Genomic DNA, 57671 nt, shown 5'->3' on the forward strand with positions numbered 1-57671 from the left:
AGTACGCTTAACCACTCTCTGTATCTGCTGTTAAATTGTTTCCTAAGAAACTTTGCCCCCATAGGAGAATAGACATCAGGCTGCAACTTCTTGATTAATAATCTGCTAACAATCATGTCCAGAAAATATAGGCTGTGATTGGTTTTAATACGACTTAACTCAAGACTGCGAACAGCCTTAACAAGTTCTACTGGCAAACAAACTGCATGTTTAGAAGCTGTTAAAGAGTGTTTAGAGGGAGTATGGACATCCATGAAGGTATAACATATAAACCCAGCCTTTATTGTACCTTTATGTTACCACATTTTTAAGTTTACATGAACACTTGCCCGTCAATTTATAAATAGAAGGTTTGCGTGAGAAGGTTACAACGTATCACAGCTAAACCTACCCTAACATAGAGTACTCTTTTTGGTATTCTTAAATATCTGTAAACAACTGATAAACATTAATTTAGGTAAACATTTATGTTGTCCCTTCCCATGTCGTATATTCCAATCAAAAATCTGCAATATTTGCCTCAGAAATGGATATTATGGAGTTGTTTTCAATACTAATAGGACTTTTACCTAGAATCTTTTTAGAAACGTGGTTCAATGCAATAAGATGAAGTGCTTGGAAATGTGAACCAACAATGTTTGTATTGATTGCACTTCTGCATAAATCGACAATCTCGTCCTTGCTATATTCGGAATATCGTGAAATTAGTTTGCCAATTTTATCTTTATCATTTGGTCTAGGCAAATACCAGTGTTTCAACTGAACAATTTTTAAATCTTATGAACTTAAATCAATCTTCATTGGAGAGGATATTCATAGTCATTATTCCAAAAGGCTTTTTTTGTCTCCTTTGAATAAGCTGTTGACCAAAGTTTGCTTTCAACTGGAATCGGAATCGGCAATTCAAACCCATTATAATAAAACACCTCTTCGTAAAAAGTTAGCTGTTCCTTAAAGATGAAAGTCGTAATAATTTTGGTTAAGGACTGCGTTTCGGACACATGGCTTATCTTAAAATCTTGAGTTTGAAATTGCCATTGTTCATCCAAGTTCATTTTAATACGATAAATCTTTTCCAATGCCTTCTTTGAATCTGCGGTTCTAGGTGTGATATTATTGTCATCAGAAAGTTCACTTTGTATAGACTTAAAGCCATCACCATAATACCACTCTATTATGGCTTTTGAATTTTCAATTTCCAAATCAGATGACTTTTTGCCACATGATAGTATTGACAATAAAACAACAGCAAGTAAGATAATTCTTTTAGTGTTCATAAGCCGTGCGGATTATCATTGCCTTTCCCAAACTGTAAAAGTGTAAATACTATCCCCTCCGAAGTCAACACATGGGTCGTCAACTCCGAATTTCATCAAATCGTCCTCAAACTCGACCTCAACTATATCCCTTCTAGTTTCACCGTTGACAGTAAATAATAACAAATATTTACCATCATCAGTCTTTTCCCAAATACCTTTTTGGTCTTCTATTTCAGTTAGTTCTCCATTAATATAATCCCCATAAGTTCCATCAGCATCAAAAACAAATAATGCTCCATCATTTGGATTTTCATTTAGCCTTTCCGTTCTAACGTTTTCCGTACCACAGTAATAATCATTTTCAGACACAAATTTCCATTTACCAATTATTAAATCTTGGGTTGGATTTTCCTCTTCGTTATCACTTGAACATGATGAAATAATCAGAAGTGTTAAAAACAATAGAGTTTGAAATATCAATTTTAGCTTCATTAGAATATGTTTAGAATTTCATAAAGAACGTATATTCTTACATATTAGTATCATGCATGCTAACAAAATTAACATCCAGATTAGTCATATTGCTGTGTGCCAATAAACCTAACAGCAGAAGACAGAGAAATTATAATCCAAGTAGGACTTCGTGTGAAGAACCTAAGGAATAACTTGGGTATTTCACAAGATGAATTGGCACTTAGAGCAGATACCACTAAATCACAGGTTTTCAGAATCGAACATGGCGAAATTAACTGTACATTAGCTACTTTGGGTAGGTTTGCCAAAGCATTAGGAGTTAATATAAAAGAACTGTTTGAATACGACTAATGTATGGATTGAATATTATAAAGGGAGAGTTTCTTGCATTGTACCCTTGGCATCTGTAATCAAGCTGTATTGAATTATCATGCTCAAAATGAACACTACACCTATTTATATGGGCTTCCCATGAAGCTTAAAGACCCTGGCACTATTCTTTCCGATAAAGTGCAAACCAAAACCTTTAAGGGCAAAGAATATTTGGTCTTGAAAGTCAATTATGAAGGTGGTGTTGGAGATGATGTTTGGTACTTTTATTTTGACCCTAAATCTTATGCCATGGAGGTTTACCAATTCTACCATGCCGAATTAGAAAACGATGGAGAGTATATTCTTCTGGAAGGTTTGGAAGAAATCAATGGGATTCTAATGCCCAAAACCCGACTATGGTACTACAATAAGGATGATAAGTTTTTGGGAACCGACATCCTAATAAAGAAATAGTGAAATTCTGTGAACTATCGGTAAAAATTCATCTCATCCATATACTTCCATACCGCCTCTGGAAGTAAGGGACGAATGTTTTTTCCTTCCCTATGTTTTTTCCGAATGAATGTTGATGAGATTTCCATGACTGGAGCGTCCACTTTAGTGATTTTTGGATGATCTTCAAATCTGTGTTCTATAGTACCTTCGGAAATTCTCGGATATACGTAAATAGAGTAGTTTTCAAGTATTGCTTCGAAGTTCTTCCATTTATGAAAGCCTTTTAAGTTATCTTCCCCCATTATCAATGCAAATCGATATTCTTGCCCGTATGCTTCATCCAAATGCACCAAAGTGTTTATAGTGTAATTGGGTTGCGGTAAATCAAATTCAATTTTACTGGGCTTTAGTTTCGGATACTCCTGCAAAGCTTCAAACACCATCTGGTATCTGTGGTGGTCATCTAAAAGCGATTGCTTTGTTTTAAAGGGGCTTTGTGGTGTTATCACAAACCATACCTCATCCAAATCAGAAAACTCCACCATGTGGTTGGCAATGGCCAAATGACCTATATGAATAGGATTAAATGTTCCAAAGTATAGCCCCACATTTTTCATAAGCTATTCTTCTTCTGAGTCCGAAATGGCAGCACCCACAAAATCTGCAACGAGTTGATGGGATTCCTTTAGGGCAACATCCAAATCGTAATTTTTGATGACCTTATCAAACTGAGGGGCTGTAGCCAACTCTACAGACGCCTTAGCAACCCTCATATTAATCTTATCCTCGTTTTCTGTACTTCGCTTCTTAAGCCTGATTTTTAGTTCATCAACACTGGGGGGTTTAACAAATACCGCAAGTGTTTCTTCTGGGAATTTCTTTTTGATTCGAAGACCTCCGACAACATCGATATCAAAAATAACGTTCTTCCCTTCTGCCCAAAGTCGCTCCACCTCACTCTTCAAAGTTCCATAGAAGTTGTCGCGGTAAACTTCTTCCCATTCCAGGAAATCATCATTTTTGATATGTTTTTTAAATTCTGAAATGGATATGAAATAATAATTTACCCCTTCCTTTTCCTTACCCCTTCTAGGTCTTGATGTGGCCGAAACAGAAAAAGCCAAGTTCAGCTCAGGTTGTTCCAAAAGGTGTCTTACTATGGTAGTTTTACCACTTCCCGAAGGAGCAGAAAAAATAATGAGTTTTCCTCCTTTTTTCATAGGACATTGAGCATTTGCTCCTTTATTTTTTCCAATTCGTCCTTCATTTGTACCACCAGCTGTTGCATGGGAGCATAGTTGGCCTTAGAGCCAATGGTATTGATTTCCCTACCAATTTCCTGAGCTATAAACCCTAGTTTTTTGCCGTTTGAGTCATTTGATCTTAGTGTACTTTCAAAGTAATCCAAATGATTGGCCAAACGTACTTTTTCCTCAGTGATGTCATATTTTTCCAAGTAGTAAATCAATTCTTGTTCAAATCGATTTTCATCTAAATCAACCTTAAGATCGGCAACTGCTTTTTCCAGCCTTTCCCTTACTGTATCCAACCTTTCCGGGTCCATCATTTTCACTTTGTCCAGTAGGGAGTTCAATGTTTCAAGCCGACCAATGAAATCCTTTTCCAAGACCAAACCTTCTTCGCTTCTGAATTTTGCGATTTCAGACAGTGCTTCTTTCATGGCTGATTTAATGGCTTCGTACTCCGCTTCATCAATATCTCCCTTTTCACTTTTCATTGTGTCCGGTAAGCGAATGGCCAACTCCAACAATTTCAAATCATCACCCTTCACAATATCTGCCAACTGTTGCATATATTTTTTCACAACACCTTGATTTACTTCTGCACTGGTCTCCTCGCCTGTAATCTCAACATATAGCCCAAAATCCACCTTACCACGCACCAAAACATCTGCTATCATTTTGCGAAGCTCCAGTTCTTTCTCTCTATAGAATTGTGGGATTCTGGCATTAATATCCAGATTTTTACTGTTCAGCGATTTAAGCTCAATGGTGATTTTTTTGGAAGGAAGCTGTACAACATGCTTTCCAAATCCGGTCATGGATTGAATCATATGGGATGATTAAATTTTGGCAAAGGTAACCAAAAATGGAGTTAGGCATGTCTCAACGAAAAGCCTGTATTCCTGTTAACAACTTTCTATTTTAACTCTCTTACCCAGATATTTCTGAAGCTTACCCTACTGTTATCCCTATGGTCCTGCAACATTAACGGAGCCTTTCCATGTGCCTCATATTTAGGCCAACCTATGTATTCAATAGTGCCCTCAATCTCAAAGTGATCCTGAATCAACACACCGTTGTGCAATATTGTAATCGTAGCGGGTTTAACAATATTTCCTCCTCTGCTGAATTCCGGGGCGTGAAAAATAATGTCGTAAGCATTCCATTCACCTGTGGGTGAAGATGCCATTGCCAAAGGAATTCCTTGCTTATACAATGCTCCAACCTGACCGTTTACATAGGTGGGGTTGTCGTTATTGTCCAACACCTGGACTTCATATCTTTTTTGGATAAAAACCCCGCTGTTGGCCCTTTGTTGCCCTTTGTTCAGGACTTTTTGGGGGGATTTCCATTCCAAGTGCAACTGCATGCTACCAAAATTTTGTTTGGTTTGTATATTCCCAGTCTTGTTGCCAACAGTCATACTACCATCTTTGTTCAAATGCCATTTAACAGCTGTACTATCAGCAGTAGTTATCCACTGATCAAAGTTACTCCCATCAAATAATATGATTGCATCACTAGGTGGGGCTCCATTTTGCCCTGGAATTACCCGAGGTGGAACTGGTTTATAGATTTCTGTTGCTTCGGGGTTGGTTGGTCCCTTTTTTTGACCAAATGCAAAGCCAATCATTAAAGTAAATACTCCAAAAAGAGCACTTCGGCGTTTCATCATATTATAGCTCCTTAATCTTTACATTTCTATATCCAATAACCAAAGGTTCTCCGTGATCTTGAAATGCAATCTTCCCTGTTCTCGACGTTCCGAAACCTTCCCAAGTAGCAAATTTGGAGTTGGAAACCATAGTGTCCCAAGCTTCTCCATTAACCGGAAATTCAACAATCTTCACATCATTTAAAACCACACTACCCTGATTGGTATCATGATTTATGGTAATTAGATAATGGTTCCACTCACCAACTGGCTTAACCACATCTTGGGACGGGGAAACCATATCATACAACGCACCTGCCCTATGACTTGTGCCATTCTTGGCATCTGGGTGGTCCACATTGTCCAATACTTGAATCTCTGGACCTGTTTGATAGGGTTCTTTGTATTTATCCCCTTCTTGTACACCCCACATGATTCCACTGTTTGCTCCACTGGACACCATCCATTCTACAGAAAGCACAAAATTGGTATATTCTTTATCTGTAACTATGTTAAACCGCTTTCCTTCTTCCTTATGTTTTGGTTTTAAAAGCATGGCTCCGTCTTCAAGTTTCCAACCATCGGTTATTTCCATGCCAGAAAAAATATGCCAGCCATCAAAAGAAGTTCCGTCAAACAAAACCGTCCATTCACCATCCTGTTCCTCCGTTTGAGTCTCCATTTCTTGTGTAATTTCCTCTTTTGACTCTTCTTTTGGTTTGTCCTTGCAAGCAAACATCACAGCAAAAGCTGTCAATAAAACTAACTTTTTCATAATCCCAGTATTTTTTTAAGTTTTTCTGTATCTGTCTCGGCTCCAGCAAAATCATCAAAGGTTTTGGTGGTAGCCTCTATAATATGATCTTGAATGAACTTGGCGCCTTCCCTAGCACCTTGTTCCGGGCTTTTTATGCAACACTCCCATTCCATAACGGCCCAAACATCACACCCATATTGTGTTAATTTGGAGAAAATGGTCTTAAAATCAATCTGTCCATCCCCTAAAGAACGATAACGTCCAGCCCGGTCCCCCCAATCGTTATATCCGCCAAAGGCTCCTTTCTTTCCTGTTGGGTTAAACTCGGAGTCTTTAACGTGAAATGATTTGATGAACTCGTGATAATGATCAATGTAAGTAATATAATCCAATTGTTGGAGCACAAAATGGCTAGGATCATATAGAATATTCACCCTTTTATGATTACCCGTGGCTTCCAAAAAGCGCTCAAAAGTATCCCCATCGTGTAAATCTTCCCCTGGGTGAATCTCATAGCATACATCTACCCCTTCTTTATCAAAATGATTTAGAATGGGCATCCATCTTTTGGCCAATTCCTCAAATCCCATTTCTACCAACCCCGGAGGCCTTTGAGGCCAAGGATGCCATGTATGCCAAAGTAATGCTCCAGAAAAAGTGGCATGGGCCTTTATCCCCAATCTTCTACTTGCTGTTGCTGCTTTTTTTACCGTTTCAATCGCCCACTCCGTTCTAGCTTTTGGGTTGTTTTTTACTGCATCAGGCGCAAAATTATCGAACATAATGTCATAGGCCGGATGCACCGCCACCAACTGACCTTGCAAATGGGTAGAAAGTTCGGTTATCTCCAACCCGTAGGAATTGATTTTCCCCTTTAACTCATCACAGTAATCCTGACTTTCTGCAGCTTTATCCAAATCTATAAGAAATGATTCCCAAGTAGGAATTTGAATTCCCTTATATCCCAGTCCCGAAGCCCATTTGCACAATCCATCAAGTGAATTGAAAGGAGGTTGACTATCTACAAATTGGGCAAGAAATACCGCGGGTCCTTTAATTGTCTTCATTTAAACCAAATTTTAAGATTTGACAAATCCCTAAGGTTTTAGGATTTATCTCCTATATTTAAGAAAAATATTAAGATGTTTTTAGTTTCCTTATGGAAAGACATAAATATAGGGATAAGCTAACAATTAAAACAGCACATTAATAAAGGAAAATGTTGTTTATACTGTTATTATTAAGTGTTACCTTAAATATTGCACCTACTAAAAAAGTTGCTTTAATTTTATGATTCTACATCAATTTTCTTAAATACCTACTATGGAAAATGCTTCTGCACGAAATTTATGGGGTGATTTTTTGGATGCCCATCTAGAATTTGCCTCCGAAGATGCACCCAAAGTGATTCACTTCTGCGACAATGAAAAGGACGCTGATACCTGTGTGAAATTGGTCTGCAAAGATGTGAAGCGAGCTACCTCGCATTCTCTTTTGGGCATTCAACTCAGGAAAGAACCCATGCCAAAAATTGGAGATTTTGCGGTGGTTACGGACTGGTCTGGGAAAGCGCAATGTGTTATTCGAACGACTTCGGTAAAACTGGTTCCCTATTTTGCCATTAACTCGGAACATGCACGGTTGGAAGGCGAAGGAGATAAAAGTTTGGATTATTGGAAAAAGACTCATTGGGATTATTATACCCGTGAACTTTCCGAATTTGAAAGAATACCTAGGGACAGTATGATTGTGGTCTTTGAGCAATTTGAAAAAGTCTTTCAAAGATAATGGCCGCTAAAAGCGGCCATTCAACAGTATTTTAATGGATTGGATTTCTAACTAGTCCAAATCTACCCATACGTTTCCATTTTTATGGGAAGCAACCGTACTTTCAATAAAGTTCATACCTCTTACGCCATCTTCCATCGTTGGAAACTCTCCGTCATTATATTCCTCTCCACGAATCGCTCTTGCAGCACCTAGATAAATATTGGCCATGGAATCAAAAATACCTTCTGGATGCCCTGCCGGTATCTTCGATGCTTTCAAGGATAACTCCGAGTTATAGGCATGTCCGGGCTTGTATACCTGTAATGGTTCGGTATCACTCATTTTGTACAAGAAATTTGGCTTTTCCTGCTCCCATCTAAAAGCTCCCTTCTCACCATAAATAGCAATGGCCAGTCCGTTTTCTTCTCCTGTGGCAACTTGACTTGCCCTTACCACTCCTTTTACATGTTTGTCCATTCGGATTAAAACGGTTCCATCTACATCCATCAGATTGTCATCATAGAGATAATTGAAGTCACATAACACCGACTTAATTTTTAATCCCGTAGTATATTCAATCAAGTTGGATGCATGAACACCAATATCTCCAATACATGAGCTTATTCCCGCTTTTTTAGGGTCTAACCTCCAGACCGTTGAGCGCTTTTCTTGATCGTGGATAACCGTATTTATCCAGCCTTGATAATACCTTGCATCCACCTTATGGATTTTCCCCAATGCACCCGCTTTTATCATTTCCCTCATCTGGCGCACCATGGGATATCCGGTGTAGGTATGTGTCAATGCGAATACTTTCCCTGATTTTTCATGGGCCTCCTGTAACGCTTTGGCTTCTTCGTAGTTCATGGTCATCGGCTTTTCACAAATGACGTGAAATCCATTTTCCAATAGTTTCTTGGCCATAGGATAGTGTAAAAAGTTCGGTGTCAGCACCGAACATACCTGAATGCGCTCATCCTCTGGAAGTTTCAGTTCTTCTTCAACTAAGGTGTCAAAATCCTTGTAGATTCTATTGGTTGGAACATCAATCTCCTTGGCGAATGCCAGATTCTGTTCGTAATCGGGATTGAATACGGCACCTACTATTTCATAATTGTCATTAATAAAAGAGGCTACCCTATGCAACACTCCTATGAGGGAATCTCCTCCACCTCCAATAATTCCAAGTCTAATTTTCTTTGGCATGTTTAAGATAATTTATTGTATCATTTTTATGAATCAGAACCGTGAGTTTGCGGAACACGACGTTCTTCTAATTTTTTACGCATGAAAAACAAGATACCATACAAAACAACTAAAGTCAAAGGGAAAAACACCATATAACTTAATGTTGTTTTGCCTGCTACTATTTCAGCAACATCCGCCGAAGCTCCAGAAGCAATGGCTGCCTCTCTCCCCTTATCTAACCAAGAGCCTATTACTGGTTGCCATATTCCCGTTGCAAACATTCCTGCACCACCAACCAAAGACATACCCAACGCTCCAGTTTTCGGCAAATATTCTGACACAAAACCAATAGTTGTGGGCCAAAAATAACATACTCCTAGTGCAAAAAGTACCGCGGAAACATAAATCATCGGGCCATCCATTACACTTAAAGAATAAATGGCTATTGTAGTAACAATGGAAGACATAAAAAGAACGCCGATTGGATTTAATTTATGCACCAACGGCCCCGCAAAATATCTTCCTAATGCCATTATACCGGTAACCATTGCCAAAATGAGCATTGGCTGAACTCCTGAACCTCCCAATATTTTCTCAACCCATTGCTGCACTCCTAATTCCGATGTTGCGGACAAGGTCATGCACAAAGCAATAAAAATGAATAAAGGATTGATCAATGATTTAATATTAACGGAAGTATCTGTCTCAATGTGTTGACTTTCTGGAAATTCTTGTTTGAAGAACAAATACCCATAAATCAGTGTTGGTATTAGCATAATTGCAATTTGCAACTGCCATCCCAAACCAAAATCGGTCATGAATTCGGAAATCAAGGCGCCAATTACAATCCCTCCAGGAAACCAAACATGAAACTTATTCAGCATCGTGGTTCTGTTTTTCGTGTACATATCAGCTATCAATGGGTTACAGGCAGCTTCTACCGACCCATTAGCAAAACCAATCAAAAAAGACGACACCAAAAGGGTAACGAACCCACCGGCAAATATGGTCATTACCAATCCTACCAAGTGAGATACGAACGCCAGTATCATTAGCTTTCTAGCACCTAGTTTATTATATAAGAGACCTCCAAAAATTGTTGCCAATGGAAAACCCCAAAATGCCATACTGTTAACCCATCCCAACTGTGTATCATTAAGGTTAAACTGAATTCCCAGGTCTGCTAAAATTCCCGCACGAATAGCAAAAGTCATCGCGGTTACGACTAAAGCTATACAGGCTGCAACAAATAGTTGCTTCTTGTTTACATTTTCCATGTGATGTTAATTTGGTTGGTTTTAGGATTTATATTCTATTTTTTCGTTTTTGAACAAAAGGGCAAAGATGATAAATACTACTAGGGCAAATGTGGCCGGATACACCCAAACCTTCTCCCAAAGCGCCGTGCCATCAACTTGTATATATTCATCGTATATCATTCCTGCTACCCAAAAGCCAATAAGCATGCCCACGCCGTATGTGGCCAATGTTATCAAACCTTGAGCGGCACTCTTATATCTCTCCCCAGCCTTTGAGTCGGTGTATATTTGACCTGATACAAAGAAAAAGTCGTAGCAGATTCCGTGCAAAGCGATGCCAAGGACAAGCATAAAGAACAGTTCTCCTGAATCACCAAAACTGAACAATAGATATCTTACCGTCCATGCCAACATTCCGACCAATATGGTTTTTTTGAATCCGTATTTCTTGAAGAAAAATGGCAACAACAGCATAAAGAAAATCTCGGAAAACTGACCAAGAGATGCCCAAGCGGTCGAATTCTCAACATTGGATTCCGTTAAGAAGGTTCCTATGTGCTGGTAATAAAATGCCAAGGGAATACAGATTAAAATGGAGGATACGAAAAACACCAAAAAGTTCCTGTCCTTTAAAAGTTGCAAAGCATCCAAGCCCAATAGCTGAACTATGCTCCGTTTTTCATCCTTAGCCACCGTTGGAGGTGTTTTTGGTAATGTAAAACTGAAAAAACCTAAAACGGCAGATGCAATAGCCACCATCAAAAAGGTGTTTTTAAGAAAGCCCGCCTCAATATTTTCGATAGCATCCCATTTGAAGGCCAAACTAATGATCCAGCCAGCTAAAATCCAACCTGCAGTTCCAAACACGCGAACCAAAGGGAATTCTTTGGAAGGGTTTTTCATTTGATTGAAAGCCACCGAGTTCACAAGCGCCAAAGTAGGCATGTATAAAATCATATATCCCAGTACATAGGGATAAAATACAGCAAAGTTGTCCGAGCCATACATTAAATACATTAAAACTGCACCCACCAAATGTAGCACGCCCAAAATACGTTCTGCGTTAAAAAAACGGTCAGCAATCAGCCCGATAATAAAAGGTGCGATAATCGCACCCCATGATTGAGTTGAATATGCCATGGCCGTTTCTGCGCCAGATGCATTCAAATTATTCCCTAAAAAGGGGCCCAAGGTCACAAACCACCCGCCCCAAATGAAGAATTCTAAAAACATCATCAATGACAGTTGGAACTTTACTTTTGAACTCATGAATTGTGGGTTTTATCTTTTGTAAAAAATATAGTCAAGAGGTTCTGGTTCAATTCCATTTTGTCTGTAATCCATCAAAATTTGTCCTCTATGATGCGTGGAATGGTTTACGATATGAAAAAGGATATCCTTTAGTTCATTGGCGAACATCCGTCCCTTGCTGTTTTCATAATCTATTCTATTATTGAAATCGTCGGTATTGGTAATGATCTCAAAAGTAGTTCGTTGGTTCTCATAATGAATATCTCCCCAGCTTTCAACAGCATGTTTCTGCCAAACACCATATTCGGAAGGCTTCCCAACGATTCGATTGTTCCAGATATGATGGGCATTCAATATGTGACTAAAAAGCTTGATGCACTTTTCTGGAACTGCATCCATACTCGTACATTGCTCAATGAGCTTTTTGTTACAATAAAAATTGTAGTCAAATAGTTGGTTAAATAATGCCTTCATATCCTTATGAGCTTAGAAAAGTAAGGTCTTTTATACTTGCTTCCCAGCTTTGATCAACAAATCTCTCGTTGCTATAATGCCTTCCTCTTCACTCATTCCGCTTCCCTCATATTCCACTCCAATGTATCCTTTATATCCTGCATCCTTAACAATTTTCAACATTTTGACATAATCTGAATGGATTTCATTGCCTTCTTCATCGAAATCATGAGATTTAGCACTTACTGCTTTGGCATAAGGCATTAGCTCTACCATCCCTTTATATCTGTCATACCAATCGTCGCATTCGGGCCATTCTGCCCATTTCATACAGAAGTTTCCAAAGTCGGGCAGTGTTCCGCAATTATCCATGTTTACCTCCTTCATTACATTGGCCAACATGGCTCCGTTAGAAGAAAATCCACCATGGTTTTCAACTGTAATGTTGATGTTTTTTGGTTTGGCATAGGTAGCCAATTGCGTTAGACCATCAATAGATGCACTTGTCCATTCCTCCGCATCCTCGGAACCGTTTAGGTTTACCCTGATCGTATGGCATCCCATTGCCGCGGCTGCATCTACCCACTTATGATGGTTTTCTACTGCCTCTTTGCGTTTAGCGGCGTCTGGGGTGGCCAAATCGCCTTGTCCATCAATCATGATAAGCACATTTTCCATACCATGCTTTTCCGCCTCAGCATTACTTTTGTCAACAAATGCTTTCATCGCAGCCTCGGAAAAATTGTCCTTTTCCAATTCCTTATAATATAGGCCACTTACGTACTCCAGACCTGTAAATCCCCAAGCCTTTGCTTTTTCGGCAAAAGTATAGGGGTCAAGACCCTCATTTCTTATCATTCTGTGCATGGACCACTGGGCTAGAGATAGCTCAAAGAAAGGGGTCGTAGCCTCCTCTTCCACAATTTCGACAATTTCTTCTTCTGATTTCTTTTTGGCTTGTTTACATGCATATCCTCCAAAAGCTGTAATGGCTAAACCAACCTTCACGGAATTGGCTACAAATTTTCTTCTTTTCATGATTGTTATTTTGTAATGCTGATTATTAAAAGATTAGTATTTACTACAACGTTATAGTGTTAATTTCCCAATAAACATGGGGTTTAAATGTAGAAAATTAATTTAAGATTTAATACATTTAGAAATTAAACAATCCAAATAAATGAGCAAATTCTATTACAACGAAGAACAGGGGTCTTATGATGCGATTGTCGTTGGAACGGGTATCAGTGGAGGATGGGCAGCCAAGGAACTATGTGAAAATGGCTTGAAAACCTTGGTACTTGAGCGTGGACCAATGGTAAAGCACCGAGATGACTATCCTACCGCCAATATGGATCCTTGGGATTTTAAATACAAAGGCGAGGTTACCCCTGAGGAACTAAAAAAACAGGAAAAACAAGCCAGAACAGGATATACGGTCAAAGAACCTTCTAAGCACTGGTTCGTAAACGATTTAGAACATCCCTATAACGAAACAAAGCGTTTTGACTGGATGAGGGGTTATCATGTAGGTGGTCGTTCCATTATGTGGGGGCGTCATAGTTATCGCTGGAGTGATATTGATTTCAAGGCCAACAAGGAAGAAGGTATTGCTGTAGATTGGCCGGTTCGTTATAAAGATATTGCTCCTTGGTATGATAAAGTAGAATCGTTTATTGGAGTGTCGGGGCAATTACTGAATCTTCCTCAATTACCAGATGGAAAATTTGAGCCCATGATGCCTCTCAATTGTGTTGAAGACCATGTTCGCGAAAAAGTGGCAGAGCATTTTGATGGGCGGGTCATTACCGCTGGTCGTGTGGCACACATCACTAGTGATAAGAAGTTTGAAGGGGACGGAAGAGTACGTTGTCAGTTTAGAAACCGATGTATCAGGGGTTGCCCTTTTGGAGGGTATTTTAGTAGTGTTTCATCCACGCTTCCAGTTGCCGAACGCACTGGAAATATGACTTTGAGACCTGATTCTATTGTACATGAGATCATTTATGATCCGGACACGAAAAAGGCCACTGGGGTTAAAGTAATTGACCGAGTTACAAAAGAAACTTATGAATTCAAGGCCAAGGTAATATTCCTTTGTGCTTCGGCAGTTGCGTCAACCTCTATTTTGATGCAATCCAAATCCGATAGATTCGAGAATGGATTGGGCAATGATTCGGGGGAGCTCGGACACAATATTATGGACCACCATTTCTTAGTTGGAGCCAGTGGGAAAATGGATGGTTTTGACGACAAGTACTATAAGGGAAGAAAACCCAATGGAATATATGTTCCGCGTTTCAGAAACATTGGCGGCAATTCCACAATGAAAGACTTTGTTAGAGGTTATGGCTACCAAGGTGGAGCCGGAAGGGGCAATTATGAAGATTTGGTTGCCGAAGCTTCTTTTGGAAAAGATTACAAAGACGCTGTACTAACACCTGGTGGTTGGAATATGAACATGCTTGCCTTTGGTGAAATTTTGCCATATCATGACAATAAAATGATTATGGACTATAACAAATTAGATCAGTGGGGGCTGCCTACGGTAACTTTCGATGCTGAAATCAAAGAGAATGAACTGAATATGCGCAAGGATATGCAAGATCAAGCCGTACAAATGCTTGAAAAGGCAGGTGCTCGTGATATCCAACCCTACGACAGACCATATGCCCTTGGATTAGGAATCCATGAAATGGGTACAGCACGAATGGGACGAGACCCAAAAACTTCGGTGGTCAACGGGAATAATCAAGTACATGCCTGTAAAAATGTTTATGTAACAGATGGGGCATTCATGACGTCTTCGGCATGCGTTAACCCATCACTCACTTATATGGCATTTACGGCTAGAGCAGCCTATCATGCTGCCCAAGAACTTAAAAAAGGAAATATCTGATGGAAAGAAGATCTGCACTTAAAAATATGGGAATGGTATTTGGATATGCCGTTGCCACTCCAACGCTATTAGGAATCATTCAGAGTTGTGAAAAGAAGCCTGATTATGCTAATTGGACTCCAAGTTTTTTTACCAAGGACCAAGGGTATGCAATGGCTCAGACTATTGATGTAATCTTACCCAAAACCGATACACCATCGGCTACGGAAATGAATGTGCATGTATTCATCGATGAGTTTTCAAAAAACGTTCTGCCCAAGGAGCATCAAGATTTCATGATGCTTAAAATGGATAAGTTTTTTGAAGCTATCCTAAAAAGTTCAGGCAAAGAATCGTTACAAGATGTAAAAGCAGAAGATATTGAGCCTGTTTTGGCCAAATACCTTCGTAAACGATCACCTGAAGAAGAAGAAGCTCATTTCGAGGTCATCAACAATTACATGAGGGCCATTGAGGAAGGTGGAGAAGCTACAATTGATGATGAAGTAGCCAAATACTCATTTGCAAACGACCTGAGAAACATTAGTACATGGGGCTACAAGTCTTCAGAATATATTGGCGAAGAAGTTTTGGCCTATCTTCCAATTCCGGGAGAATATGTTGCCTGTGGCGACCTAAACGAGCTTACCCAGGGCAAGGCATGGTCATTATAAAATTTTGAAATAACGTATTGTAAAAAAGCCACCTAAAGGTGGCTTTTTTGTTGTTGAATATTATTCCAACAAAAATACCTCGGAAGGTATTCTTTGTGGGGTGAACTTTTCCGAGGTATCTATTCAATAAACACTATCACATAACCGGTCAGTTTAAAAAATTATGACCCACACATTAAGCAATCATCATCTGCTTGGCCTTCTTTGGCCCGTGCGATCATTTCTTTCATTTCTTCAGGGGTCATTGGTTGTATATCCACTTCTTGTTGTTCTACAGATGTGGTCTCCACTTTAATACCTTCTGCAGCTTTAGGGCTTGCAGCCAACACTTCGGCCTCTGCTGCAACACTTACTGGAACTTCTTTTTTCTTGGTATTGTCAAGCGTAAATTTAATGGCATCAACAGCGGCTTTTGTTCTTAAATAATACATTCCTGTTTTAAGTCCGCTTTTCCATGCATAAAAATGCATGGATGTCAGTTTAGAATAATTGGCATTCTCCATGAACAGGTTCAGGGATTGACTTTGGTCAATGAAATATCCTCTTTGCCTACTCATATCGATGATATCCTTCATGCTGAGCTCCCAAACAGTTTTGTAAAGTTCTTTGATGTCATCAGGAATAACATCAATATGTTGAACCGAACCATTGGCTCGCATTAATTCTTGCTTTAAGCTTTCGTTCCATAGACCCAACTTCACCAAATCCTCCAAAAGATGTTTGTTCACCACAATAAACTCTCCTGAAAGCACTCTTCTGGTGTAGATATTGGATGTATATGGCTCAAAACATTCGTTATTTCCAAGAATTTGCGAGGTTGACGCTGTTGGCATGGGAGCAACCAATAGTGAGTTCCGAACTCCATGCTTCTTTATATCTTTTCTTAGCTTGGCCCAATCCCATCGACCTGATAATTCCTCGTCATTGATTCCCCAAAGATTGTGCTGGAACTTTCCATCTGAAATAGGTGATCCTTCATATGTAGAATAAACTCCTTCTTCCTTGGCTGCCTCCATAGAAGCGGTTACAGCCGCAAAATAAAGTGTTTCGAAAATCTCTTGGTTCAATTGTTTTGCTTCATCACTGGTGAAAGGCATGCGAAGCATTATAAAAGTATCGGCCAACCCTTGCACACCTAGGCCTATTGGCCTGTGCCTCATATTTGAATTTTCGGCCTCCTTAACTGGATAGTAATTGCGATCAATCACTCGGTTAAGGTTTTTGGTCACTCGCTTGGTCACCCTGAACAATTCTTTGTGGTCAAAGGCACCGTTTTTTACAAACATAGGTAATGCAATAGAGGCCAAGTTGCACACGGCAACCTCATCAGGAGAAGTGTACTCTAAAATTTCCGTGCAAAGGTTTGAGGAACGAATGGTTCCCAAATTCTTCTGATTACTTTTTCTATTTGCAGCATCTTTGTAGAGCATGTACGGAGTGCCCGTTTCAATTTGGGACTCTAATATTTTCTCCCAAAGATCTCTTGCTTTGATGGTCTTTCTCCCTTTTCCTTCTGCTTCATATTTAGCATAAAGTGCTTCAAATTCCTCGCTATGGGTATTAAAAAGATCAGGACACTCGTTTGGACACATCAAAGTCCACTCGGCATCAGCCTCTACTCTTTTCATGAACAAATCGGGAATCCACATGGCATAGAACAGGTCACGCGCACGCATTTCCTCTTTTCCATGGTTCTTTTTAAGATCAAGGAAATCAAAGATATCTGCATGCCAAGGTTCTACATAAATGGCAAAACTTCCTTTTCTTTTCCCTCCACCTTGGTCTACATACCGAGCGGTATCATTGAAAACGCGTAACATGGGGACAATTCCGTTTGATGTTCCGTTAGTACCAGCAATGTATGACCCTGTAGCTCTGATGTTGTGAATAGACAGTCCTATTCCTCCCGCAGATTGGGAGATTTTGGCTGTTTGTTTCAGGGTGTTGTAAATCCCATCGATACTATCATCTTTCATTGCCAAAAGAAAACAAGAGGACATTTGCGGTTTGGGAGTGCCCGAGTTGAACAAAGTAGGTGTTGCATGGGTGAAGTACTTTTTGGACATCAATTCATAGGTCTCGATGGCCGCATCTAAATCATTCAAGTGTATCCCTACCGCAACACGCATCAGCATATGCTGGGGGCGTTCAGCTATATTCCCGTTCAGTTTAAGAAGGTAAGAACGTTCCAAAGTCTTAAATCCGAAATAATCGTAGCCAAAATCACGGTTGTAAATGATGGTAGAATCCAATTTTTCAGCATTTTCCTCAATTACTTTATGGACTTCATCCGACAGCAAGGGCGCTTTTTTGCCTGTTCTTGGGTTTACATATTCGTATAAATCCTTCATGGTTTCAGAGAAGGATTTCTTAGTATTTTTGTGTAAGTTGGAAACCGAGATGCGTGCAGCCAGCTTTGCATAATCAGGATGAGTAGTAGTCATAGTAGCCGCGATTTCTGCTGCAAGATTATCAAGCTCTGAGGTAGTTACCCCATCGTACAACCCTTCAATGACACGCATTGCCACTTTTACAGGATCAACAAGGCCATTAAGCCCATAACAAAGTTTTCTAACTCTGGCCGTGATTTTATCGAACATCATCGGCTCTTTTCTTCCATCTCTTTTTACTACATACATGTGCTACGAATATTTTAAATGAAACGTTTGTTGGTTATACCAAGAACATTTATCTATGTCGTTATTACGACATCTTAGGTTAAGATCTCTTTTGAAAAACCCCAGGGGTATAGGTCTTCTCTACTTAATTATTAAAAATCTGCGTCGAAACTGATCTTTTGCGAATCAGTGTCTTTTTCTTTGTTCAGTACGCCTGCCTTTTGATACTCGGACACGCGCTTTTCAAAGAAATTGGTCTTACCTTGAAGCGAAATCATATCCATAAAGTCAAATGGATTTGAGGCGTTGTACACTTTTTCACATTGCAACTCCACCAACAATCTGTCGGTCACAAACTCCAAGTATTGGGTCATTAATTTTGCATTCATGCCAATTAGGCTAACAGGGAGTGATTCTGTAATGAACTCCCTTTCTATGTTGAGCGCATCAACAATAATTTCCTTAATACGCTCTTTTGGAACTTTGTTCACCAAGTGGTTGTTGTGCAAATGCACAGCATAGTCACAGTGCATCCCTTCGTCCCTTGAAATCAACTCATTGGAAAAGGTAAGTCCTGGCATCAATCCTCTTTTCTTCAACCAGAAAATGGAGCAAAAGGCACCTGAAAAGAAAATTCCTTCTACGGCAGCAAAAGCAATCAACCGTTCCGCAAAACTTGGAGATTCAATCCATTTTAAAGCCCAATCGGCCTTCTTTTTGATAGCAGGGAAATTTTCGATTGCCTTAAAAAGGATATTCTTTTCTTTCTCATCTTTTACATAGGTGTCGATAAGTAACGAGTACGTTTCGGAATGGATGTTTTCCATCATAATCTGGAATCCATAGAAAAACTTAGCTTCAGAATACTGAACTTCATTTACAAAATTTTCAGCCAAGTTCTCATTCACTATCCCGTCAGAAGCTGCAAAAAAGGCCAAGATATGCTTTATAAAATAGCGCTCATCATCATTTAGTTTGCCTGTCCAATCGGTTAAATCTTGGTGCAAATCAATTTCTTCCGCCGTCCAAAAACAAGCCTCTTGCTTTTTGTACCAATCCCAAAGGTCATGGTGCTGAATGGGAAAAATTACAAATCGGTCTTTATTTTCTTGTAATATGGGCTCGTTGGCTGCTGACATTGTTTCTCGTTAAAAAATTATTATTCGGAAGAAAATTTCCCTGAGGATAGGGCTAACAAAGATTCAAAAATGTGGCCGGATTCTAAAGGCGGTTTTATAAAATTGGCCTCAAAGTTTTTAACACAACATGTTGAAATCTAGGCTGGCAGCCCATGTTTCTTAGGCTTGTTAATTTCGAAGTAAAATGAAAACTTTTTTATAGAAATCATACTGCAAAAAAAAGACCAAGGAGTATAAAATTATACTCTTGGTCTTAATTTATCTATGGGATTTACACTAAAAGCTATCCAGGTATTTCATTACCAAACCGTACGGCCTTTCCAAATCTGACCAAAGTTAATCGTTTCAGATATTAGGTAGTTCCCCCGAAACCTAAAACCAAATCGAAAAACCCAAGCTAGACCGGATATTTTATTTTGCAAGCAGTTCCTAAAATTAGAGTTTGGTTGCGTCGGCCGTACTATTTGTTGGTAATGTATATGAACTTATAATGGTTGTGCGCTACTCTGCATTGGCCATCTCACTCCAGTCCGATTGCATATCCAAATCTCTACCTTCCAATACTACAGCGCAAATCAGGACAAATATTAAAATCACGAATAAAACAACGCACTTTCTCATTGTGAGCTTCTTGGTTAGCAGTCTTTTTTGATGTGACCAAAGTATAAAACAATACCAGCGTGTAGGCTTGGGCTTGTATAAATTGCACTTTTTTATGTATAAATGGTTAGAGGGTTTTTGAATGAGCGGGGTATTTATTGGCTAAACAATCTGTTTATTGCTCATTTTTGCCCAAAAAACGTTTTCTAGATTATTTTCTACCAGTTATACGCCTAAAATACCCATCAACACATAATTTTAAATACCTTAGAGGAATAACCCTAAATTTGAGTTTGTTTTAGATAATAGGATGTTAGAAGCAGTTATCGTAGACGACGAGATAAAAGCACTACAGAGTTTGAGTTGGGAACTCACCAATTTGAGTGATGAAGTTAATATTATAGCATCCTTTACAGATGCTCATGAAGCTTTGCAATATCTCGAACGAAATACTCCAGATTGCCTATTTCTTGATATTGAAATGCCCGCAATGGATGGCTTTCAATTTATCAAAAATCTAAAAAATAAAGATTTTCCCGTTGTCATCACTACCGCTTACAACCAATATGCACTAAAAGCTTTAAAAAATGAGGCCATAGATTATTTGTTAAAGCCAATTGACACCGACGACCTGGAGGTGACCATTGCAAAAATCAAGAAGTACAATGCCAAGAACCTGACAGCTGAGAAGTTGGAAAAAATACTGCTAAATTTCAATTCTGAATCCCACAGCAAGAAAATAACCATCAATACGGATGGCAAATTACTGTTTCTGAACAGCGAGGATATTCTTTATGCCGAATCTGATGGAAATTACAGCACTATTTTTTTAAGTGACGGTCAGAAAATCTTATTGACCAAAAAACTAAAAGAGGTTAATAATTTACTGCCGGACAAGAGTTTTTTCAGAATACATAATTCGTATATCATCAATCTCAATAAGATAAAGGAATTTCTAAAAACAGATGGTTATGTGGTCCTGGAGTCCAACCACAAAATACCGGTCTCAAGACAGAAAAAATCCGATTTTTTGGATATGTTGTAATTTTCTAAGAATATCGTGTTCAACATTGGATTGATAAAAAATATAAGCCCCCCTTCACAGTCACAAAAGGCATTGCTTTTTCTTCTTTTTGGATTATCCCTATATCTGGGGTATCCACAGGAAATCTCCAATGATTTTAAGAAAAAAGCCCAAATCGTTGTTCAGATGCAACCCAAGACTTATCTCTCCTTGGATGAAGAATTGAAAGCAGAGAAGCATGATACCACTTTTCTTCGATATTTTGCCAATCTATGTAAAACCGAAAAGTATTTAGAGGGTGAATCTTACGCACTTGATCAATTAGGTGCCAAGTATAGAAACTTTTCAAAATTCAAAAAAGCTGCAGATTTACATCAGGAGGCTCTACGACTTGCCGAAGAGGCAAACAATGTTGAACTAAAGGTACGTACGCTTAACATGCTTGGAGTGGTTTACCGAAGAACCGATGCCATTAAAACCGCATTGGATTATAATCAACAAGCATTGGAACTAGCTGAACAGGTAGAAAACCCCTCGACACATATTAAGCGAAGCATTAATGTATCCCTGAACTGTATTGGACTCCTTTACCAAACCTTGGAGCAGTATGATCTGGCCATAATGCAGTTCAAACGAGCTCTTAAATTAGAGGAGGAATTAGGAAACAAGTTAGGTCTAGCCATAAACCATCAAAATATAGGAGTTTGTCTTGAGCATAAGGGAGATTTGGAAGGTGCCCTTGAAAATTATCGAAAATCTTTGGCCTATAACGAAGACATCAATTCGGATTACGGTAGGATCATATGTAAAAATAGTTTGGCCCAAGTCTATCTTAAACAAGATATGCCATATGCAGCACTTGTGCTTCTTGAGCCCTTGCACGAGCCATCAAAAACCATCGGGGATTATTATATCACCCCAAGGATATTTATCAATACGGGATGGGCGCATACGGAATTGGGCAATTATAACAAAGCCCATAAGTTTGTTTTGGATGGATTGGAAATGTCCCAAACTCATAATATTCCAAGTAATGTACTTTATGCTTATCAAAAGCTCGCCTATTTTGAGCAAACAAGGGGCAATTATAAAGCGGCTTACGAGCATTATAAAAAGGCGGATGAGTACAACAAGCAAATTTCCAGCGCTACCAACTTCAGATACATGAATGACGTTATTGTCAAATACGAAGCGGATAAGAAGAGTAATCAGATTTCGGTACTTGCCAAGGAAAATGAAATAGTAAGGTTAAGATTGCGAAAAAACCAAACAACCCTTTTGGTAAGTGCTCTTATCATAGGTCTTATATCTTCGATTCTTTATATTCTATATCGGCAATATCAGAGCAAAAATGAGAAAAGGGTGCTCACCTTGGAACAAAATATGCTCCGAAGTCAAATGAACCCGCACTTTTTGTTCAATTCACTGAATTCCATCAAGCTTTATATTATAAATAATGAGCAAAAAAATGCCGTTCATTACCTTAACAAATTTTCCAAGTTGGTTCGTAAAATACTTGAAGCTTCGTCCCTAAAGGAAATTACCTTGGCCGAAGAACTGGAAACCGTGGAGCTTTATATGAATATTGAAAACATTCGCTTTTCCAACGAAATCGATTTTAAAATTGAAGTTGATGAAGGTGTAAATGTTGACAATGTCAAAGTACCTTCTTTGGCCCTGCAACCATTTCTTGAAAACTCGTTATGGCATGGTCTGTCTCCAAAAGAAGGTAAAAAGATGATCCATCTAAATGTAAAAAAGAAGAATGGCAGTCATGTTTCCATAGAAATCATAGATAACGGGGTAGGTCGTGAGGCGGCACATGCCAACAAGGTCAATCGAGTTCTAAAAAGAAAATCGGTGGGCATACGTATAACAAAAGAGCGATTGGCCAATTTTTCTAAGGACTACCAAAATAGTTTTGATGTTGATATTGTGGACTTGTTCGATAAAGATGGTTCACCTGCAGGAACCAAAGTAATCCTTGACATTCCGGTTATTTAGCATTTTCTTGGGCCACTTCTTCGAGTTCTTGATACCATACCTTTCCAAATTTTCTTATCAAAGCATCCTTTACAAACTTGTAAATAGGTACTTTAAGTTCTTTTCCTAAATTACATGCTGGGTCGCAAATTTCCCATTGATGATAGTTTACTGCGGTAAACTCAGAATATTCTCTGGTCCTAACAGGATATAGGTGGCACGACACTGGTTTTTTCCACTTTGTTGCACCGTCATTATATGCGTCCTCCAATCCACATTTTGCAATTCCTTCCTTTGAAAAAACTACATACGCACATTCACTTTGGTTAACCAATGGTGTTTCCCACTCGCCATCCTCTCCTTTCAAAAAAGCACCTTGATCCATAATTGCCTGAACACCTTCAGGACGTAAATACGGTTTCACATCATTAAAAATATCTACCAATATTTCAGTTTCATGATCTTCCAAAGGAGCACCGTATTCCCCATCTACACAACAAGCGCCTTTGCAAGCATTTAGGTTACATACAAAATCGTTTTCCAAAATTTCTTCGGATACTATGGTCTTCCCAATCTGAAACATCTATACACTTGTTTTGGGCAAAAATACTCCAAAACCAAAAAATCATGTTTTCGAAAACCATTTAAAAATCCAAACGTGTTTTTTACACGTAAATTTGCGGACAAAATATAAGGTGATGCATTTCAGTTTAAAAGAGATTATAACGGCCAGCATGGTACTTTTTGCCGTAATTGACATTTTGGGCAGTATTCCAATTATCATTTCTTTAAGAAGCAAGGTGGGGCACATTCAATCTGAAAAGGCTTCAATTGTGGCCGCCTGTATTATGACGGCTTTTCTTTTTGTAGGTGAGAGCATTCTTGCGCTTATCGGAATCGATGTGAATTCGTTTGCGGTGGCAGGGGCTTTTGTTATTTTTTTCCTCGCCTTGGAAATGGTACTAGGCGTTACTTTGTTCAAACATGATGAGCCAGAGAGTGCTTCGGTAGTTCCCATTGCGTTTCCTATTATAGCGGGTGCCGGAACCTTGACCTCGATTTTGGCCCTAAGAGCAGAATATCATGTTGAGAACATTGTGATCGCCATTGTGGTAAACATTATCTTTGTATACCTTGTTTTGAAGTCAAGCGCAAGAATAGAGCGTTTGTTGGGGAAGAACGGGCTTAATGTGATTAGAAAGGTTTTCGGCGTCATTTTGTTGGCGATAGCTGTAAAACTCTTTGCTACCAATGTAAACCAAATGTTTGCCCACTAAGATTATTATAATGAACAAAATCCTGATTGTTATCCTTATCGTCCTTGCTTTGGGACTAATAGCCTACAATGCGACCCTTGTAGATTTTTCGAACCCTTTTCAAGGCGATAGCACCATTGCGCTCATTGGCATTGTTGCTTCTTTGTGCGCCGTTGTTCTGCTATTGATTTTTATGACCTCAAAAAAAATTGACAAGAAGATCAAGGACAATTAATCTTCTGGTTTTAGTGCCATTTCGTTGGACTTGTCAAAGGTGGTGACGGCATCCAAATCCTTGACCTTTTTTAGCATAGAATCATGTTTCCCCTTTATTTGGGCGGAAAGATTGGGCGAGAACAGCTGTTCCGCGATGTTCGCTTTTATGTAGTCTTTGATTTTATCCTCGTATGCGTAAAAGTCCAATTTTATCTTTCTGTTCAATACAAACTGGATAAATTCATCAAAAAGAATATCATCTACCCTGTACTCATCTAAAAACTGGTTTTTGGAATAATGGTTGTATTGAGTTCTGTCTTTTTCTAGATGTTCAAAAACAAATCGCGAAAAGAACTCGAAGGTGTCATCCATGCTATGTATGGCTTCTTCCTCGTTGCCTCCTATCGGCACAAAAACATCTGGAATTATTCCTCCCCCGCCATAAACGATTTTTCCCTTTGGTGTTCTAAATTTAAGAGAGTCTGCAACTTTTATACTATCCACTGAGATCAGCTCACCACTGCTATAGCGCTCCATGAACTTTTGATAGTAATCGCGGTGTCCTTTTTTGTAAGATCTTTGTATTGAGCGTCCAGTAGGGGTGTAATATCTGGATACGGTTAGACGAACCGCGGACCCATCTCCAAGATCCATCTCGCGCTGTACCAATCCTTTTCCAAAGGAACGTCTTCCTACAATTGTACCAATATCATTGTCCTGTAAAGCTCCGGCGATAATCTCGCTTGCAGATGCAGACCGCTCATTGATCAATACGTATACAGGTTTGTCCTCAAAGTCTCCTTTACTCGTAGCAAAAGCCTTTTTTATTCTACCCTTTTTGTTTTTGGTATAGAGAATAAGCTTGTCATCTTTCAAAAACTCATCCGCTAATTTTTCAGCTATCCCTAAATAACCACCTGGGTTATCCCTAAGATCCAACACAAGCTTTTCCGCACCGCGAATCTTTAATTTTCTAAGTGCATCTTTAAACTCGTTAAAAGTTGACTCTGCAAAACGATTGATCTTTATATACCCCATATCATTGGTGAGCATGTAATAGGCATCGACGCTTTTTATCGGAATGCGATCACGTCGCACGGTAATGTCCATCATTTTGTTTTCAGACTTTCGAAACACCTTAAGGTCGACTTTGGTACCTATTTTTCCTTTTAATGTGGATACCACCACATTATTGGGTATTCTGCGCCCATAAAGAGTATCTGTATTCGCCATTAAAATACGATCGCCAGGTTTTATTCCGCTTATTTGGCTTGGGCCATTTTTTATAGTTCGAATAACCGTAATAGTATCTTTATACATGTAAAAACTTACGCCTATTCCCACAAAGTCACCTTTCATGTTTTCTGTGACTTCTTTCATTTCACTCTTCGGAATGTATACCGAATGGGGATCTAACTTCCCTAAAATATTGTTCACCGTAACATCCACAATGCTGTCCGTGTCAATTTCATCGACATACTCGTAATCGATATAATCAATAAGCCGGTTGAGCTTGTCTTTTTTAGAGTTTGTGGTGAAGAGTTTTTCAGGAGTGTCATCAAAATGAAGTTTGCCCCCGATAAAAATTCCTATGGCAACGGCAAAAGCCAGAAGTGTGGGTAATATATATTGATATTTCTTTTTCATAGCTTGATGGTGAGGTTAAACCATTTCTTCCAAAATAGGCAGATGGTGCGTTACCACTCCTGCCCGTTCTAAAAACCGCAATCCGGAATCATCTTTATAAGCATTCTGATAGACCACACGTTTTATTCCTGCTTGATGAATAAGTTTGCTGCACTCCCTGCATGGTGATAATGTAATATATAAAGTTGCTCCTTCGCAAGATTGGGTTGAGGACGCCACTTTTAAAATAGCATTCGCCTCGGCATGGAGCACATACCATTTGGTGTATCCTTCATCATCTTCACAGATATTTTCAAAACCAGTGGGCGTACCATTGTACCCATCGGATATAATCATGCGGTCTTTTACAATAATAGCACCGACTTGTTTGCGTTTGCAATAGGACAATTTCCCCCATTCCTTCGCCATTCGCAAATAGGCCCTGTCGTACTTTTCTTGTTTGCCCTCCTTCATAAGTCAGAATATAAGCCGATAATGAATAAATATACCCGCTTTAAAAGACCCCTACAACCTTATTCGGCTAAATTTAACAAAGGCCTTAATTGGGAAACGTGGCAATAAGCAATGGTATTGTAATGCATATGACCAAAATCGATGCAATCGTAATAAAAATCGTTCTTTTGACCTTGAGCACATCCTGAACCAAAAAGACCAAGGCCAAAATCACAAGAATAATAGTTACTTGGGAAAGCTCGATACCCGTGGCAAATCCCAATAAAGGAGTTACCTTATCTTCTTCTTGTGCCATTAGCATCTTAAAATAGTTTGAAAAGCCAAATCCATGAATAATTCCAAAGAATGCTGTTGCAATTGAATTGACGTAAAGCTTGTCACTTGCTTTATCGTTCATTACGAATTTAAAGTTGTAGAGCGCTGTCAATAAAATGGTAACCGGAATCAAAAATTCAATAAGACCAACATCAACTGTCATTACTTCAAAAGCTGAAAGGGCCAAGGACAGGCAATGGGCAATAGTAAAAACAGTAGCCAGAATCACGACCTTTTTCCAGTCCTTAAACGAAAAAGGAATGGCTAAAGCCGATAAAAACAATATATGATCATAGGCTCCGAAATCGAGGACATGATCCAGTCCTAATTTGATGTAAAAGAAAAATTCTTGCATTTTCTTAAATTGATGATTATTGGCTAACGGTTGACTTATTCTTCTTGCTCGGCAAGATAAGAAATCGCACGTTCCAAGACCACATCTCTGCCGTCAATAATTCCTTGAATAGTTGGTTTTACCTCAATGTCAATTTTTACACCTTTTCGTTGAGCTTCTGTGCCGTCGGGATAGAAGATACCTATGCCACTTATGGATGTCCTGATGCCGCTTGCTAAATTTAATCTGCTAACGTTGCCATCTGCACCAGCAGTCTGACTGCCAATCGTTGTAATCTTATCTCCTGTTTGTAGTGCCATAACTGTAAATTCAGCATGACTTTGGGTTTGTTCATTTACCAAAAGCACTACATTGTTTGAATAAAACCACTCCCTTTTTAATCCACCACATTCTCCCGCTTTGCCAATGTAAAACTTTCCCGGATACTTTAAATCAGGTCTAGTTACCATATAAAATAGATTCCTGCTGCTTGACAAGTGATTTGCCAAAGACCAAAGTACTCCTCTAGGATAATTGCGAACATCAATAATCAATCCTCCTGTTTTGGACACTGCCTCCATAGCTTCAGGAACCTCTTTCATTTTTAAATGTGCTAAATCAAGGTAGCCTATGTTATTCTCTAAAACTTTATATGCGTCTTTTCTAATACCTTTTCTTCTAAAATGTGCTCGACTATATCTTGAAACCTCAGCTTCAAAATGTTCTCCATTTCTTTCAAATTCTACTTTAGCTTTTTCATCCTTGTTTGTGCTTGATAAAATCAAGTATGTGAGATTTCTATACTTACCTAATGGATTAGACCCTGAAACAAAAGGCTTTTTCTCTTTGATTATCTCGTCAATAGGTTTTCCATCCACTCTTTTTATAATATCCCCTTTTTGAAGTGGGGAAAATTGAGCCAATGAATCATTACGATTACCGGTTACAACCATTTCACCTTCAATATATTTCGCTATATGTGGAGACCAACGAAATGTTTGACCAGGTGGGTAAAAATAAGCATGACCATCATCAATGGAAGCTACCAACCGTTTAAATGTCTTATAGAAGTCTGTCTGGGATTGTACCATTGCCATTTCTGTGATCACTTTTCCAAGAACCACATCCCAAGGTATATCCGTTTGATATTTATAGGGAAAGAAATACTCAATAATATTCCAATATTTAAAGGCGATAAGCAATCGCATTTCTGAATTTGACCAATCAAAATCTGGATATTCAGGTTCATTTTTTAAAGCAATATTACCCACCCTCTTATGAACTGGCTCTACGTAGTATTGCCTTCCTTGAAACCGATTGGCCTCGACATGTCTTAATTTTTTGGAAAGATTAGCTGTGAAAATATGGTTGTCATCAATCCATGATAGGTCAAAATTCTTGTCAAAATATTCCTTGTCAGAAGGATTTGAACAAGATTTACATGGCTTCACTTTTCCCAAACCATCGATCCAGTCTAAATATATTTTTGAAAGTTCTTCTTTGTTTTCCGCTTCCCGAACCATAGGAATTTTGTTCAGCAACTCCTTGTCCCAATCAAACTTTCCTTTAGCTACTTGTGGGTGATAATACTTTAAAAATCCCCAAACTCTGCACAAGCTTTCCAGTTTTTGGGTTTCGGTCAAGATTTGCGCCATCAAACCATTTGAAAACAAGCTAAAAGTCAGAAATAGTAAAACGTAATTTTTTTTCATATCGATTAGAATTTATTTACATTCCGCATCCAAATAAAAGCTGGGTTTAGATTTCATAACTCGCCATTTATCCATAGTTTTTTCTCGGAAAAAACAACTTTTTGTGGATGCCACTTTTGTTGAAATACTAAAATATTTGCTTTTGGGGGTGGCTTTTTCGCTTTCTAACCATTGAATGGATACTACCACTTCTTTTAAATCCTTCTCCAAAAGGATATCAAAAGAGGTCAAATCAACTTTAAACCAACCTAAATGTCCATCCTCGATTTCAAAAATGATATCCCTTGTATTTAAAAGTTCACCCGGAAGTCCTTTCTTTATTTGATAAAAATTGATTCTGAATCTGAGGGATTTAAAATCATTGGTTGTGATGTTAAAATTGAGCGCCTGTACCCTGCAGTCTTTTTTAACAGGTACACGCACACCTATTTCTTTGCTTAAACGGTCATCCACATCTTTTTCATGAAAGGAATAGAAGTTTTGGTGCATCAATCCAAACCCTTTGCTTTTTCGACCCATTTTTTTGGTCTTTGGCTTTTTGTATTTTACCACAACTTCTTGCAATCGGGTTTCCAGAGGCTCTAACTTTACTGTAACATTCTGGTTACTTAAAACCGAGATTGGGATAAAACGTGGAGCATACCCGATATGGGAAAAGACAATAGTATCTTTTGAAACGACTTTTTCATTCAGTTGCAACTTGAAATTTCCGTGGGTATCTGAAACTGTGCCAACAGCCTTATTGGCAATCCCGATATTGACATACGCCAAAGGTTTCAAGGTTTCTGCTTCTAAAATTTTACCGGTTATGCTTTCTTGAGAGTAAACAAAATGAAAAGAAATATAGACAAAGAAGAGTATCAGTTTGTTCATCAAGGCCAGTTAAAGTCAAATCAAAAATAGCCTCGCTGACCTATCCAAAACGCAACAAAATGTTAATTGAGAAGTTGTTATGAATCTTTTAAGGAAGTTTTCTGAAAATTGACTGCATACCTTCGTAATTCCAACTTCTACCCTTTAATTTAAGGGATTCCCCGTTCTCTTTGAATGGCCTCGTAGGCCTTCTGCACCTCTTTAAACTTTTCTTCCGCTCCTTTCTTAAATGCTTCATTCTCGGTTACTACACGGTCTGGGTGGTACTTTTTGGCCATTTTGCGATATGCTTTTTTGACCTCATCGTCCGAGGCTGATTTTTCAATTTCCAAAATTTTATAGGCATTATCGGCCGATTTGATGAACATCGCCATGATACTCTCAAAATCATTTCGGCCCACTCGTAGGTATCCTGCGATTTCGCGCAATTTATCTACCTCAGCCTTGCTGACCTGTCCATCGGCCTGTGCAATTCCGAACAAAAAATGCAACAGCTGTAAACGGACTTCATATCGGGTACGTTGGGCAAGATATGTGGCAATTCGTTGGGCTGAGACCTCTCTTTTTTTGACCACATCGTTAAAGGTCCTAAAAATGGCATTGGCCTTTTCCTTTCCGTAAGTGCTCAAAAAATATTGTCGTACATAGTCGAGCTCACGCTGACTTACTTGTCCGTCTGCCTTGATAATTATGGAGCACAAAGAAAGTAGATTCAACTCAAAATCGGCAGGCGAGACAGTCTGACGGGTAAAATCCTGAAAAACATTTCTACCCCCTTTAGAGGAATCATTATAACTATCCAAAAAACTCCCGACAATAAATCCTAGGATCGCACCTGGAAAACGAAGTATATAATAGCCCAAAAATGCGGCCACCCATTTGATCATCCCTCAAAATTATTAAAGCCCAAAGATAGGGTTTTGCTTAGGAAAGAAAACTTTTGGGAATGTTAAGGCGATAGAAAAAATGCGACAAAAGCCGTATCTTTGAATGCTTTATAAAAATCTAATTATGTATCCAGAAGAATTGGTTAAACCTATGCGAGCTGATTTGGCTTCTGCAGGGTTTGAAGAACTATATACAAGTGAGGCTGTTGAAAATGCACTGAAACAGGAAGGTACTACCTTGGTGGTGGTAAATTCGGTATGCGGATGTGCCGCGGCAAATGCGAGACCTGCAGCCAAACTTAGTTTACAGAACAGTAAAAAACCCGATCATTTGGCAACCGTATTCGCGGGAGTTGATACTGAAGCGGTAAATACGGCAAGAAATCATATGGTACCTTTTCCGCCTTCTTCGCCTAGCATGGCTCTTTTTAAAGATGGTGAATTGGTACATATGATTGAAAGACATCATATCGAAGGAAGACCAGCAGAAATTATTGCAGAAAATTTGATGGAAGCTTATAACGAGTTCTGTTAATTTTTTTTAACTGTCAGAATACAAAAAAACCATCTTAAAGATGGTTTTTCTGTTAGAAAAAGAATCTTTATTTCAAATTATCTGGAGCCAAGCTTATTTTGTTTTCCGAAGGAAAGTTTCCGGGTATCGGATAGGTAACTTTACCCGAACCAAGCCATTCAACAGCACGTATCAATGTAGTTTGAAATCCGATGCATCTATATCCTAAAGGATATAATTCCCCTTTCCAAAGGTGGCCCATACTTGAATTGTATACTTTCCCCAATTCATATTCAACAACCCATTCCACGGGCCATTTTATTCCAGTCTCCTCGTCCAAAGCATACGATAATACCGTAAGCTCTTCGGCTGGCCCCCTAGCAAATTTATACAGTTCCATATCGGGGCTTATCCAAATTTTTGGCATTCCCTTATTAATAGGATGGAGATTAAGGATATGAATCTTTTCATCATTTCGCGGACCGTGATAGGTTGACCTTCCTTCCCCAGAGGGGATGGTCAGTATTTTGTTGTCATCCGTAATTTGAATTGCTGTTCCATATGTTTTGTTGCGCCAACCCAGTCCAATAATTCGATTATATTCCTCCCAATGCGGAAAGGCATTGTTAGCCGAATGTAAAATGTACAGCCCGCCGCCTTTTTTCAGGTAATTTTCTAGTTTTCTTTCAGCTTTTGGAGGCCAACGTAAAGCAGTATCATTGATGTTGTTGGTATTTTGGATGACCACATTGTATTTATGGAATTTTGGGTTCCAATGCTTCCAGGCTTCACCATTAACTTCTAGGGGCATTGTGGTAACAGAAACATTGAACAATTCGCTTTTCCCAAGAATCCTAGTAACCACGTGAGTAGTCTGTTTCCAATCGTGGTTGCTAAAACCATCCACAATCAATACTTCTATTTTTTTATCTGACTGTGCCTGTAAGCAAATAATGGAGCAGCATAATAGCATTCCCAAAAGTATACCCTTTGATAAACATTTTATATTCACTTTCTTTTCAAAAATCTGTATTTCCAATAGTGCCTTTTGAAGAATCATGCTTCAAGTTAGAAATTTAAAAAATAATTGGATGTAAATCCAAAAAAAAATCACAATCATTCCAATAATTCCAAAGATTTTCTCAATTTGGCCTTATAAAAGAACGTAGCATGCTCAAGTTACTTTCCTATCCTTTGACCTTTGCTTTCTTTGTTTGTTTTGGTTTGACCTTAGTGGTTTTCCATCCCATACAATGGATATGTTTAACGATTTTTGGATACGATGCGCATAAGAAAAGTGTAAGTATTTTAAATTGGTTTCTGATGCGGTGCACCAACATCCTTGGTGTTCGCTACCAGTTTGAAAACAAACAGCATATTCCAACCAATACCCCCCTGATCATCGTCACCAACCATCAGAGCATGTACGATATCCCACCTATTATTTGGCATATGCGAAAACACCATCCAAAATTCGTTAGCAAAAAAGAACTGGGCAAAGGCATTCCCAGCGTTTCATTTAACTTAAGACATGGTGGCTCGGCTTTAATCAATCGAAAAGACCCGGCACAAGCGCTAGCTGAAATCGGAAAACTTGGGGACTACATTGAAAAATACAAACGAGGTGCTGTCATATTTCCCGAAGGCACGCGTAGTCGTGATGGCAAACCCAAACCTTTTAAACCTTCCGGCCTAAAAACCCTAATAAAGCACGCTCCATCCGCTCTTATTGTCCCCATTACCATAAACAACTCATGGAAAATGCTACGCTACGGAAAATTTCCGATGGGACTAGCGGCTTATATCAGATTCAAAGTCCATCCACCCATCAAAAATGAGGGAAACCCTGATAAGCTTGTAAAACTGGTAGAGTTTCAGGTTACCAAAGATATTATTCAATAAGATGGAAGAGAACAGGATTATTGAAAAGACCATAACTTTTGTAAAACACACTCTAAAAGGTGCGGAAGGTGGGCACGATTGGTTTCACACACAAAGGGTCTTCAAAAATGCGCAACGGATTGCACAGAGTGAAGAGGTAAATGTTTTGGTGGTAGCATTAGCTTCGTTGTTACATGACATTGCCGACCCAAAATTCCATAATGGAGATGAATCCGTAGGTCCCGCGGTTGCCCAGAAATTTCTTCGAAGTGAAAATGTTGGTGTTGACACCGTTGACCATGTGGTCAACATTATCAAATACATGTCCTTTAAAAATAGCTTAGAAGTGGGTCAAAAATTCAATTCCAAAGAACTTCAGGTAGTTCAAGATGCAGATAGATTGGATGCCATTGGCGCAATTGGCATTGCACGGACTTTCAATTATGGGGGTTTTAAAAATCGGGAACTATACAACCCCGAAATCACGCCTGACCTTAATATGTCTAAAGAGGAATACAAGAATTCCAATGCCCCGACCATCAATCACTTTTATGAAAAGTTGCTTCTTTTAAAAGACCAAATGAATACCGATACTGGCAGAAAACTGGCAGCGGAACGACACCAGTTTATGTTAGATTTTCTGCAACAGTTTTATAAGGAGTGGAATACGTAACAACCTTCTCTCATCTATCGTTGTTTTTTGTATCTTGAATGCCATTAAAATTTCAAACCAAATGCAACGAAGAAAGTTTCTGAAAAATGCTGCGGCAAGTTCTGCCGCATTTACTATTGTTCCCAGTTTTGTTCTTGGAAAAAACCATGTCCCCCCTAGTGATACCCTTTATATGGCTGCATTTGGAGCTGGTGGAAGGGGTTCCAGCGTAATCCGAGGGTTGGCAGATACGGGAAAAGTAAAGTTTGTGGCTTTTTGTGATGTGGATGACCGTAGAGCTAAACAAACCTACGAAGCATTCCCAGATGTAAAACAATACAAAGACTTTCGAAAGGTTTATAAAAAGCATTTAAAGGACATTGATGCCATTTGTGTGGCCACTCCCGATCATACACACGCAACTATTGCGCTACCATTTATGCGTGAAAAGAAACATGCTTATGTGGAAAAACCTTTGACCCATAATATCCATGAGGCGAGACTGATGACACAAGTGGCGAAAGAAAATGGTATTGTGACTCAAATGGGCAATCAAGGGGCATCTAGTGACGATAGTAGAATTGCTCGGGAATGGGTAGAGTCGGGTGTTATTGGAAATGTGCATACAATCGAATGTTGGACCAACCGCCCGGTATGGCCTCAAGGAGTTCCGATACCTACCGAAAAACAACCTATCCCAAAAGGATTAGATTGGGACTTATGGTTAGGGCCTGCCGCTATGCGTACTTACAATGATGCTTATCTACCTTTTAAATGGAGAGGTTGGTGGGATTTTGGAACCGGAGCCTTAGGAGATATGGGTTGCCATATTATGGAAACTCCTTTCAGTGTTTTGGATTTGGGTTATCCAACTGAAGCAGAAGCCAGTTGTACAACTGTTTGGGTAGGTGATTTTGTCGAGGCCGATTATAGCCCTTCATGTCCTCCTTCTTCAAAAATTCATTTGAAGTTCGAACATCCAACGCATGGAGATATTCAACTAAACTGGTATGACGGTGGACTTATGCCTGACCTTCCGGATGAATTAAAGGATGGTGAAATCGTAGGCAATAGAGATGGTGGAACAATCATGTATGGAGACAAAGGTATTCTCGTCTGTGACACCTATTCGCAGAACGCACGCCTTCTTCCTTCCGATATGATGAATCTATATAAGTCACCTGAGCCAAAATATGCCAGGGTTCCCGGAAGTATGGGCGGACATATCGCCAATTTTGTTGATGGTTGCTTGAATGGCGCTGAAACTTCTTCCAACTTTGACAAAGCAGGTCCATTAACGGAAACTGTGCTTATGGGTAACCTTGCCGTTAAAGCCTATCAATACAAAGTATTGAAGGAAGGTAAAAAAGCAGGTGACTGGGATCCCTATGAGTATCCAGGAAGACGCAAACTGCTGTGGGATGGTGAAAACATGAAAATCACCAATTACGATAAAGCCAACGAATGGGTAAGCCGTGAGTACCGTAAGGGCTGGAAACTGTCGTAACCCATTTCATAAGATAATTTAACTAAGGGGTCGTATTATAACTTACGACCCTTTTTTGTTGGTAAGCTTTTTCTTCAAATGATTTTTTACCAGCTCGTTATCGGTAAAGGTTATGGCTTTGTTCAAGGTTGAATTATACTCTGGACTCTCCAGTTCCAAGAGCAGCTCTGCTTTAATGGCATAATACAATCCCGTTTTACCAAAATCTGCTTTACTTTCCAACTCATTAAGTTCCATAAGTGCTTTTTTCGCTCCATGTACTTTGGCAAAGGGAACTATTCTATTCAAAGCCAATATGGATGAATATTGCTGTTTTAATTGCAAATCATACAAGTAAAGAATACTTTTCCAATCCGTTTTTTGAAAAGATTTGGCTTCACAATGGTAAAACGATCGTGCTGCTTCCAAATGATAATTGGAGGGCAGCCTGTCCTTCGTTCCCGAACTTTCCAGATGGTGAATTCCAATCTTTATCAATTCCCTATTGTATTTAGACCTATCCTGAAATTCCAAGATGAGCAACTCGCCATTTTCATCTAATCGAGCATCGAATCTGGAGGCATGAAAGCACATTAAGGCTATAAGTGCCTCCAAATTTGGATGTCGACAGTATTTGTTCTCCCTTAACAACAATGCCAGTCGCAAAGCTTCATAACATATATCTTTTTTAAGCATTTGCGAACCTGTGGTAGCTGCATATCCTTCAGAAAAAAGCAAATATATTACCCTAAGTACAATGAATAATCTGGATTGGAGTCCCATCTGAACAGGAATTCTTAGAAACTGAACTTCTTCCCGAAACTTTTTCTTTGCCCGGGTGAAAGATTTGGCCACGGTTTCCTCTTTCTTCAATAAAGCTTCGGCCAATTCTTTATTACTGAATCCACCAATCAGTTTTAAACTCAAAATAATTTGATATTCCTCGGATAAGGAAGGGTGGCAGCATGCAAATATCATTTTCAGCTGACTATCGGAAATGGAATTGTTCAGTGAGGGCTCCGATGCAGAATCTTCACCATTTTCTTTCAATTGCCTATTATCCAACAGGTCCATTTTTTTACCCCGCCTAAGCACATCAATCAAAGCATTGTTGGCTACCCTGTACAACCAAGCTGTAGGGTTATCGGGAATTGATTTATATGCCCAAACCTGCATGGCCTTTATAAAAGTGTCTTGGGCAGCGTCCTCAATTTGCTCTAAATGTGAAGTGCCAAACTTGTTGGTCAGTACGGCCACAATTTTTCCATACTCATTTCGAAAAAGATGGTCTATTGTTTTATTAAGATTGGTATTTGGCATATAGTAAAAGAAAAAAGCCCGATTTTCATCAGGCTTTAAGTTTTCAAATTGTTTTTTTAATGCCCATCCATGGAAAGGATTTCCCTTACCTCTACAAAACTTCCATCATAATCAAAAATGGGACATCCTTTAGAAAGTTCCACCGCCTCATCTATGTCTTTGGCCGAAACAATCAAATAGCCTCCTACAACTTCAACACCTTCCGCATAAGGGCCATTGGTAACCAACTCACCTCGATTACGAACTACTTTTCCATCCTCGCCCAAGGGGAGACCATCCAAAAGTTGGCCTTTTTCTTTTAGACCTCCCATCCACTCCCCCCACACCTGCATGTGGGCTTGTTTTTCTTCTTGTGATAGTTTTGAATAGGCTTCGTCGCCACCTCTAAATAAATACAAAAAATTGCTCATCGTTTTAAATTTTGTGTCCTGCTATGGACTGGTTTATCTTGTTCTGTTTATATGACGAAGACCTGAATATGGATTGGACAATCTCTATAAATTTATTTAAAAATTTTAAAGTCATTTCGAATGAATGCGAGAAATCTAAGTTAAGATTTCTCAGTCACAAGCTCCTTCGAAATGACATGTCTAAAACAATTTCATTTGTCCATCTTTATATTGTTCGTGTAAATCATAGTTCAACTTTGGGAAGCTTCGATTTTTAAAATATTTCAATCGGGCCAATCGGGCCATATCATGAATTTGCTTGGCCACATTACCCTCGCCTCTATTCCGAAGCCCGAAACGGCTGTCATTTATTGAACCTCCATGACAATCTTGAATTAGGTGCAGTACTTTTTCGGCCCTGTCAGGCATTGCTTTCTTAATCCAATCTGTGAAAATCTGACCGATTGCACCGTTTAATCGAACCACTGTAATTGCAAAGGAATTGGCCCCATTATCCGCCGTTGCTTTTGCAAGCTTCAATAGTTCATGGCTGTTTATTCCAGGAATCATAGGTGCCAACATCGCATTTACAGGAATTTTATTTTCTGAAAGCGTCCTAATGGTCTTTAATCTTTTTTGGATGGATGCTGTTCGTGGCTCCAATTTTCTTCTTGTTTTTTCGGAAAGCGAAGTAACGGATATATTTACGCCAACCAGTTGATGCAGGGTAAGCTCTTTTAAAATGTCCAGATCACGTAAGATGAGTGCGTTTTTCGTAATAATCCCAACAGGATGACGGTACTTTAAAAACACCTCCAAGCATTTTCTTGTAATTTGGAACTTTTGTTCGGCAGGTTGGTAGCAGTCTGTATTACCGGACATCACAATGGTGTGTGCCTTCCAGTTTTTGTGCTTTATTTTTTTCTCCAATAGCTCAGGAGCGGACTTTTTAACCAGAATTTTTCGTTCAAAATCCAAACCGGCACTGTAACCCCAATATTCGTGAGCATTCCTTGCATAGCAGTAAATACATCCGTGTTCACAGCCTTGATAGGGGTTCATGGAATACATCATTCCAACATCTGGGCTGTCTACCTTGTTGACAATTGTTTTAGGAAAAATAGGGATGTACTCGGTTCTATTCTTTTCCGCTTCTTCTCCCTCCAAACGGCAGAATTCCAAAAAATCCTCTCGCATTTCGTAGACATGTTGAAGAAATTTGTTAGGGGTGTTTTTTTGGGCTCCACGCCCTTTAAGTAGGTCTTTTGATTTCATTTAAATGGATTTATTCCAAAAATATGGAAATAATCCATTTATTTAATAATCAATTATCAACAGCCAAAGGAAAAATTTGTGAGATGAATCTGGTTATTTTAGGGATACTACGTTAGGACACGAATTGCACTAATTTCTCGAATACTCAATGTATTATCCCTTCCGTAATGGTATAAAGTGCTATGCCGCCTTCGTTTGACCTTTTCTTCGCTAAAGCTTCGGAAAGGGAAGGAACCAAAAACAAAGAGCCCCTTTTATTAGGGCTCTCCGTTAATATAACAACCTAAAAAATCTATGAAAATTAATCTTTATAGCCAAAATAAGCGGCTACCTCGTTGTAATTGTCAGGATTTACACCGGCAGCCTTTAGTTGATCCATTAGAGCCTGTTGCCCTCCCTTGCCGGAGGCCTGATCTGGATTGACCTTTATGGCAAAATATCGTAGCACCTCATAGTCTCCCTCGGCAACAACATGAAAACTATTATTATCAGAATTATAGAATGTAACTGTAATAATTGGGGCATCTTGATCTTGAAACGACAATCTTGTATAAATACTCCCATCTATTGGACCAGGAATAGCAATCCATCTGTCAGGAAAATCATCATTCTTTATATAAACTTGATATGCATAATCTGATAACGGCAGTACATTATCTGGCATTTGAGTAGAAAAACGAAAACCACTAAAATCTCCTGGAATAGGAACATCAACACGAGTCACGTTGGCGTTACCCTCTTGTCCTTGGCAGTCCAATACATCCACTACATTGTCAAAATTCAGGTCTTCGTTGTTTTTTTGGCCATGGGCAATAGTTCCAATGCCATCGCCATTAAGATCCCAGCAGGCTATGCCATCTTCACCATCTGTTCCATCATCTCCGTCATCTCCGTGGCAGTCCAAGGCATCTACGACACCATCATCGTTAACGTCCTCATCTGTTACGCTACCGTCGATATCGGCACTTCCGTTTCCGTTCAAGTCCCAACAGGCTATTCCATCTTCACCGGATTTGCCTGGGTCTCCATGTTTACCTGGGTCTCCCTGTTCTCCTTGAATGCCTTGCTCACCTTGGGCTCCCTTTTCCCCATTTTCTCCTTTGGAGCAAGAGGCAAAAATTAGGGAAAGGGACATGCAGCCCAACAATAAAAATCTTTTCAGGGTTTTACGCTCGATGGCGCTACTTTTGCTTGTTTCATGGTATTTAGTATTTAAAAGTGAATACCGCTAAGTTAGCCTGCCAATGTATGGGCTGTTGCTACCAATTGACGGATGCCCCATTTGGGTTGATGGATGGGGGATTTTGGTCAACGGTGGTTGGAAATCAGAGGTCGGAGGTCAGAGGTCTGATGTTCATTGCTGGTTGGCTGTGGTTAGAGGTTAGAGTCTGGTTTTAAATTGTTCGATTATTAGATTATTGCTAGTTCTTTCGCTGAGGTTCAGGACTAAGGGTGGAGGGTGAAAGGATGGAGGAAAATTGAAGGATTCGTGGTATGGGTTAACAAAAATGGACTCAAATTCAATACAGGCACGTTTACCCTGTCTTACCATGCTCGACACAGAATCCAAAAAGAGTGGGATTCCTGCTTTCCCTTCGACTACCTGTCCTCCGTACAAGACTTCGGAAGGAGGATGCTCAGGGTGACGCGCAGGAATGAAAAGCAGAAGAAATGCCATGTAGCAATGGAGATACCTTCCTGTCAGTAGAATTGAATTCTCCTTTTTTAAGGAGAAAGGAATCTGCGTTTTATAAGAAAGAAACCTTTACCAATTGCTTTTTGCTTCCCCGCTTTGCATAGAAAAGCATGTTGTCGTCATTTGAAATTTTAAGTGGTTTTGACACCATTAACGGGAGGCGTGCTTCTTGATTGTCAATGATTTTTTCATAGTCCATGACACCATTTTCGTCCAAAGAAATCATGAAAACATTTCGGTTTCTGCTCAATCCCTGTTTGAAAATAAGACGTTCATTGTTGATCAACTGTGGGTTTTCGGAAGCGGTGCAGATAAAGAAATAGGTCTTTCCATTTTTGCAATAAGAACTGTACGAGGCATAAGCACCGTCACCTTGGGTCACTTCTGTTTTGTTTATGTTCCTTGCCCAAATCAGATTTCCTTTTGGGTCCAATTTGGCGCTCACAATGTCGTTGTGATGAAAGCGTTCCAATTTTACTCGTTGACCGGCTCCGGTAACTTCCATGCCTGTTGTCACAAAATATTCTTCGGCATTAAAAAAAATCTCTTCCGAAGGAGTTACCTCCACTCCTTTAAAAACAAGATTCTTGATAACCTTTTCTTCTTCCCTTCCAAACTTGTCTTCCATAAATTGTTGGGAGAATGGATTGTATTTTTTGGAATTGATGTCCAAAGAAACCGGACTCACATCAAAATAAGCAATACCGTTGTATCGATTATCCTTTCTATCGGCATAAAACCCCGCACAGACCAGTCTGTTTTTCAATATAATAGGATAAAGTGCTTCTGGATATTTCCCAGGGTCTACGAATGACTGTGTTTTGCTTCCGCCTGGTGAGACTTTTATCAATTCATATTGAAACTTGCGTTCATCCACTCGAAAACGCTTCTTTTTAAAGTATGCCTTACCAACAATGTATGCCGTTTGCAAGTCAGAACTGATGGCTACATTTTCAAAGGCATAGTTCTTTTCCTCAATTTCATGGGAAAAATCGTGTTCAAATTGTTTGTTTAACGCCGTATCGTATAAATGGATAATGTGCTTGTTCTGCTTTCCTTTTTTGTGATGTGTGCTGATTACAAAACCTGTCTTTTCCTCATTGAAAAGTATCGTAGTGGAGAAACCACTTGAAAAGTTTCGGTTATAGTAGTTTTTTCCCACCGGATTTCTGACTTCTTCCGAAGCTATGCTCAAAAGCTTTTTTGGCCTAAAATTAAAGTCGATAATAGGGCTGGTATGAACCCAATATTCGTATTGACCACGATTGTAGTTATAATCCAAGAACAAAAGGTTCAATTGCCCATTCTTGAAGAATCCGTCCACAAAGTTTAATCCTTTCAACTTATAGTTGTATTCGGAAACCAGTTCAAGATTATTGTTATACCGCTCAATTAGATAACCTTTGGGCTTTAAAATCAATCCTTGATAGTAGGCCCTGACCAAAATATAACCTCCCGTACCATCATCAGAAATGGTCAACAGGTTTGAATATCGATATCTATCGCTGAATTTTTCACCAAAGTCGTAAGAGACCGGCATTTTTTCTTGAGCACTCATCAGCACTCCTGTCAAAAGCAAGTAAAGTAGGATAAATCGCCTTTTCATGTGTATGTGTTTATTGCTTTTCAATGGTCACATGTAACCTTTGACGACTAAAAAAAATCACTACTTAGGGTAGTTAGAGATTATTTTAGCCATGTCGGTTTCATCATAGTCTGGTTTGGTTGAACCAATAGCTATGACCCTGGAAAATCTGCTTTTCGTTTTTCCAAGAAGGCCGTAGTGCCTTCTTTAAAATCTTCTGTACCGAAGCAAGTGCCAAAAGCATCAATTTCTGAAGCATAACCATTAACATCATACTTAAAACCAGCATTTACGGCATTTATTGCATATTTTATGGCCACAGAGGAGTTATTCGATATCCTGCTCGCAATTTTTAGACAAAGCGGCAACAATTCTTCTTGAGATACCACGTAGTTGACCAATCCATAATCCAAAGCTTTGTTCGCATCAATCATGCCAGCTGTCATGATCATTTCCATGGCCCTGCCCTTTCCGATAAGTTGAGGCAGACGCTGCGTGCCGCCGTAACCAGGAATCACTCCAAGGGAAACCTCGGGAAGTCCCATTTTGGCATTATCGCTCGCAATTCTAAAGTGACTGGACATGGCCAATTCCAGTCCACCTCCCAAAGCAAAACCATTAATGGCCGCAATTACAGGGGTAGAAAGGTTTTCTACAAAATCAAAGAGATTATTTTGTCCTTCTGCTGCCAATTGACGCCCTTCTTTGACCGAAAAATGGGCAAATTCGGAAATATCCGCTCCTGCCACAAAGGCCTTCTCTCCGCTTCCTGTAATTATAATCACTTTGGTTTCACCGTCGTCATCAAGTTCTTTGAATGCGGTATGCAATTCAGCAATGGTTCTTTTGTTCAGGGCATTAAGCTTCTTTGGTCTATTAATGGTGATGGTAGCAATGTTATTTTCTTCCTCGATGTAGATGTTTTCGTAGTTCATAGATGTGGTTTTGTTTATTCCTTTGGAAATTTTACGGTAAACACGGTGCCTTTACCTTCTTGTGACGTAAAATCTATGGTTCCTTTATAATTTTCAACAATGTTCTTTACCATGCCCAGACCAAGTCCCATTCCACTGGATTTTGTAGTGAATTTGGGCTCAAAAATCTTATCCATAAAGTCATCGGCGATTCCAACGCCGTTATCCGCCACCGAAATTTTTACATCTTCTTGTTCCGAAGCCACCGTAACCAAAATCCTAGGTGAATCTACCTCGGGTACCGCCTGAATGGCATTCTTTACCAAATTTGTGACCACTCTGATAAGTTGGGTACGGTCTAGTTTGGCAATAATTTCTTTTTCATCTGAAATAAAATGGATGTAATCCTCATTGAAGATTTCCAAGGCCAACTGAACAATCTTCACCACATTTAATGTCTCATTTTGCTGCGCGGGCATGTCGGCAAAATTGGAAAAAGCAGAGGCTATATTACTCATGGTGTCTATCTGCTGAATCAAGGTCTTTGAAAACTCCTTTACCTTGGCTTCCGCTTTTGGGTCTTCAGGGTCAAACTTGCGTTCAAAACTTTGTACCGTTAATCGCAATGGTGTCAACGGATTTTTAATTTCATGGGCCACTTGTTTGGCCATTTCCCTCCACGCCTGTTCTCTTTCGCTTCGAGCCAATTTAACGGCGCTTTCTTCCAGCTCATCAATCATTCCATTATAGGAATCGACCAATTTTCCTATTTCTTGACCCGGATTTTCAATATAGATTTTCTCGTTGCGTTTGGTTAAATCCGTTTGGTATATTTTATCTGAAATAGCCTGTAAGGAACGTGTTATATACTTTGAAACAAAGTACGCCAAAATTACAGCTGACAAGAGCATTAACAGGTAAACCCCACCCAACCGAAGCAGTAATTCACGAAGCTCCATATTATTGAAAGAGTTGTCTTCAAAATAAGGAAGGTTTACAATACCAATCGGTTTAAATTTTAAATCGTTAATATAAGTGTACGATGCCTGATAGTTATCACCAGCCGCTGTTTTTTTCTCCACATAGCGTTTGTTGGTAGTAATCCTCAAATTATTCAAAACTTCGGCATCGAGGCAATTGGAGATGGAATCTGCTTCAAAAGCGGGTCTGGAACTTTTAATAAGTTGGCCTTCCATATCATAAATATTAAAGGCTACATTTTGCACATCGGCAATCTTATAGATCTCATCCATAAAAATGAGCTCTAAGTATTCAGTAGTAACAGGATAGGTAGTTTCTCTTAAGGCGTAGGAAATACTTTGAAGAATTTGCTCTTCCTTACGCTCCAGTCGATTTTCGTGATAATCCTTGTTTTGTTCTTGGGAGTGATATATGGTAACACCGGCAACAAGTACTGAAGCAATGACCACTAAAAGAATCATGGCAACAAATATGCGGGAACGAAGCGATAGTTTCTTGAACAATTTTTTTGGGTTTGCGAATAAAGTTAGCAATTATCAAGCCAATTTAAGTGCAAGCTCAAAGTTCAATCATCAAGCTCAAGTTTTAAGTTCAATGATCAGTATCCCTTATGAACTTTGAACTTATATTTAAAGTTTGGATTTGAACTTCTTTATGCATTAGGGTTTTTATCCCTGATACGTTTGTATAATCGAATACCGAGCATAAGCAATATCATCAACACAAAAATTCCTACGACTCCATAAATCCAATTAAAAGCATTTCTAAGAATTACCAAGAACACCACCGCAAAAAGTATAAGGGTGGCAACTTCATTCCAAATTCGCATAAATCTAGAAGTGTATTTGACTTCATCGCGCTGCAATTGTTTGAAAATTTGATGACATTTCAGGTGGTATACAATCAATAATCCAACAAAAACCAGTTTTACCTGCATCCACGCTTCTTTCCAATAATCGGGACCAATAATAAGTAACCAAATTGCAAATGCGATACACAGAACAGCAGAAGGCCATGTGATAATATACCAAAGCCGCTTGGTCATCAGCTTTAATTGCTGTGAAAGGATTTCTTTATCGGGTGAGGGTTTCTGCCAAGCTTCAATATGGTAAATAAAAAGACGAGGAATATAGAACAGTCCAGCGAACCAAGTCACGACAAAAATCAAATGGAGAGATTTTATATATAGGTACATCGCACGGTCGTTATAGCTTTAAAATGGTAAATTTAGGGGTTACCACATCAGAAATCACTCCACAACTCCCATTTTTTTAAGCAAAAAGCTGGCATTCATGTTCTGACAGACTCCTTTTTTAAATTTATAATCGAAAAATAATTCGTCATCAACAATGTTAGCGTCAAAGTAATAATTGGACACTTTATTAAAATCATCCGCAACTTCACAAAGACTTAAGTCATGGGTTGCGATGATACCGGTCCCACCCAGCTTCACCAATTTCTCTATAAATTTTTGCGAACCAGCAGCCTTATCGGTACTGTTGGTACCTTTTAGAATTTCGTCCAAAACAATAAAATATTTATCATTCCCCATCTCATCAATAATAAATTTCAATCGTTTTAACTCGCTGAAAAAATAGCTTTCATCATCAGTAAGACTATCTGAGGTTCGCATGCTCGTAATTAGTTTTATTGGCGAGTATTCCACCGATTGAGCACAAACAGGAAGTCCAACGTTTGCCATGACCACTTGCAATGACACTGTGCGTAAAAAAGTGCTTTTCCCAGCCATATTTGCACCAGTTATTATAAAAAATTCATCTTTTCTTATCGCAATGTCATTTCTTACAGCCTTCTGGGGGTCAAGCATTGGGTGGGATAGTCCTGTGCTTTCCAAAGTTTTGTCGCTCTCAACAATACTTGGATAGATATGGTCTTGATGATTGAATGCATAATTGCCCAGACTATTATATGCGTCAAAAAAATCGATAGTATTGAACCAATCTGAAATATGGTTTTTGTGAGCTAGTATCCATGTTTCTATTTGATGGGTTATAATCAAATCTCTAAGAAAAAAACCATTCAGAACCAATGAAATCAAAATATTGTTCCGCTGGTCTAATCTATCTAAAAGCTTTGAAAATTGTTTGAGAATGGCTGAACTTGATTCATTTGAGTTGACTACATCTTCTCGTTTTGTGAGCAGCAATTCACTTTCAAATTCGTGTTCTTCAATCAAGGCCAGCAATCTAGAATATTGTGCAAACGTGCTGTTCACTTTTGACGTCCAAGCCGAAAGGTGTGTTACTTTCTTTACAAACTTTCCCGTAATGGCCATTCCCAACAGAAAAACAAAAAACACCCAATAACCAGAAATCCATCCCGCAAAATATGCTACCAAAACCAAGATGGACAAAACGGAAAACCCTCGAGCAATATTCCTGATTTGTTTAGGTAGAAAGGGAGCGTAGCCTTTTATCCAACTGATTACTTTGTCAGCCGTGAGCTCATTTTTTACCAAAATTGCAGTGGCTCCAAACCGTTGCCTCCATTCTGGAATTTTGGCCAACTCCTTAATGGCACTTTGTTTTTGTTCAATGTCTTTAATATTGTTGGAAAGCAGTATATCTGCTAACAACTTTGACCCGCCAAGTAACGAAGTCCTGTTCAGATATTGATAAAAAGACCCTTTACCAAACAAATCGATATCTGGGCCATACCAATGTTCAGTATCCTTAAATTCTTGACCTCGGGGGAGGTGATAAAAATCTCGGTCAAGCACCTTAAGTTCGGTTTTGTTTCTTTGAATCAACGCAATTTTTAAATCCCTTTCGTATTGCATTCGATTATGTCGAATAATCAAAAAAACAAAAACCGCAACCCCAACTAGCAATATTGAAACCAACACCTTGGGAAAGCCCCAACTGTAATAAATCGCAATGGACAAAGCAACAAATACCCCCAACCTTAAACTGCTGGAAACACCAAGGTCTTTTTTAATGCCCTCTAGTTCTTGTTCAAATTTTGCTAGTTGTTCGTGATAAAAAACTTTGGGCTCTACCATTCTAATTGGGCTGTGGACTGCGTTTGTGATTGTTATGGGTTGTGCGCAATAAATTTAAGGGAATAAGTTCATTCCTATTATTCCCAGACTAAACATAAAGGGCTATTAGCTCTTATTCCTCAATAAACAAGTAATCCAATTTAAGGTTGTTGAACTCATTATTGAAGGCTTTGAGTTCATCACCCACCAGCTTATCAAACGTATCCAATTGTGATTTAATTTTGGCCGAAAGCTCATCTTTTACCGCAATGTCCTGTTCGGTTGGTGGAAAATCATCGATAGAGACCAAGCTATTTAAATGCCCCAATTTGTTGGTCAAACGAATGGGGAAATTCAAAGGGTCCTGTACACTTCGATTTTTAGTTTGGTAAAGAGCTTTTTCAATTTCCCCAAAATCTTCTTTCATCTTTTTGGCCTTCTCCACCAAATCCTTGGTTTGTTCATTGTCTTTATACTGCTTTACAAAACCGTCCAATTGTTCATTGATTTTCCTAATCTTCTTAATGGATTGATGTGCTCTATCAATGGTTTCGTTAATGTCCGAAATGAAATCATATTGCTTTTGCATATCAACAACCGAAACCTCAGCTTTTGGGTCGGGAAGAATTTTAAATTCTTGAGTTTGATTAGAACCGTTCACATTTAAATGAACCTTATAATTTCCAGGAACAGCTTTGGCCCCATTTAGATTGGCCCACCAGAGAATCATTCCCTTCAATTTTTCTGCGCCTTTTCCACGGGTATCCCAAATGTGAGTATTTCCTCCCTTTTTCACTTTTAGCTTTTTGTCTTTTTTCGTGGCAAAGGTGCTGTAGTTGGCCAAAGTATCCCGTTCATTTTGGTATATGTTAGGCTGATGCTATCCTTGTCCGATAGATCTTTCAAATAAAAATGAGTGATAACTCCATTAGGGTGGTTTTGTCCTGCTGTTTTTGAAGGCTCCTTGGCAGCGCTTCCTTTTGTGCGGTAACTATCTTTAGGTTGATAAAGCACTGCACCTGCTGTTTTTTTCGAAGCATCCAATTGATGTAATACTGTCAAATCATCAATCATCCAAACACTGCGTCCTTGGGTTGCCACAATTAAGTTGTCATCTTTGATGGCCAAATCTGTAATAGGAACAATGGGAAGGTTCAACTGAAACTTTTCCCAGTTTTGTCCATCATTGAACGAAATGTACATTCCTGTTTCTGTTCCGGCATATAGCAACCCCCTCCGTTTTGGGTCTTCGCGAAGTGCCCTTGTAAAATGTTCGGCATTTATCCCATTTGTGATTTTGCTCCATGTTTTTCCAAAATCCGTGGTCTTGTACAAATAGGGTTGAAAATCTCCCAGTTTATATCTGGTGGCAGCAACATAGCAAGTGCCTTCTTCAAAAACGGAAGGTTCTATGCAATTGATCATGTTCCATTCGGGCATATTTGGTGGGGTCACATTCTCCCAAGTTTTGCCACCATCCTTGGTTACATGAATCAAACCATCATCACTTCCAACCCAAATCAAGCCCTCTTTCAATGGACTTTCATTTGCCGCAAAAATGGTACAATAATATTCTACGCTGGTATTATCCTGGGTAATAGGCCCACCACTCGAAACTAATTTTGTAGGATCGTTCCGGGTCAAATCCCCGCTTAGCACTTCCCAACTTTGACCTTCATTAGTACTTAAATGCACATGATTGGAAAACGTGTATAATTTCTTCGGGTCATGTTTGCTAAAAATGATAGGGAAGTTCCATTGAAAACGATATTTCATCGCCTCGGCTCCATGCCCCATGGGGTTATCGGGCCAAACATTGATGCCTCTAACCGTGTTGTTTTTATGATTGACACGGGTCAAAAATCCATCATAGCTACCTCCGTAGACAATATCATTATTTGTCGGATCCACGGCAATATGCGCAGACTCTCCTCCCGCGGTTGGTTCCCAATCATCTTCACCGATAGAACCGTCATCGCTTCGGTGATTGATACGGATGGTCGAATTATCCTGTTGCGCCACATAAATTCGATAAGGAAAAGCATTGTCCGTAGTTACTCGATAAAATTGCGCCGTGGGCTGATTATAATAAGTACTCCATGTCTCACCTCCGTCATACGTAACCTGAGCACCTCCATCATCCCCAATAATCATCCGCTTCGAATTTTCGGGAGCAATCCATAAATCATGATGATCGCCGTGAGGAGCGTTGAAGGTATTGAAGGTTTTACCACCATCGGTAGACTTATGATAGCGGACATTCATCACGTAAACCACGTCTTCATCTTCAGTGTCCGCATATACTCGAGTATAATACCAAGCTCGTTGCCTCAATTTGCGCTCACTGTTTACTTGGGTCCATTTTTTGCCTCCATCATCTGACCTATAAAGCCCCCCTTTTTCCTTGTTCTCCACAATAGCCCAAACCCTGTCGCTATTTTTAGGTGAAACCGCTACTCCAATGATTCCAAGTGTGTCTTTGGGAAAGCCTTCATTTTTTGAAATCTCGGTCCAAGTTTCGCCACTATCTGTGCTTTTCCAGAGTGCTGACCCATCCCCACCACTGCTCAAACTGTATGGAGTTCTTTTGGCCCTCCAAGTTGAAGCATACAAAATTCTTGGATTATTTGGGTCGAAAGTTAAATCAACGGCCCCTGCTTGATCATTCACAAAAAGTATTTGCCTCCAATTTTTTCCTCCATCTACACTCTTATAGATACCCCTTTCCTTAGTGGGCTTATAAATATTGCCTAAAACTGCGGCGTAAACGGTATTATAATCGGTAGGATGAATTCGGATTCGAGGTACGTGACGACTGTTTTTTAGTCCTGCAAATGTCCAAGTCTTCCCCGCGTTTTCGGTTTTCCAGATGCCATAACCACTAGAAACATTTCCGCGAAGTGTTTTTTCACCACCTCCAACATACATGACATTAGGGTCACTTTTGGCCACTTCGACCGCGCCAATACTTCCGCCAAAATAACCATCGGAAATATTTTCCCAAGTACGACCCCCATTAGTAGTTTTCCATACCCCACCACCCGTGGCTCCAAAATAAAAGAGATTCGGTTTTCCAGGCACTCCGGTAACAGCAGCAGAACGACCCCCGCGAAAGGGGCCTACCAAGCGATACTCCAAACTGGAATACATTTCTTCGGGATATTCAGGACCAGATTGGGTTTTCTTTTTTCGTTGAGATTGAGAGGAAATGGCAAACAGACAAAGTGCCATCAATAGCACTCCGTTTTTGGAAAGCAATTGTTTCATTTTGTTTTAGAATTAGTCAGACCTAAATGTAGGGAAAAAGGAATGAACCATTATCACCTAGAAACTTTCATTACTTTCTGAAAAGCCTGATATATATTTATAATGCTTCCTGTTTTGGATAGGGAATCAAACGGAACCAGAGGTGCGCTATCATCACCAGGTTTTTTTACCATTAAACTTAATTTGGTCCCTGATTCAAGAATAATGGTTTTAAGTTCTGATGCCGAAAGATGGGGAAAGTATGATTTCAGCAAAGCCGCCGTTCCTGCAACTATAGGACTTGCATAAGAAGTTCCTTCAGAAAATTGGTAAACACTTTTTACTTCTGTGGTATATATTTTTTCTCCAGGAGCGAAAACATCTACGGTCCTTTTTCCATAGTTTGAAAAAGAAGCAACAATTGTTGAATCCATGGAAGAGGTAATTGCTCCCACAGATAAAAAGTTATCTACAAATTCTTCACCCCCTATTTCATCATTTGGATAGTTCAATTCAATGTCGATGTTCTTATTTCCATTACCAGATGACGAAACTAATAATACATCATGTACGGCTGCGTACCGAAAAGCATCTCGAACCCAGTCAGAATGAGATGAAAAGTACTTCCCCCAACTCATATTGATGACTTTTGCGCCATTGTCCACTGCATAACGGATGGCCAGTGCCACATCTTTGTCATATTCATCACCATCAGCTACCATAACCACAGGCATGATTTTTATATTGTTAGATATTCCTTTGATTCCCAGTCCATTGTTACGAGAAGCAGCAATAAGTCCAGTAACCCCAGTGGAATGTTGAAATTTCAATTCATTGTTTATCAAAATAGGATTTCCATAATATGCGTCGTCAATGTCTTCGGGATTTTCATCAAGCATTTTTCTAGCATCATCATCAACATCCAATGCCTTCAATTGGCTTTTAAAATAATCCTGTTGATCAATAAAGTCTTGTTCTGTAATCCCATAACGAAGCCCAATGCCCAACCACTTAAAGTACTTTTCCATCTCTGGAAATTGAATTATTAGACTATCGATTGTCTCTACGGAATAGTTTTCATTTTTTGTGAAATAAGGAATTGTGTCTTTGGCTTTATAATAAAGTGCGTTTACAGAATCTGCTTCCTTGATGTATGATTTTAAATCTGCCAATTCATTGTTCAATGTTTTATGTGCCTTTAAAAAAGTATAGTACTGATCTTTTTCTTGATTAGGAATCTCTTTTTCATCCATAATACTGGCATACCTCGATTTGTACCTTCTTACTATTCTCGTGGGCTCCACAGATTGATGAAACAAGTCTTCACCTTTTCGGTTTCCTAGAAAATTCCAACCATTAACATCATCTATGTAACCATTGTGGTCATCATCGATCCCATTCCCAGGTATTTCATCAATATTTACCCAAAAACTTTCCTGCAAATCTTCGTGTAGCATATCAATTTTGGTATCCAATACGGCGACAACAACTTCTTGGCCTACAAGGTCTTTGATGAGTTCTTTATAAGTTCGCTCCAATCCAATACCAGGAATGGAATCTTTTTCTAGGTCTTTACGCCACCAAGTTTTTAAATTTTCCTCATCAAGCACCTGCGCTGTTATTGAGGATGTTAAAAAGAAAAGGATTAAGAAAATTGTGTTTCCCTGAAAAAGCAATGATTTTCTATTTTGGATATTAAATTATTTGAGCATAAATGTAGGAAAAAAGAAACAGCACAGGTGCCTCCACAGTATTATTCTAACACCTTTAACTCATTCAAACGTACTGTTCCCTAATTTTTGGTTTTCTACTCATACGAACAATGCTAGCTTGGCCCAAAAGAACTTCGTTATGAGTAAAATTTTAACCATCCCTAAGCCCTGTTCCGAAGACTGGAATAAAATGACACCAACCCAAAAAGGTGCATATTGCAAAAGCTGCCAAAAAGAAGTTGTGGATTTCACCACTATGTCCAAAACTATTTTAGCTCAAAAACTCTCTAAAGGGAATAATTTATGCGGACGCTTTAAAGCCAATCAATTAAACACTCCCTTACCCTCTATAGCTCGTTCAAGATTTCAACGAAATATGGCGTTGTTGGGCTATACTTCTCTTCTGGCAATTGGTTCACCTCTGGCCGCCCAAGAAGTTCCGTTTCAACAAACTTATCAAGTTGAGGAAGCTATCATTTTTGGGGTGGTAATTCCAGAATTATCTTCAAATGACCCAATAACCATTAAAGGAAATGTTGGTGATAGCTATAACCCTCTTCCAGGAGCCACAGTTTCCATAAAAGGAACTCAAATAAAAACCCAAACAGATTTTGATGGCAACTTTTTGATTTCACTTCCAAGGCAATTCCCTGATAAAAACGCTACGCTTATTATTTCCTCATTGGGGTATATGACTATTGAAAAAGTAATCTCCATCGAAACAGGTTTTGTGCAGGTCGCTTGTACCGAATTAGAAGAAGATATTATGGGCGAGTTAGTGATTGTTCGAAAACAAAATATCTTTAGGCGGTTCCTTAATTTATTCCGAAAAAAGTGAGTCAACCTTAGAATTTCTGCTATGCTTTGTAACAATGTGGATAATTTTATACTAATCCATTGGAGGAAGTAACCTTCCAATTTCTTACTTTAGAAACATTAACACAAAACACTATTACCATGGATATTTTTAGCAAGATCAAAGAGAAACTCACTCACGAGTTTATTGATATTATAGAATGGCTCGATTATACTGATGATACTATTGCCCATCGTTTCGAACGCTATCAAAATGAGATAAAAAACGGGGCCAAACTTATTGTTCGGGAAGGGCAGACGGCTGTTTTTGTCAATGAAGGACAATTGGCCGATGTCTTTACTCCTGGCACATACGACCTAACCACAAAAAACCTTCCCATTTTAGCCACCCTTAAGGGCTGGAAGTACGGATTTAATTCCCCTTTTAAAGCAGAGGTCTATTTTGTGAATACGCATTTGTTTACCGATGAGAAATGGGGAACCAAAAACCCAATCACTTTAAGTGATGACCGTTTCGGTTTAGTAGAAATTAGAGCTTTCGGAACCTATGCCTATAAAATCACAGATGCCGGAAAATTCATTATCGACATAGTCGGGACGGACAATAATTTCACCAATTTTGAAATCAACGAGCATCTAAAAAGTTTAATCGCTACTCGATTTACCGATACAGTTGGTGAAGCTAATCTTCCTATTGAATTATATGCCGCGAACACTTCGGAACTTTCAGAAACTTGTCAGGAAGTAATGGCTCCAGAATTCCTTTCGGTTGGAATCTCCTTGGAAAAATTCTATATCGAAAACGTTTCCATGCCCGAAGATCTTAAAAAAGAAATCTTCGAGTACAGTCGTATAGACAAACTGGATCTGGACAAGTTGACCAAGTTCAAAACTGCCAAAGCCATCGAAGCTGCTGCCAAAAACGAAGGCGGAACGGCCGGTGCGGGAATGGGAATGGGAATGGGCTTTGTGCTCACGCAACAAATGGGTGGAATGATGAGTCCACAAATGGGTGGAAATCAACAAATGCAACAAGCCAGTGCTCCTGTTCCTCCACCTATACCAGCTGCCGTTCAATATTTTTATGCTGTGAACGGTGCCCAACAAGGACCGGTTTCCTTTGAACAACTGCAAGCTTTGTTTGCAGGTAGAACAATAAATAGGGACAGTTTAGTTTGGAAACAAGGCATGTCCAATTGGACAGCCTTAAAGGATGTAGAAGAACTAAAATCATTCTTGGGAGGAAATACTCCACCACCCTTGCCAAATTCTTAATCTTTGGAGCCATCAATTCAAAAAACAGAACTTAAAAAGTCCTGTGTCAATTGTGGTGCAGAGCTCAAATACAAACCCGGGACCACCAACATCAGTTGTGAATATTGTGGCCACGAAGAGTCCATTACAATTGATGAAAACGGATTTGAGGAGCTGGAACTGTACCCCTATTTACAGGAAATGGGTGCTCAAAAGCACAGTGAAGAGATTTCCATGCTTCATTGTAAAAACTGTGGTGCCAATCAACATGTAGAGGAGAATTACAAGTCACTGCATTGTGTCTATTGTAGTATGCCTTTAGTGATAGAGGATGCCTATAAAGAGGAATGGATCTTGCCAGGTGCAGTGCTTCCTTTTCAGGTTGAAAAAGAAAAATCTTTTCTCATTTTCAAAAAATGGGTAGACCGTTTATGGTGGGCTCCCAACAAATTAAAAAAAGCCGCCCTAGACCCCCAATTCACAAAAGGACTGTACTTACCCTACTGGACTTTTGATGCGAAACTCTCTGCTTCTTATACTGGACAACGAGGTGAATACTATTACGAAACTCGCAGAGTTAAAAATGCCCAAGGGAAGACGGTAACGCAACGTGTTAGAAAAACACGATGGTATCCCGCTTCAGGTCATGTTTCAGGTTTTGTAGATGACACTTTGATCGAAGCATCAAAGCAACGTTCGGGAAGAATCCCAAGTAAAATTGCCCATTGGAACTTAAAGCAACTTCAACCTTTCAATAGTAGCTTCTTATCAGGTTTTGTTACCGAAAAGTATACAATTCCTTTAAAGCAAGGTCATTTACAGTCGAAAGAAGTCGCTCGAAACATTGCTGATCGATGGTGTCGACAAGATATCGGCGGTGATACCCAAAGGGTATCCCATATGGACATGAAACTGTCCGAAGAGACTTTTAAGCACATTCTACTCCCTGTATATGTAAGTGCATATCTATATAATGGAAAAGAGTACAATTTCTTTATCAACGGAGAAAATGGCAAAATCTCTGGAACACGACCATACAGTTTTTGGAAGATTTTCCTCGCAGTAGTTATAGCACTTTCAATTTTTGCCTTATTTATTTTTTTAAAAGGATAGCTCTTTTAAATTACGCTCATTTAGTGACCCCCGTCTGGTTTTTTGTGTCCCAATAATAAATCAATAACACAACCTAAAAACCAATCTTTATGTTTACCAAAACAACAAAGCCCGTCATTTTGGTGCTTGGTATACTTTCCATCACCTGTAAAAACACTAAAAAAGAACAAGAAGATTTAAATCAAAAACTGGAACATATTCAAGCCATTGAAACTTCAATTGACTCCACAATCAAATCCGTCAACGAAAAAGCGAAAGAATTGGAAGGCGTTATTTTGGAATTGGACAGTATTTAATCTTCAAGAATACGCTATGAAAACCACAACAACATTTACTTTTTTATTCATGGTTGTCCTTTGCTTTGCGGCACCAAACAATGCGAATGGAAAGTCTTTTGGAAAAATGAAAATGACAACCCATATCAAAAGAAAAATAATACTGAATCCTAGACCTTTACCGGTACAGGTTAGAAAAAGAAATCAAAATGATGGCCATATGAGTGACGACCGTATTGATAATGGTACAAATCGTGACGAAGCGAGTTGGATGGAAGGAACCATTACACCCAACCAAGGAAAAATCAACAAAGACGATATGTCACTACAGGAATTCGGTCAATTTCGTCTTCAACAGGTGACGGAAAAATTGAAAAACTCTGAATATATCTTGGAATATGACAAAGAAATTTTGCTCATTGGAAGAAAGGCACTTATAAAAGCAAAAAACAGAGTGCGAAACGCCAAGCAAAATGGAGAAAACCCAGAAATAATCTTAAATAAGGAAAAACAGTTAGCGACAATTGAACAAAAGTTGAATGATTTAGAACTTGCCATCGTAAGAGCAAAAGAAGTGATTAGGAAAAATGCCGAAACGCTTAAAAAAATGTCAAACGATAAAAAAGGTCATTCAGTAATTAGGCTTTAGGCACCTTCTATAACAGTTTAACATAAATTTTAATTCCTTAGGGTAATTATGGTTTAACTTGAGAAATCATAATCAAAGGCATGAAGGCACTCTACTGGATATTCATATTTATTACTTTTTCCTTTCAAGCCCAAACAAGTGATGATTCTGTTGAATTGGCTTTTGAAAAAGATTTAATTCCCGAGGGAATCGCTATCCATCCCCAATCAAAAAAAGTATACATCAATAGTTTAGCAAAAAACAAAATTGTTCGTTGTAATCTTGACGGCTCCTCTCCTGAAAATTTTATTAAGAGTAATGAGTTTGGTTACCTTTCCGGGTTTGGAATGACCATTAAGGGAGATACCCTCTTTGCACTGGGAAACACTCTTCCAAAAATCAACAATAAATCTATTTTGTTATTGTTGGATGTTTCATCCGGCAAACTGATCAAATCTTATCCTCTCAATATTTCAGACTTTATTTACCTCAACGATATCGCTATCGGTTCAGATGGAAAAATCTATATAACCGATTCCGAAAGCAATAATATCTATACAGTAAATACGTCTACGGATAAACTGGAAATCTTTTATTCCAATGATGAGGTTAAACATTCTAATGGAATCACCATCTCCGAAGATGATCAACTTCTTTATCTAGCATCTTACACGAGTGGGATTCGCATTTTGGACCTTGATACAAAAACGTTGATTAATCAGCCTAATGACATCAAGGGCATTGACGGGATGAAGTTTTACAATAATAGCTTGATAGCCATTGTAAACAGTCGGCGTGATGCCAAGCTGAACGGTGTTTATCGATATTTTTTAAATGAAGACGGATCCAAGATTATGAGTACAGAAAAGCTTTGCAGCTTTTCTCGAATATCTGACATCCCAACTACTTTTGATTTGCACGATAACACCATGTACTTTGTGGAGGATTCACAATTGGACAACCTTGATCAAGAAAACACTGCGATTCTCAATCCTTCCCAATTGGAAAACTATCGGTTGAAAATTTCAAATTTTGGAATGGATAAGAACTCTGTACACGCAAAAAGGTACTGCACCGAAATTGGTCGTTTTGACCTACTGTTTGATGAGGATGAAGTTGCAGGAGCTTATTATTTGAAGCCGAAAAATGCCTTAGGTAGTGTTTGGGGAAAATTAAATGGTAATGTGATGACAGGTAGGTGGCACGATGCTGATGGGGCAGGAGATATTGTCATTACCTTTAATGATGATTTTTCATTTTTTACTGCAGATTATCGGGCGGATGATGAGCCTGAAAAATGGTATAAAGATTCATGGCACGGTTCCCTTCGTCCCAATGATGATATCTCATTTGACTTTAATAATAAAACCTACCTATGTGAATGATGGGTTTACTCCAAAAACTCTAAACAAACCGGACTCGAAAGTTTTTCCTCTTTCAAGAATTCAAGAGTTCCTTGTTCGGGATTTCTTTTATAGATAGTAATATTATTGCTTCTTTGGTTTGCGACCAGTAGAAAATTCCCAGAAGGATCTATGGTAAAATTACGTGGCCAATCTCCTCGAACAGATTCCCTTCCTACCAAACTTAGTTTTCCCGACTCAGGATGTACTGCAAATATGACAATGGTATTTTCGCCACGATTTGACCCATACAAGAACTTTCCATTTGGGGATAAATGAATGTCTGCACAATAGCTTTTTCCTTCAAAAGATGGGTCAAGAGTGCTCACGGTTTCAATTTCCTTATAAAATCCGTTTGATTTTTGCTTTAATACGGTAATTGTAGAGTTTAGCTCGTTGATTACATAAAGTAGTTTGCCATCTTTGCTAAATGTAAAATGCCTTGGGCCAGCACCTTCTACCATATCCAAAGAAACCTGGTCCCCCGGAACAAAAAGATTGTTTATGCTGCTATATCGCTTAACGGCATCCAGCCCCAAATCAGCAACAAAAAGGTCGTTCCCAACAAATTTGGCCATATGTGCATGAGAGGTTTTTGTAGTATCCAAAACTTTATGGTCGATCATTTGTGGGTTAGATTGTAGCGAACCATCTTGGTTTAATGCAAAAACGGACACGTTTCCACCAGAGTAGTTTGAGGTTGCCAAGAAACCATAACCGGAAAGGGCTACATGGCATGGATGTTTTCCCTCGGTTCCCATACTATTCAAGAGCTCTAATTGGCCATTCTTTAATTTAAAAGCCGATACTCCTCCTCCTAAACTGTCAAAATCTGCAGTTTCAT

The 57671-nt window shown here is 39.1% G+C and carries 55 protein-coding genes and 2 pseudogenes (2 of these 57 cut by a window edge); 19 read left to right on the forward strand and 38 right to left on the reverse strand.

Annotation, left to right across the window (positions count from 1 at the left end; translation table 11 throughout):
• From E4661_RS12520 to E4661_RS12535, 4 genes are all read right to left on the reverse strand, one after another.
• On the reverse strand, positions 1-197 hold the 5' end (the start) of the coding sequence (locus E4661_RS12520) for a hypothetical protein (protein ID WP_136467790.1). It extends 901 nt beyond the left edge of the window; only the first 197 of its 1098 coding nucleotides appear in the window; it begins with the start codon at positions 195-197; the stop codon falls past the left edge of the window.
• A 301-nt stretch (positions 198-498) separates the two neighbouring features.
• Positions 499-759 (reverse strand): hypothetical protein, encoded by a 261-nt coding sequence (locus E4661_RS12525; RefSeq protein ID WP_136467791.1) that lies wholly within the window; start codon positions 757-759, stop codon positions 499-501.
• A gap of 38 nt (positions 760-797) precedes the next feature.
• The gene (locus E4661_RS12530; protein ID WP_136467792.1) at positions 798-1277 is read right to left on the reverse strand and encodes a hypothetical protein; all 480 of its coding nucleotides are present in this window, start codon (positions 1275-1277) and stop codon (positions 798-800) included.
• Positions 1278-1292: 15 nt separating this feature from the next.
• Positions 1293-1751 (reverse strand): hypothetical protein, encoded by a 459-nt coding sequence (locus E4661_RS12535; RefSeq protein WP_136467793.1) that lies wholly within the window; start codon positions 1749-1751, stop codon positions 1293-1295.
• 96 nt (positions 1752-1847) lie between these two features.
• Here E4661_RS12535 and E4661_RS12540 point away from each other — a divergent pair, with 96 nt between their 5' ends.
• Complete coding sequence (locus E4661_RS12540) at positions 1848-2084, forward strand: helix-turn-helix domain-containing protein (RefSeq protein WP_136467794.1); 237 nt, start codon at positions 1848-1850, stop codon at positions 2082-2084.
• A 54-nt stretch (positions 2085-2138) separates the two neighbouring features.
• Positions 2139-2519: pseudogene (locus E4661_RS12545) on the forward strand (DUF6503 family protein); the annotation flags it as partial.
• Between the two features lie 14 nt (positions 2520-2533).
• Here E4661_RS12545 and nadD read toward each other — a convergent pair.
• The 6 genes from nadD to E4661_RS12575 form a co-directional block, all read right to left on the reverse strand.
• Positions 2534-3118, reverse strand: coding sequence for a nicotinate (nicotinamide) nucleotide adenylyltransferase (gene nadD / locus E4661_RS12550; RefSeq protein WP_136467795.1), 585 nt, complete (start codon positions 3116-3118; stop codon positions 2534-2536).
• Positions 3119-3121: 3 nt separating this feature from the next.
• Positions 3122-3721 (reverse strand): guanylate kinase, encoded by a 600-nt coding sequence (gene gmk / locus E4661_RS12555; RefSeq protein ID WP_136467796.1) that lies wholly within the window; start codon positions 3719-3721, stop codon positions 3122-3124.
• A complete protein-coding gene (locus E4661_RS12560) occupies positions 3718-4575 on the reverse strand; it encodes a YicC/YloC family endoribonuclease (protein ID WP_136467797.1) in 858 nt (285 codons plus the stop codon). The genes gmk and E4661_RS12560 overlap by 4 nt, the downstream gene beginning before the upstream one ends.
• A gap of 86 nt (positions 4576-4661) precedes the next feature.
• Complete coding sequence (locus E4661_RS12565) at positions 4662-5378, reverse strand: 3-keto-disaccharide hydrolase (protein WP_240751477.1); 717 nt, start codon at positions 5376-5378, stop codon at positions 4662-4664.
• Between the two features lie 43 nt (positions 5379-5421).
• Positions 5422-6174 (reverse strand): 3-keto-disaccharide hydrolase, encoded by a 753-nt coding sequence (locus tag E4661_RS12570; protein ID WP_136467798.1) that lies wholly within the window; start codon positions 6172-6174, stop codon positions 5422-5424.
• Entirely contained in the window at positions 6171-7223 is a 1053-nt protein-coding gene (locus E4661_RS12575) for a sugar phosphate isomerase/epimerase family protein (protein WP_136467799.1), read from the reverse strand. The genes E4661_RS12570 and E4661_RS12575 overlap by 4 nt, the downstream gene beginning before the upstream one ends.
• A gap of 256 nt (positions 7224-7479) precedes the next feature.
• Here E4661_RS12575 and E4661_RS12580 point away from each other — a divergent pair, with 256 nt between their 5' ends.
• On the forward strand, positions 7480-7944 hold the full coding sequence (locus E4661_RS12580; RefSeq protein ID WP_136467800.1) for an ASCH domain-containing protein: 465 nt from the start codon (positions 7480-7482) through the stop codon (positions 7942-7944).
• A 51-nt stretch (positions 7945-7995) separates the two neighbouring features.
• On the opposite strand, the gene E4661_RS12585 is transcribed toward E4661_RS12580, so the two are convergent.
• Genes E4661_RS12585 through E4661_RS12605 form a run of 5 tightly spaced genes read right to left on the reverse strand, consistent with a single transcriptional unit; the run spans position 7996 to position 13115 of the window.
• Positions 7996-9132 carry a Gfo/Idh/MocA family protein gene (locus E4661_RS12585; RefSeq protein ID WP_136467801.1) on the reverse strand — a complete coding sequence of 379 codons (1137 nt, stop codon included), beginning with the start codon at positions 9130-9132 and terminating at the stop codon, positions 7996-7998.
• A gap of 26 nt (positions 9133-9158) precedes the next feature.
• Complete coding sequence (locus tag E4661_RS12590; protein WP_136467802.1) at positions 9159-10391, reverse strand: MFS transporter; 1233 nt, start codon at positions 10389-10391, stop codon at positions 9159-9161.
• 21 nt (positions 10392-10412) lie between these two features.
• On the reverse strand, positions 10413-11642 hold the full coding sequence (locus E4661_RS12595; RefSeq protein WP_136467803.1) for an MFS transporter: 1230 nt from the start codon (positions 11640-11642) through the stop codon (positions 10413-10415).
• Between the two features lie 12 nt (positions 11643-11654).
• On the reverse strand, positions 11655-12098 hold the full coding sequence (locus tag E4661_RS12600) for a DinB family protein (protein ID WP_136467804.1): 444 nt from the start codon (positions 12096-12098) through the stop codon (positions 11655-11657).
• Positions 12099-12128: 30 nt separating this feature from the next.
• A complete protein-coding gene (locus tag E4661_RS12605) occupies positions 12129-13115 on the reverse strand; it encodes a sugar phosphate isomerase/epimerase family protein (RefSeq protein WP_136467805.1) in 987 nt (328 codons plus the stop codon).
• Between the two features lie 142 nt (positions 13116-13257).
• On the opposite strand from E4661_RS12605, the gene E4661_RS12610 reads away from it, so the two are divergent.
• Both E4661_RS12610 and E4661_RS12615 read left to right on the forward strand, forming a co-directional pair.
• Positions 13258-14976 (forward strand): GMC oxidoreductase, encoded by a 1719-nt coding sequence (locus E4661_RS12610; protein ID WP_136467806.1) that lies wholly within the window; start codon positions 13258-13260, stop codon positions 14974-14976.
• On the forward strand, positions 14976-15629 hold the full coding sequence (locus E4661_RS12615) for a gluconate 2-dehydrogenase subunit 3 family protein (protein ID WP_136467807.1): 654 nt from the start codon (positions 14976-14978) through the stop codon (positions 15627-15629). The genes E4661_RS12610 and E4661_RS12615 overlap by 1 nt, the downstream gene beginning before the upstream one ends.
• Positions 15630-15790: 161 nt before the next feature.
• Here E4661_RS12615 and E4661_RS12620 read toward each other — a convergent pair whose 3' ends face one another.
• Both E4661_RS12620 and E4661_RS12625 read right to left on the reverse strand, forming a co-directional pair.
• A complete protein-coding gene (locus tag E4661_RS12620) occupies positions 15791-18268 on the reverse strand; it encodes a ribonucleoside-diphosphate reductase subunit alpha (RefSeq protein WP_136467808.1) in 2478 nt (825 codons plus the stop codon).
• Positions 18269-18399: 131 nt separating this feature from the next.
• Positions 18400-19386, reverse strand: coding sequence for a ribonucleotide-diphosphate reductase subunit beta (locus E4661_RS12625; RefSeq protein WP_136467809.1), 987 nt, complete (start codon positions 19384-19386; stop codon positions 18400-18402).
• A gap of 910 nt (positions 19387-20296) precedes the next feature.
• On the opposite strand from E4661_RS12625, the gene E4661_RS12630 reads away from it, so the two are divergent.
• Both E4661_RS12630 and E4661_RS12635 read left to right on the forward strand, forming a co-directional pair.
• A complete protein-coding gene (locus tag E4661_RS12630) occupies positions 20297-21031 on the forward strand; it encodes a LytR/AlgR family response regulator transcription factor (RefSeq protein WP_136467810.1) in 735 nt (244 codons plus the stop codon).
• Positions 21032-21196: 165 nt separating this feature from the next.
• On the forward strand, positions 21197-23014 hold the full coding sequence (locus E4661_RS12635; protein WP_136467811.1) for a tetratricopeptide repeat protein: 1818 nt from the start codon (positions 21197-21199) through the stop codon (positions 23012-23014).
• Here E4661_RS12635 and E4661_RS12640 read toward each other — a convergent pair.
• Positions 23007-23576, reverse strand: coding sequence for a DUF3109 family protein (locus E4661_RS12640; RefSeq protein WP_136467812.1), 570 nt, complete (start codon positions 23574-23576; stop codon positions 23007-23009). The two genes, E4661_RS12635 and E4661_RS12640, sit on opposite strands and share 8 nt — an antisense overlap.
• Before the next feature lie 115 nt (positions 23577-23691).
• Between E4661_RS12640 and E4661_RS12645 the strand changes: the two genes are divergently transcribed.
• Positions 23692-24270, forward strand: a complete 579-nt coding sequence (locus E4661_RS12645; protein ID WP_136467813.1) for a MarC family protein — start codon at positions 23692-23694, stop codon at positions 24268-24270.
• 10 nt (positions 24271-24280) lie between these two features.
• Entirely contained in the window at positions 24281-24484 is a 204-nt protein-coding gene (locus E4661_RS12650; protein WP_136467814.1) for a hypothetical protein, read from the forward strand.
• On the opposite strand, the gene E4661_RS12655 is transcribed toward E4661_RS12650, so the two are convergent.
• From E4661_RS12655 to E4661_RS12680, 6 genes are all read right to left on the reverse strand, one after another.
• Positions 24481-26112 (reverse strand): S41 family peptidase, encoded by a 1632-nt coding sequence (locus tag E4661_RS12655; protein WP_136467815.1) that lies wholly within the window; start codon positions 26110-26112, stop codon positions 24481-24483. The two genes, E4661_RS12650 and E4661_RS12655, sit on opposite strands and share 4 nt — an antisense overlap.
• 15 nt (positions 26113-26127) lie before the next feature.
• Positions 26128-26565, reverse strand: coding sequence for a deoxycytidylate deaminase (locus E4661_RS12660; RefSeq protein WP_136467816.1), 438 nt, complete (start codon positions 26563-26565; stop codon positions 26128-26130).
• A gap of 85 nt (positions 26566-26650) precedes the next feature.
• Positions 26651-27235: a HupE/UreJ family protein gene (locus tag E4661_RS12665; RefSeq protein WP_136467817.1), complete on the reverse strand. Its 585-nt coding sequence runs from the start codon at positions 27233-27235 to the stop codon at positions 26651-26653.
• 35 nt (positions 27236-27270) lie between these two features.
• Positions 27271-28926, reverse strand: a complete 1656-nt coding sequence (locus E4661_RS12670) for a S41 family peptidase (RefSeq protein WP_136467818.1) — start codon at positions 28924-28926, stop codon at positions 27271-27273.
• Between the two features lie 12 nt (positions 28927-28938).
• Positions 28939-29799 carry a carboxypeptidase-like regulatory domain-containing protein gene (locus tag E4661_RS12675; protein ID WP_136467819.1) on the reverse strand — a complete coding sequence of 287 codons (861 nt, stop codon included), beginning with the start codon at positions 29797-29799 and terminating at the stop codon, positions 28939-28941.
• A 149-nt stretch (positions 29800-29948) separates the two neighbouring features.
• Positions 29949-30686 (reverse strand): tellurite resistance TerB family protein, encoded by a 738-nt coding sequence (locus tag E4661_RS12680; RefSeq protein ID WP_136467820.1) that lies wholly within the window; start codon positions 30684-30686, stop codon positions 29949-29951.
• A gap of 124 nt (positions 30687-30810) precedes the next feature.
• On the opposite strand from E4661_RS12680, the gene E4661_RS12685 reads away from it, so the two are divergent.
• Positions 30811-31221: a BrxA/BrxB family bacilliredoxin gene (locus tag E4661_RS12685; protein ID WP_136467821.1), complete on the forward strand. Its 411-nt coding sequence runs from the start codon at positions 30811-30813 to the stop codon at positions 31219-31221.
• 67 nt (positions 31222-31288) lie between these two features.
• On the opposite strand, the gene E4661_RS12690 is transcribed toward E4661_RS12685, so the two are convergent.
• Positions 31289-32260, reverse strand: a complete 972-nt coding sequence (locus E4661_RS12690; protein WP_136467822.1) for a ThuA domain-containing protein — start codon at positions 32258-32260, stop codon at positions 31289-31291.
• Between the two features lie 110 nt (positions 32261-32370).
• On the opposite strand from E4661_RS12690, the gene E4661_RS12695 reads away from it, so the two are divergent.
• The 3 genes from E4661_RS12695 to E4661_RS12705 all read left to right on the forward strand — a co-directional run bounded on the left by E4661_RS12695 (position 32371) and on the right by E4661_RS12705 (position 35240).
• Entirely contained in the window at positions 32371-33102 is a 732-nt protein-coding gene (locus E4661_RS12695; protein ID WP_136467823.1) for a lysophospholipid acyltransferase family protein, read from the forward strand.
• Between the two features lies 1 nt (position 33103).
• The gene (locus E4661_RS12700; RefSeq protein ID WP_136467824.1) at positions 33104-33754 is read left to right on the forward strand and encodes an HD domain-containing protein; all 651 of its coding nucleotides are present in this window, start codon (positions 33104-33106) and stop codon (positions 33752-33754) included.
• A 61-nt stretch (positions 33755-33815) separates the two neighbouring features.
• Positions 33816-35240, forward strand: coding sequence for a Gfo/Idh/MocA family protein (locus tag E4661_RS12705; protein ID WP_136467825.1), 1425 nt, complete (start codon positions 33816-33818; stop codon positions 35238-35240).
• A gap of 42 nt (positions 35241-35282) precedes the next feature.
• Here E4661_RS12705 and E4661_RS12710 read toward each other — a convergent pair whose 3' ends face one another.
• The 12 genes and pseudogenes from E4661_RS12710 to E4661_RS12765 all read right to left on the reverse strand — a co-directional run bounded on the left by E4661_RS12710 (position 35283) and on the right by E4661_RS12765 (position 51302).
• Entirely contained in the window at positions 35283-36539 is a 1257-nt protein-coding gene (locus E4661_RS12710; RefSeq protein WP_136467826.1) for an RNA polymerase sigma factor, read from the reverse strand.
• 56 nt (positions 36540-36595) lie between these two features.
• A complete protein-coding gene (locus E4661_RS12715) occupies positions 36596-36949 on the reverse strand; it encodes a YciI family protein (protein WP_136467827.1) in 354 nt (117 codons plus the stop codon).
• 180 nt (positions 36950-37129) lie between these two features.
• Positions 37130-38203: a PA0069 family radical SAM protein gene (locus tag E4661_RS12720; protein WP_136467828.1), complete on the reverse strand. Its 1074-nt coding sequence runs from the start codon at positions 38201-38203 to the stop codon at positions 37130-37132.
• A 301-nt stretch (positions 38204-38504) separates the two neighbouring features.
• Entirely contained in the window at positions 38505-39338 is an 834-nt protein-coding gene (locus E4661_RS12725; RefSeq protein ID WP_136467829.1) for a collagen-like triple helix repeat-containing protein, read from the reverse strand.
• Between the two features lie 246 nt (positions 39339-39584).
• Positions 39585-39881: a hypothetical protein gene (locus E4661_RS12730; protein ID WP_136467830.1), complete on the reverse strand. Its 297-nt coding sequence runs from the start codon at positions 39879-39881 to the stop codon at positions 39585-39587.
• A gap of 70 nt (positions 39882-39951) precedes the next feature.
• Entirely contained in the window at positions 39952-41505 is a 1554-nt protein-coding gene (locus E4661_RS12735; RefSeq protein ID WP_136467831.1) for a hypothetical protein, read from the reverse strand.
• A gap of 131 nt (positions 41506-41636) precedes the next feature.
• Positions 41637-42419 carry an enoyl-CoA hydratase/isomerase family protein gene (locus E4661_RS12740; protein WP_136467832.1) on the reverse strand — a complete coding sequence of 261 codons (783 nt, stop codon included), beginning with the start codon at positions 42417-42419 and terminating at the stop codon, positions 41637-41639.
• 14 nt (positions 42420-42433) lie between these two features.
• Complete coding sequence (locus E4661_RS12745) at positions 42434-43840, reverse strand: sensor histidine kinase (RefSeq protein ID WP_136467893.1); 1407 nt, start codon at positions 43838-43840, stop codon at positions 42434-42436.
• A 191-nt stretch (positions 43841-44031) separates the two neighbouring features.
• The gene (locus E4661_RS12750; protein WP_136467833.1) at positions 44032-44574 is read right to left on the reverse strand and encodes a CopD family protein; all 543 of its coding nucleotides are present in this window, start codon (positions 44572-44574) and stop codon (positions 44032-44034) included.
• Positions 44575-44628: 54 nt separating this feature from the next.
• Positions 44629-46401 carry a MutS-related protein gene (locus E4661_RS12755; protein WP_136467834.1) on the reverse strand — a complete coding sequence of 591 codons (1773 nt, stop codon included), beginning with the start codon at positions 46399-46401 and terminating at the stop codon, positions 44629-44631.
• 112 nt (positions 46402-46513) lie between these two features.
• Positions 46514-49611 (reverse strand): annotated as a pseudogene (locus E4661_RS12760) (WD40/YVTN/BNR-like repeat-containing protein).
• 89 nt (positions 49612-49700) lie between these two features.
• The gene (locus E4661_RS12765) at positions 49701-51302 is read right to left on the reverse strand and encodes a S8 family serine peptidase (RefSeq protein ID WP_136467835.1); all 1602 of its coding nucleotides are present in this window, start codon (positions 51300-51302) and stop codon (positions 49701-49703) included.
• 175 nt (positions 51303-51477) lie between these two features.
• On the opposite strand from E4661_RS12765, the gene E4661_RS12770 reads away from it, so the two are divergent.
• The 6 genes from E4661_RS12770 to E4661_RS12795 all read left to right on the forward strand — a co-directional run bounded on the left by E4661_RS12770 (position 51478) and on the right by E4661_RS12795 (position 56809).
• Entirely contained in the window at positions 51478-52176 is a 699-nt protein-coding gene (locus E4661_RS12770) for a carboxypeptidase-like regulatory domain-containing protein (protein WP_136467836.1), read from the forward strand.
• A 119-nt stretch (positions 52177-52295) separates the two neighbouring features.
• Positions 52296-53429 (forward strand): SPFH domain-containing protein, encoded by a 1134-nt coding sequence (locus E4661_RS12775; RefSeq protein ID WP_136467837.1) that lies wholly within the window; start codon positions 52296-52298, stop codon positions 53427-53429.
• A gap of 3 nt (positions 53430-53432) precedes the next feature.
• Positions 53433-54521, forward strand: coding sequence for a TFIIB-type zinc ribbon-containing protein (locus tag E4661_RS12780; RefSeq protein WP_136467838.1), 1089 nt, complete (start codon positions 53433-53435; stop codon positions 54519-54521).
• Positions 54522-54610: 89 nt separating this feature from the next.
• Positions 54611-54817 carry a hypothetical protein gene (locus tag E4661_RS12785; RefSeq protein ID WP_136467839.1) on the forward strand — a complete coding sequence of 69 codons (207 nt, stop codon included), beginning with the start codon at positions 54611-54613 and terminating at the stop codon, positions 54815-54817.
• A gap of 16 nt (positions 54818-54833) precedes the next feature.
• Positions 54834-55445 carry a hypothetical protein gene (locus E4661_RS12790; protein WP_136467840.1) on the forward strand — a complete coding sequence of 204 codons (612 nt, stop codon included), beginning with the start codon at positions 54834-54836 and terminating at the stop codon, positions 55443-55445.
• Between the two features lie 80 nt (positions 55446-55525).
• Complete coding sequence (locus tag E4661_RS12795) at positions 55526-56809, forward strand: SMP-30/gluconolactonase/LRE family protein (RefSeq protein ID WP_136467841.1); 1284 nt, start codon at positions 55526-55528, stop codon at positions 56807-56809.
• 5 nt (positions 56810-56814) lie between these two features.
• On the opposite strand, the gene E4661_RS12800 is transcribed toward E4661_RS12795, so the two are convergent.
• Positions 56815-57671, reverse strand: the 3' portion of a protein-coding gene (locus E4661_RS12800) for a lactonase family protein (protein WP_136467842.1). The gene runs 244 nt beyond the window's last position; the window shows 857 of its 1101 coding nt (coding positions 245-1101); its start codon lies off the right edge, out of view; it ends in the stop codon at positions 56815-56817.

Source organism: Flagellimonas onchidii (assembly GCF_004804315.1).
In the GTDB taxonomy this organism is placed as follows: domain Bacteria; phylum Bacteroidota; class Bacteroidia; order Flavobacteriales; family Flavobacteriaceae; genus Flagellimonas; species Flagellimonas onchidii.

Coding starts and splice junctions, on each gene's coding strand:
- E4661_RS12615 (WP_136467807.1), top strand. CDS start 14,976: ATGGAAAGAAGATCTGCACTTAAAAATATGGGAATGGTATTTGGATAT.
- E4661_RS12675 (WP_136467819.1), bottom strand. CDS start 29,799: ATGAACAAACTGATACTCTTCTTTGTCTATATTTCTTTTCATTTTGTT.
- E4661_RS12580 (WP_136467800.1), top strand. CDS start 7,480: ATGGAAAATGCTTCTGCACGAAATTTATGGGGTGATTTTTTGGATGCC.
- E4661_RS12590 (WP_136467802.1), bottom strand. CDS start 10,391: ATGGAAAATGTAAACAAGAAGCAACTATTTGTTGCAGCCTGTATAGCT.
- E4661_RS12730 (WP_136467830.1), bottom strand. CDS start 39,881: ATGGCATTTCTTCTGCTTTTCATTCCTGCGCGTCACCCTGAGCATCCT.
- E4661_RS12670 (WP_136467818.1), bottom strand. CDS start 28,926: ATGAAAAAAAATTACGTTTTACTATTTCTGACTTTTAGCTTGTTTTCA.
- E4661_RS12640 (WP_136467812.1), bottom strand. CDS start 23,576: ATGTTTCAGATTGGGAAGACCATAGTATCCGAAGAAATTTTGGAAAAC.
- E4661_RS12710 (WP_136467826.1), bottom strand. CDS start 36,539: ATGCCAAATACCAATCTTAATAAAACAATAGACCATCTTTTTCGAAAT.
- E4661_RS12685 (WP_136467821.1), top strand. CDS start 30,811: ATGTATCCAGAAGAATTGGTTAAACCTATGCGAGCTGATTTGGCTTCT.
- E4661_RS12725 (WP_136467829.1), bottom strand. CDS start 39,338: ATGTCCCTTTCCCTAATTTTTGCCTCTTGCTCCAAAGGAGAAAATGGG.
- E4661_RS12585 (WP_136467801.1), bottom strand. CDS start 9,132: ATGCCAAAGAAAATTAGACTTGGAATTATTGGAGGTGGAGGAGATTCC.
- E4661_RS12575 (WP_136467799.1), bottom strand. CDS start 7,223: ATGAAGACAATTAAAGGACCCGCGGTATTTCTTGCCCAATTTGTAGAT.
- E4661_RS12535 (WP_136467793.1), bottom strand. CDS start 1,751: ATGAAGCTAAAATTGATATTTCAAACTCTATTGTTTTTAACACTTCTG.
- E4661_RS12620 (WP_136467808.1), bottom strand. CDS start 18,268: ATGTATGTAGTAAAAAGAGATGGAAGAAAAGAGCCGATGATGTTCGAT.
- E4661_RS12655 (WP_136467815.1), bottom strand. CDS start 26,112: ATGAAAAAGAAATATCAATATATATTACCCACACTTCTGGCTTTTGCC.
- E4661_RS12665 (WP_136467817.1), bottom strand. CDS start 27,235: ATGCAAGAATTTTTCTTTTACATCAAATTAGGACTGGATCATGTCCTC.
- E4661_RS12755 (WP_136467834.1), bottom strand. CDS start 46,401: ATGGTAGAGCCCAAAGTTTTTTATCACGAACAACTAGCAAAATTTGAA.
- E4661_RS12605 (WP_136467805.1), bottom strand. CDS start 13,115: ATGAAAAGAAGAAAATTTGTAGCCAATTCCGTGAAGGTTGGTTTAGCC.
- E4661_RS12565 (WP_240751477.1), bottom strand. CDS start 5,378: ATGATTGGCTTTGCATTTGGTCAAAAAAAGGGACCAACCAACCCCGAA.
- E4661_RS12775 (WP_136467837.1), top strand. CDS start 52,296: ATGGATATTTTTAGCAAGATCAAAGAGAAACTCACTCACGAGTTTATT.
- E4661_RS12745 (WP_136467893.1), bottom strand. CDS start 43,840: ATGATTCTTTTAGTGGTCATTGCTTCAGTACTTGTTGCCGGTGTTACC.
- E4661_RS12795 (WP_136467841.1), top strand. CDS start 55,526: ATGAAGGCACTCTACTGGATATTCATATTTATTACTTTTTCCTTTCAA.
- gmk (WP_136467796.1), bottom strand. CDS start 3,721: ATGAAAAAAGGAGGAAAACTCATTATTTTTTCTGCTCCTTCGGGAAGT.
- E4661_RS12715 (WP_136467827.1), bottom strand. CDS start 36,949: ATGAGCAATTTTTTGTATTTATTTAGAGGTGGCGACGAAGCCTATTCA.
- E4661_RS12610 (WP_136467806.1), top strand. CDS start 13,258: ATGAGCAAATTCTATTACAACGAAGAACAGGGGTCTTATGATGCGATT.
- E4661_RS12770 (WP_136467836.1), top strand. CDS start 51,478: ATGAGTAAAATTTTAACCATCCCTAAGCCCTGTTCCGAAGACTGGAAT.
- E4661_RS12750 (WP_136467833.1), bottom strand. CDS start 44,574: ATGTACCTATATATAAAATCTCTCCATTTGATTTTTGTCGTGACTTGG.
- E4661_RS12530 (WP_136467792.1), bottom strand. CDS start 1,277: ATGAACACTAAAAGAATTATCTTACTTGCTGTTGTTTTATTGTCAATA.
- E4661_RS12790 (WP_136467840.1), top strand. CDS start 54,834: ATGAAAACCACAACAACATTTACTTTTTTATTCATGGTTGTCCTTTGC.
- E4661_RS12595 (WP_136467803.1), bottom strand. CDS start 11,642: ATGAGTTCAAAAGTAAAGTTCCAACTGTCATTGATGATGTTTTTAGAA.
- E4661_RS12635 (WP_136467811.1), top strand. CDS start 21,197: ATGCAACCCAAGACTTATCTCTCCTTGGATGAAGAATTGAAAGCAGAG.
- nadD (WP_136467795.1), bottom strand. CDS start 3,118: ATGAAAAATGTGGGGCTATACTTTGGAACATTTAATCCTATTCATATA.
- E4661_RS12650 (WP_136467814.1), top strand. CDS start 24,281: ATGAACAAAATCCTGATTGTTATCCTTATCGTCCTTGCTTTGGGACTA.
- E4661_RS12785 (WP_136467839.1), top strand. CDS start 54,611: ATGTTTACCAAAACAACAAAGCCCGTCATTTTGGTGCTTGGTATACTT.
- E4661_RS12735 (WP_136467831.1), bottom strand. CDS start 41,505: ATGAAAAGGCGATTTATCCTACTTTACTTGCTTTTGACAGGAGTGCTG.
- E4661_RS12630 (WP_136467810.1), top strand. CDS start 20,297: ATGTTAGAAGCAGTTATCGTAGACGACGAGATAAAAGCACTACAGAGT.
- E4661_RS12720 (WP_136467828.1), bottom strand. CDS start 38,203: ATGAAATCAAAAGACCTACTTAAAGGGCGTGGAGCCCAAAAAAACACC.
- E4661_RS12700 (WP_136467824.1), top strand. CDS start 33,104: ATGGAAGAGAACAGGATTATTGAAAAGACCATAACTTTTGTAAAACAC.
- E4661_RS12560 (WP_136467797.1), bottom strand. CDS start 4,575: ATGATTCAATCCATGACCGGATTTGGAAAGCATGTTGTACAGCTTCCT.
- E4661_RS12570 (WP_136467798.1), bottom strand. CDS start 6,174: ATGAAAAAGTTAGTTTTATTGACAGCTTTTGCTGTGATGTTTGCTTGC.
- E4661_RS12695 (WP_136467823.1), top strand. CDS start 32,371: ATGCTCAAGTTACTTTCCTATCCTTTGACCTTTGCTTTCTTTGTTTGT.
- E4661_RS12740 (WP_136467832.1), bottom strand. CDS start 42,419: ATGAACTACGAAAACATCTACATCGAGGAAGAAAATAACATTGCTACC.
- E4661_RS12600 (WP_136467804.1), bottom strand. CDS start 12,098: ATGAAGGCATTATTTAACCAACTATTTGACTACAATTTTTATTGTAAC.
- E4661_RS12705 (WP_136467825.1), top strand. CDS start 33,816: ATGCAACGAAGAAAGTTTCTGAAAAATGCTGCGGCAAGTTCTGCCGCA.
- E4661_RS12680 (WP_136467820.1), bottom strand. CDS start 30,686: ATGATCAAATGGGTGGCCGCATTTTTGGGCTATTATATACTTCGTTTT.
- E4661_RS12660 (WP_136467816.1), bottom strand. CDS start 26,565: ATGAAGGAGGGCAAACAAGAAAAGTACGACAGGGCCTATTTGCGAATG.
- E4661_RS12690 (WP_136467822.1), bottom strand. CDS start 32,260: ATGATTCTTCAAAAGGCACTATTGGAAATACAGATTTTTGAAAAGAAA.
- E4661_RS12625 (WP_136467809.1), bottom strand. CDS start 19,386: ATGTCAGCAGCCAACGAGCCCATATTACAAGAAAATAAAGACCGATTT.
- E4661_RS12645 (WP_136467813.1), top strand. CDS start 23,692: ATGCATTTCAGTTTAAAAGAGATTATAACGGCCAGCATGGTACTTTTT.